Below are 56,055 nucleotides of genomic sequence, written 5' to 3' on the forward strand. Positions count from 1 at the left end.
CCAGGCAATTGATTCAAACTACTTAAGGCGTTATAGATGCCTTACGAATGATGAAGATGTGGTTGAACTTACTGATTATGCTCGAAGCTGTTATTTCATAGAGAAGACGCGTGACGGGAGTCCTGAGTACATAAAGTGGATGAGTGCCATATTCAAAGTAATAGACACATTAAAAGTTCGTAATTTACCATTAAGTAATTTTGCGGACTCATTTCATGAGGGCGTCTCATCTGATGATTTCATTAAAGACATAGTTAATCATCCCCATCACGCAGTTGAAAGAACTAATGATACCCGTCTCCGTATTGAACAAGACACAGGTACGTCCTTGGAGAGCAACAGTACTTTTCTATGCCTCAACCCGCGCTTTTTTATGCCTGCATCATGGCAACCTTTCAAGCTAAAAAATGCTCAACTGGAACTTCGCCTTGAGCAGGACGGCGCCAATATTGAATTGCCAAAAGACATTGTACTAGGTAAACCGTATCCAAATCAGCGTTATATCGTTGCAGGACCGGCTAAAAGCCGAGGGTTTTTTATTACATTATCGAGTAGGGCACCATTAACGCTTCACCTAAAATGGCACTTTGATATCGACGGTGGTTTTGACGTAAACCATACTATTAGAATTGAACTTAAAGACTTCTGTGCAAACAACATATTTTCAATGCAAAGTTCTATGTTCAAATTTCACGAAAGTTGTTCACCATCAAGTTTTATGACGGCTAGAACCATTGTACCTAAGATGCCGGAAGATACGAGCATGCTCTACAAAGACCATTATCGATTTAGGTTTAATCACTTGGAAGTTAACCACCAAAAACGCCATATGGCTATCTCAGAGTCGGTCACATTAAATGCATTAAATGTGCATGATTTTCATAACTGGTAATTATTGAATGTCCACCAGCGCTGGTGGACAAATACCTTTGTCACGTTGAGAGCTAATCATGAAGTTGAATGTTGATTTATCGGAACTGCATATAGCAGCAGCAAAAATGCAAGGCTTGGATGCGTTGTTAACAGAATTACGAAATCAAAAGCTATGTTTCTCTAAGGGGTTGGAAATAGCCTCAAAGTACGTTGAAATAAATGGTGGCGAAGTCACTGTTATTGCAGAGGGCACGTTATTGAAATTACTTTGTGATGAAGTGACTTGCTTCCAGCCTTATGAAGACATTAATCTTTTTTACTTCGAAATCTAACGTTATTCTGGAGTTGGTATATGCCAAGTGTTCAGCATGAAAAACTAAGTGAATTGGCAGCTAAGTGGGCAAAAAAACAAGGGTTTCCGATCATCGCGACTAACCTTGGTGCTTCGGGTTGTCGTGAAAAAGTAGACCTAATTGCATTTCGTTCAAATTGCACCTTGATGATTGAGTCGAAGGTGAGCAGGGCAGATTTTAGGGTTGATGCTAAAAAGCCTGAAAGACAAACTGGTGGTGTTGGAACTTATCGTTTTTATATTACACCGGTAAATATGGTTTCCATTTCAGAGATCCCTGATGGTTGGGGTTTACTTTACGTAGAAGGTAAGAAAGTCATTGAGATGGTCAAGCCAAGAGGAAACATGTGGCCTCCTTTTAACACTGGTTACACCTCAGAGTGGGACGAATTCAAACATGTCGTTAATCAAGATGCAGAGAGGGCATTACTATTTTCGATAACGAGACGGTTAGCTCAAAACAAGCCAATTTTAAACTAATGAAATATGAGGAATACTGAAGCATGACAATCAAACCAATTGAAGTTGTTCGTGACATCAAGGGGATGTTCTCTCATCCTGATTTTCCAGCCTGGGATGATAATGCAGAACTTAAAGAAATGAATGATTGGTTTAGCATGAATAATGGGTCTTGGTATATTGATTCATTTGAAAGCAATGGCCCCGAAGACATGGTTGAGAGTTGGTTTGATAATGGTGACTCTGATTGTACTAACTGGCAACCTATCTGTGATAAGCCTGGGGCATTCCTTTTGTCAATCCACGACACAGAGGAAGGGCCGGTAGGATTGTTCTTTATCCCTAACCTCACGGCCGATGAGGTAATTATTCATGGTGATTAATCACTTCATAAAGACATTGCGGATGCATGGCTTTGGCCTTGTTTCATGGGGTTATGATAGACAAAGACTCTTGACCGCAGATACCAATAAACAAATGGTTAAGTCTCTAGTTAGCTTGAATCAATTCAGTGAGGAAGATGCTGGTGGTATAGCCGATGCACTTGTTAGGTATTCATATGCCTTAGATTCTGACATGTTTACATATTATGAAGGCCTTGGGTCAGGTCATTGTGTAGAGCAATTTATTGGCCAGCCCCTCATCGATAACCATATTAATCACAACCTAGTTGAAAAGGTAAATAAGTTGGTTGAAAACGACTTTGACATTCCACTCGAATTTTTACCTCGAGAAACCGTTATTGCTAAATGTGAGGAAAAGATTGATAAGTTAATCTCTGTTGAGAAGCAACTCAATGAATTACGAACCATTCAGGCGAGCTGGAAAGGTAAAGTACTTGCGTTACTTGGCATTGAATTACCTATTGTTGAGCAGACATCTAAGGTGAAAGTAATTGATTAGTTCTGTTGCAAGAGTTAAAAAAAAGTATAAAGACAAGGGTTAGGAGAATAAATGGGTTATATGAGAACGTATGGTGACGCTAGTAATGCGCCAGAATACAGTAGTAATTCTATCGGCACTCCAAGTTGGTCAGGGAAGCATGAAAGTGAATTTACTGATCAACTACAAAGTGAATTACAAAACTTCATAGTCTGCGAAGCAAAGTTGCAAGGCCACAACGATAGTGTTCAAGACCGTGTTGGGGAAAATGATAAATTTTTCGATAATAATTTTTTATCTGGTTGGCCTCAGTTGCTTTGGGACGAATGCTATCAGCTTGGTATCTCCGAGCAACAAAACCCACAAGAAATGCCTGATTACGATGAGCTTTGGCCCCCAATGCCAATATAGGAAAATATATAAATGCATAATGAATTAAAACTAATATTCGCTATCATAATCGGTATTTCAATATTGAGTTATGATCGTATTGACGATATGCAGGAGTCATACAAAAAGCGGCAAGAGTCTAGCGAACAGTCCACCAAAAGGTAAGGCGCACCCTAATAATCGTGCAATAAAGTGTTTGTTAGCTGCATTTCACGCAATGATTAACTTTATAGGTAAGTAGTAGGAGTTATATAAGATGAGGTCAGATTATTGCCAATCGCTATTGTAATATGTGTTTCAATGATTGCGGTTTGCGGTTTCATTTCAGTGTCACAGTCAGAGTCTTACAAAAACTCACACTGTGTCGGCGAACAGTCCACCTCTTAAGTTGGTAAGGCTGTCAGAAATGGTTCGTTATTTGAAATTAGTCATAGGAAAAATTTTCATGCAATACGCGATAATGGAGTTTGGTAAAGAAAAAAAGAAGACACTTATCTGTGCGAGTGAGATGGCTATTATTGAAAAAGCATTTAAAAATAAAAATGCCGATTTCATTATAGACTCTGATCACTCCGACAAATACGAAGAATCACTTTCATTAAGGGTTGTCTACGGTTGCTATCGAGTAAACCCGCAAATCAATACCACGGCAGACGTTGAAAGCCTAATCAACGAAGCCGTTAACAAGTGGCTATGTACATTCGACGACGATTCAACTCTATACCTTGGTATTGAAGATGTGCGTATCTACTCAGCAGACATTGTGTATCGTGATTGTGGCCACTCAAGCTGTAGCTCTGAGCATAAGACATCAGATTTGGCATTTGCCGCGCTTGTACTTGCACCTGATGATTTGAACTTTGGTTCGGCTAAAAGTCAATCTGTAACGGCTTTCGTTCGATACCATCAATTAGATCCGGTTATGAATATTGTCAATCGAGAAGGCCTATTTTCATTCGATGTGGAAGAAAAACGCACTAATAGTATGGCGATTACAAAAGATAACTGGAAGTCATTCATTGATCCAAAACGAGCATTACGTTCGGCGAGTAAAATGTAGTTATTTAGTTGCATACAAAGAGTTAGCCATACCTATACAGATTAGACGACTCCTATTAGGAAGGGGCTAGTGTCTAACGACTGACCCCATTATGTATTTAAGGCTGTTAAAGCCTTTTTTAATGCGCTATTATCCGTACTAAGTACATTTGTTTTGGTGTTGAAATGGAAACTGATAAATTTAAAAATAATCGGGCTATGAAATATTTGCTCGAAGAGTATTTCGATAATGATAGAAAAAGATTAGCAGCTGCTACACACAAAAGTGCTTCGACTGTAGAGTTTTGGTTTAGAACTAAACCCAAGGCAGTAGGTCTGGATACATTGGAACTTTTGCTTTACAAGATAAAAAAAGGTAATAAGAAAATTGATTTGCCAGATCATCTTTTGCCGGAAAGTCTTAAGTAGTCTAAACCGAATTAGCTGCTTGATTGTATTTATATTGCATGTTTGTTTTAAAAAATTGGCACTAATAAGATTGGGTATATGAGCAAAATACGTTTCGAGGAAGTACTCATTTTATCGGCATAGCAGTTTCTTTCACTGGCCTTACATTTGGATGGACGGGTATACAACAGCTTAGTGAATCAATAGTAATGGGAAGGGACATTCAAAACGATTTGTATATTAATGATAGGGCGTTCGGAAGCGTGTCCTAAAAAGTCTATGACTGAAGAATCGTAGATGTTCCATGCTATAAAAATTGTGGGGTTTTAAATTGACGGTACAAGAGATTTATAAAACATTCTCTGAGGCTTCAACTGCAGCGGCAATTTTGCAAATAAAATCGTCAAATGATTATGCCTTTCGGCATGAATTGGACCCTCGATTACCAGCATCTCCTGATAAATATTTCAAAGATTTCAAGGCTGAGGGTGGCTGGCTTACTTTTCTGTACAAAAGAAAATCACAAAAATACGAGACATTTGAACAAGCGTCAAATGCTTCAGTCATTGAGTTATCCATCAAGTCTGGCAGATCTTACGAGCATGAATATAAAGCTGATCCTAAATTGCCGTGTCGTCCCGATCTATTTTATCCGGATTTTGAAGTTAAAGGTGGTTGGGACGTTTTTTTAAGAGAGGTAAATAAAGCAGACTTACGGAGTGATTAATACAATATTTACACTTAACATTTTGTTTGTATTCACTAGGACTTTGTTAGTCAGCTAAAAATTAGATTGGGCTTAAGCTTCTGTCTGGTCACTTTGATTCAGGTGGTAACGACAGGCCTTAAATCAGAAATGTAAAAGAACAAATATAAATTACAAAAAGTGTAATTACCGAATGAGATAAGTCTCATCGCATTATGAACCGACTTTGATTGATTATGTTTGACTTAAGTAAGAATGAAAAGGCTTTCAAAGCCTTTTTTATTGCGCTATCATCCGTACTAAGTACATATTATGTGAAGACTTGAGGTTATAAATTGACGGAACAAATAAAGTATAAAACCTTCACTGAGGCATCGGCTGCGGCAGCAATCCTTCAAATTAAATCTTCTAACGATTATGCCCGTCGGCACAATTTGGACCCGCAATTACCGAAATCCCCTGGCACATATTACAAAGATTTCAAAACAGAGGGAGGCTGGCTTACTTTCCTGTATAAAAGGAGATCACAAAAATATAAAACGTTCGAACTAGCCTCTAATGCAGCAGGGCTTAAACTAAAAATTAAAACAGGTTTAACTTATGAATCTGAATATAAAGCAGACCCTAAATTGCCCTCTCGGCCTGATTTATTCTATCCCGATTTTGAAGAGAAAGGTGGCTGGGACGCATTATTACACCGTGGTAGCACTGTTAATTACAGTACTTTTGAGGAGGCTTCTAAAGCAGCCATTAAATTAGATATCAAAAATCCACGGCAATATCGCGATAAAAGTAAATTTAATACAAAACTTCCCTGCTCTCCCGATAAAGAATACTCTGATTTTGATTCTAAAGGCGGATGGACTAACTTCCTAAATCTGCCCGTGATATACACTTATGAAGAAGCATCAAACGCGGTAGTTAAACTAGGCATTGAAACTTACGAGCAATATAAAACTGTGCGTAAACTAGATCCTCGCCTACCAGGTTACCCACACAAGTATTATGATAAATTCATCAAACTAGGTGGTTGGCGACCATTTGCACGAAAAGCTTTCTACAAGACATTCTTTGAAGCTTCAGCTGCTGCGGTTAAACTTAATATTTATGATTACGACGATTACAAGATCAATTATAAAAAAGACCCTCAGTTGCACTCTTCACCTAGTTTTTTTTATGAAGACTTTGCTAAACGGGGTGGTTGGGATAACTTTTTAAAGCGTAAGGGTAAGTACAATTATAATACAGCATCCGAAGCTGCAAAAAAATTAGGTATTGTGGATTATTATGATTACGTGAATAGATATAAAGAAGACCGCCGGTTGCCAAGATTCCCATCAACTTATTTTGAAAAATTTGATAAGTTAGGTGGTTGGGAACGTTTCTTACAATTAGATAAGTACAATTACCAAGAAGCATCAAAAGCAGTTTTAAAACTTGGAGTTGATAGTGCTGTACGTTACGAAACCATGAGAATAAGTGATCCTCGTTTACCAGTTGAACCTAAATGTTATTATCTAAATTTTACTAAACTGGGTGGTTGGGATAGTTTTTTACAAAAATGTACTAAATATTCATCGTTCCGTAAGGCGTCCATTGCAGCAACGAAACTTGGTATTGTATCTGCTTCAGACTATACATCTGTAGACCTCGATGGCAAGCTAAAATATAAACAAGACCCACTCTTACCTAGTAATCCGAAACTCTATTATAAACATTTCAAAAAACTAGGTGGTTGGAATAAGTTTCTAAAGCAGACAGGGAAATATACGTTACTACATGAGGCATCAAATGCAGCAGTTAAACTTGGCATTAAGACGGCATCGGATTATTTAATTAAAGATAGTGATGGAATTCAAAAGTACAAGCAAGATCCTCGGCTACCTGCTAGTCCACAACAATATTTTAATGACTTTAAACTGAACGGGGGTTGGAAAACCTTCTTGCAAAAACATTAATAAACTTTCGTAATTTAACAAAGTTATATAGTCAATTTGTATTAATTATGTAAATAAATAATGGTTAACACTATGACTAATTAGTTCCAACAAAACACACATATGGAGTAATTTATGAGTGAAGTACTAGCAACCGTTACTTTTAGTGACGGGCAATTGAAATACACTAAGTTCTCTACAGCATTCAAATGCTGTGACGGTGAGCTATTCGAAACAGGTGAGGCCGCTCTGAATAAAGTGTCAATCCCTGGTAGTAAATCAGAAATACATACAAACTTGAAATTTGTTAATATTTCAGTATCTGGATTTGATAGCTGGATTGGTATTGCAACTGAAAACAATCTACTCGTCTCTAAAACACCCTTTGGTATTGAGTCAATTAATCAACAATTTGAGGGCGTTGTTGTTGAACACTTAATGCACCTAAATAAGACAGGGCCTTCTGGGCAGGTTCAATGTGGTGTTCAGATGCCAACAAAACCATTAAAAAAATATATTTTTGATGAATCATTATCTTGTTTAGCTCAATTTAAAGGGCATGTATTTTCTAAAAAAAATCCATTTGAATTAGGTCAGAAAAAAAAGCTATGTATAGATTGCTTAACCTCAATTGACGTGACGAATGTGGCTAATAATTAGGGGATCAATTTAAATGGTGAAAAAGACTTTGGTATGTTCGGTAGTAGCTATCATATTAATGACAACATTGACCGGCTGTAAAAAAAGAACTGAATATTTCCCTAATGCACCGGAGGATGTAACATTCTCAGAACCTTTTGTTGTTGAGTTACCTGCAGAGTCTTCCTATGCAGAAAAACGAAAGTTTATTGACATAAATTGTGATGGTATTGAAGACATGCTTGAAGTACGTGATACCAAGATTTGGTCACAGGAATATGAGGCTACTGTCTTTTTAGGTGAGAAAAATAAAGATGGTTATCTGCAGTTTACTTCCAATGGAATGTACAGCTTCAAATTACCGATGGAAAAATCATGGGCGAGTACCATGACCAAAATTGATTCAGCAGATGTAAACGGTGATGGGTGTGGCGATTTGGTCTTCACTGAATATAAAGCAGGGTTTTCAGAAGACACTTATATTGCAAAAATTGCGCTTAATCAAGGTGATGGTAAAACCTTTAAATTTGCCACAGAACAGATCACAGAAACCATTCCACTTGAAGAAGTGATATTAAGATTCATTGATTTGTTTGATACCTCATCGCAAGAAGATCTAGCTTCATACTTCACAATGGATTGGTCTGATGCCAATGGGGATGGTAGGGATGATCTACATTTATTCTGGAAAAGTAACCGAGATTTGTATGGGAGTGTTTTACTATCAATGGATGTAGAACATGCCTTGTCTGAGTTTGCCTTTGGTAATGAACGTGAATTTATTTTAAATAATTTTTTGGTATCTCGTAATGGGGGAACTTACACAGTTCGTCGACTTGATACTGAAGATTTTAATGGTGATGGGATAGGGGATTTAATTCTTCATTCCAATTCAGGTACTAGGATCGACCTTTCACCTGCTCTAGGCAAAATTGATGGTGACAGTTTAAACTACACGGTCAATAAAATGAGTAGTGGTACGGGAGCTGATTTAGATTTCTTCTCTTTTGAAAAAATAGATACGTTTGATGTTAACTTTGATTCTTGTGCTGATTACGTTCACTTAGGTGTTCTTGAGACTAAAGGTAAAAAGAACAAGTCGGTAGGTGTATATAAACTAGCAAGTTGCAATAACTAAATGATCTTACCTAATTGGATATGCCTTATCACATTATGAGCATGCTCAGTTGAACGTTATTGATAACAAAGAATTATAAAAGGCTTTTAAAGCCTTTTTTTATAAGATAGTATTGGTACTCGGTACGCTGGCATGACGATTCATTGATTCTATTTACGTTAGTTATCGATACTGTAATATTTCATAAAAATGGAAACTTTAAATGCAAGAAAGACCTATCTCAATTTCAGGTACAACCGTTCACTTCCACGCATGGGATCATGATACAGTCAATCATAAGTATGATTTTAAGAAAGATGTTCAGATGCTTAGCACTATCATATCTAATTTATTTATAACTAATTCTGGCAAGCTTATATGTATTGAGGGCCAGTCTGGTTCGGGTAAATCCGCTTTTGCAAAAGTGCTAGAAAGTACTGGCGTGAAATGTAAACTTATCGATGTATTTATATCAGGGAAAACAGTAGAACCGGTTGCACCTAAAATTGAAGATGCGAGTGTGACGTATATAATCGATGATGCCTCGTATGCTGAAGTTGAGGTGTTTTCTAAAGCGATTAGTCATGTGAAGGCTGGTGGTTGTATTGTTTTACTCTTGGAATCAATCAGTGAAGTGCAAGAGGCTTTAGAGCTTGACGCCGTGCCAGTATATTTCAAGTTAAACCGCAGTGGTTTATCGAAATTAATTTAATCGAGGTTTTCATTATATCTAATCCTTGGACGTTAAAATGGGGGGGGGGCTGCATTTAACCAAGTAGATACTGGCTTTGTTTTACGCATTGAACGAGAATCTGAAATTACTCTTGAAAAGTTTATAGAGGGTGAACATAAACGAATTGATAAGCTTTCTGAAAAATACAAGACCAGCAATGAGCTAGATACCCAGTCGCATCGATTGACAAGGCCTATTTGGGGTTCTAAGATTTGGTCAAACTTACTTCTAAAATTTTAGTCATGATACCAACTGAATTCTAATTCAAACAATCACAATCACAATCACAATATATAATATTAAGGGCTTTTATGTTTAAGATAAAATTTAGTGTCGTAGGGATCTTACTTTCATCACTAGCATTTGGTGTCTCTGCAAAAACAGCGGACCAAATAGAACAAGATGGTTTTTATTTGGCGATGGAGTCAATGAACCCGAAAGGTGCGCATTATACGCGTGTGTATCAGCGGATGATTGAAAATAAATGTAAGAATCAGTTAAGTATTGATGATCTCACTGGTACTGGTTTCGCAAGTGTTGTCGCAGCGTTCGAAGTATCGGGCTTGATGGAACGGCCAACAATTCATGGTTACACAGGATTACCAATGACGGTTGGGGTATTAGCTGCAGACGCAATAAATTGCGATAATTATGGCGCCCCATTTAATGCGCTTCTTTCAAACTCATTAATAAAGCAAGAGTATCCGAAGTTCTCAGCATTTTTATCTACATGGAATACAGTATCTTTTAAACAACAAACCAAAAGCTAATACATCGTTACTTATTGGTATTGCCCTCTCCAAATGTACCGTGCCGCTCATGCATTTTGTCTAGGGCTATTTTACCGCGCCTCAACGCACGTAAAGCGTGCGAATTTAGATTGCCCTCCCTGACTTGGCAAGTAAACTGTTTTGCATCTTTGCCACTTAATTTAAAACCGCCGAATACACTAGACTTGATGTTCATGTTGATACCTTAAATTTAGACTGGTTCGAGAGGTTTGGTTATTGCAAACCGTCTAATTTATTAACTTTTGATTATCAAATACGCATAGTACACTTTGGGTACTTTTTAGATTAATCTCTTTGCATTCGAAATTAATGTTATGGATCTCTGACATTTCAAAAAACTGTTCGTAGTTAATTCCGGAAAAATGAACATAGGTTGTCGCACCTAATGTTGTGATCCCAGGTAAGGCAGTCAGTACAAGCTCCTCATTACCAGTTAAAATGGTGTTTACTGTTAATAAATTATCATTGATGGAAAACCCGTTCTCATCTGGCACCAATTTGATCGTACCAGATTCTTGAAACTCGACATATTGACGTTGATTCCATGATAAATGCTTTGTAGTTACCGTATTCATCTCGGTGTCAGTCCATAATGGCGTATCTAATGGAGACTTGTTATCTTCTACGATTATTGACCCCACCTCATTGTCCGAACAACCCGAGACAAATAGCGTTCCGATGATAAAGGGGACCAATACTGATTTTACTATTTCTTTACTCATTACTATTTCTTTACTCATTACTATTTAAACTCACGGTTATAGTTAATGGTCTTCAGTTATGAATGACTCCCTATGACATGGTATTAACTGTTTGCAGATCTTAATACCCGTCGTACATAGAATTATGTTTTAAGCTCTTCTTATTTGGTAGGTCCACATGAAGGCTAAAATTCTACACCAAACATCATTTGTGTTAACGGTGAGCCCAATATCATATAAAGCCAACCAGAGGCAGCTAAGAATGGACCGAATGGATATTGTTTATCTTTCAGTTTAACTTTGTTTGAATAGACAGCCAGTAATATGAATGTAAATCCAAACGCGATCGACAGAGATATGATAACTAAAAGGGATTGCCAGCCAAACCAGGCGCCGAGAGCAGCAAACAATTTTGCATCCCCATATCCCAAACCATCTTTCTTAAAGATTTTTTCAAATACCCATATAGCGAATAAAAGCACCAGGTAACCAGCAATAGCACCGGCTATTGCATCGGCAGGGCTAACCCATAAACTATTCATATTTAAAAATAAGCCGCACCAGATTAATGGCAATGTAATTCTATCCGGTAGCAACATTTTGTCGAAATCTATTGCAGTTAATGCAATTAGGCACCACGTTAGGATTAAACTGAAGATTAAATTAATACTACTTGGTACCGTCATGGCCACAATTACACTTAAAACTGCAGTTAACAGCTCAACGGTAGGGTAGCGAATAGAAATGTCTGCTTTGCACTTACGACACTGGCCACCTAATACTAGCCAGCTAATCACTGGAATATTGTCTAACGAAGAAAGTTCATATTTGCAATTGGGGCATGCTGATTTTGGTACGGCTAGGTTGAATGGCTTCTCTGTACCTGCAGTTATTTCACCTTCATTGACCGTCACATCATAATCCCGGTTCCAATTAGCTTCGATCATGATAGGTAAGCGATATATAACAACGTTTAAAAAGCTGCCCATAACTAACCCGACCAAACCTGATGTAAACCATAGCGTAGCAGGGAAGTGCTGGAACAACATTGTCAACTCATACATATTTATCACCTATATAATATTTTGGATTTAATCGTCTATCGCCACTCGGTTTGAGTAACAGATGATACACAACTAAACTCACAAATAGTTGAACGGGTGAATTTCGAAAAAGGTAATGGTATTGCACTTCGCAATCCGGATGCTTATACTTTATCCAGTTCTACACTAACGAAAGGTACAGGTATGGCGATTAAAAGTAGTGCATTTGGTTGCACAAGGTTAACGGGTGAAGATGCGATCCGGTTTATTGTTCTATGAATGAAGATAAAGCGAACCCCAAAGCTCAGCGTAATCTCATTGAGGGGCGTAAACTGCGTGCTTCTATGCGTGCGTTGCAGATAGACAACCAAGGTTAAGCCTTGGTTTTTTTACTTCGAATGTACCAGCCAAATTCTCTTATCTAAGATCTACCTTGTACTAAAAAGTGTTAAACACTTCAAATCATGACCCCATATTTAACTTATCTACTTGTATTGACAGAGATCTGCAGTATTGCTAATCTGAATAAAGTCACTTGTTCTGACTAGCCGCGCCCAATTGGCAAACTGTGTGATACAGAGAACCTTCACTAAATTTGACACTCATATTTTACAAGTCATACCTATTCTGCATGGGCGCAGCTTTACCTGGTACTAGACGGAGTAATATATGTTTTTATCCAACGGTCAATCCCTATCTCGATTACATAAAAATGCGAAGCAACAAGCTAAGCTCAATTCCATAAAGCTTCATGAGGCACAAGCGCTAATAGCCAAAGAACAAGGTTATACGTCGTGGGCTAATATGATAAAAATCTCGACATTGCACCCAACCTTAAAACTATCTTTGCCGGATAAGTCGCCTGTTGAGATGCTTGAAAGCGGCGGCTCAGTTCCGCCTACATTCTTATTACAAACTAACCGCGCTCGTATTGGTTATATCCTTGGAAGAACGGGGTCAGGTAAAACAATAACGGCACTGGACTTTGCTGAACAAGCCCTATCTCAAGACTGGGAAGTATTTGTGCTGGGCTCATGGTCAGTAAATGAAAAAGCTTACCTTCATGATTTAAGTGAGGCAAGGGGGATCCAACTTCTTAAGCATGAACGCTTTCACCCTGTTGATACTTTGAGTTTGGGAGAACGCATAATAGACATCAACAACCTACCTCCAAAAACACTGTTTATATGTGATGAAGCTCATCACTTACTAAATAGTCGTGGTGACGTGATAAATAACATCTTAAACACAGGTTGCCCGACTATATTTGTAATTCAAGATTATTTAGATCTCCCTGAAACCGGTGTGTTACCCGATTTTCTAATGGATGACAGTGGCACTCCAGCAGAAAATAATAGACATGGATTTACGCTAACTCACTCTCCCGATATGCTTGAACGTTGGAACGTTAAACCATCTAGTGATGAACTTAATCTAAAAACTGCTATAACGATAATGGACGAGTTAGGCGCGAATTTTGGTGCAACAAAAGACGGAGTATCTTTATTTGGCCGTCCAGAATGCAATGAAAAAGAGATAATTAGTTACTGTGATGAGATGGGAGAAGCAAAACGCTCGGAACTGTTATTAAAACGAGTGCTCTCATTAAGTTCCAAGACCTAAGAGTTTACGAATACTTCTATGCCACCAGCTATCAGCTGGTGGATTAGCCTCTCACAGACATTGCCGTTTACAGATATCACGTCTGAAATCTCGCTGTTGTTGTGTAATGCGATCATCACCTGATGTAGAGAGAAACAACCCAAGGTCTTTATTTGAATCGCCTCGAATCTTTAACCGCAGCATCCTCTTCTATTAACGCATCAAACATAGGTTGACCATGTCAACTGTCTTGGTCATTGATTAGGATGTACTTCAGCAAACTAAACCATTATTAAATAATTCATAGCTTGAACTTAACTCCTTTTAATTTAATTAATTACAACTATTGACGTGGGTACTCGGTACGGTATTATTACTGTGTAAATGTTTTTAAAGTTCATCTGTTATAAATGATGACTAAATCACAATCGAATCTTACTATAAGGATGGTCGTATAAACTGGAACACTCACATAGTAAAACTTGATGGTTATGGTGTTTTAGGCTTCACAAACCACCAGTTAATTTAACTGAATAGGATCCTTTTAATGACTATAACGCAGCTTTTAGAAAAATATAGTATGTCAGATGTCCTAAAGTGGCTGGATGATAATAAAGACAATATTGCTTTAGTACCAGAACATGAACTTGAAGAATTGGTAGAGTTACGAGATCACTGGGAAGGTAAGGCAACTGAACTTGCCGGTGATGTAGCTAAAATGCTCAACGTGGAAATTGGTGAACATAGCTCAGGTAATTGCCCTGTGCAAAATGCCATTGAAGCGGTCTACGCTAAAACGAGCTCTGAAGAAAACGCAGAAAACGATACAGATAATACTGCAAAACCAATAGTAGTAGATGGAGCAAAGTTGATGACAGGTATTATGATATTTGTGTTTGCTATGGTCCTTATCTACAATTAATCGGGTTGAACAGATATAGTAGGATTACCACCAAAAACTAAGTAGAAAACTTATGGCGATTAGATGGTTAAGAGTGATTACTTGGATAGGTCTAGTAAGCGGAATAATTGCGTTAGTATTGTCAATAAATTTTGGTAGCAATTGGGGTGTAACGTGGACCTCTATTTGTGTTATTTGGTGTGGGATTTTGCTCACATTTGTCAAATCTGAATGATGGGAATCTGGGTAATGTCAAATCGTGTAGTTGTTATTTTTCAAAACCCTGAGTACGGCACAGAAGATTTGCCTTTCCCTCCAGTGGGAACGAAAGGTACGGTGATTGGTTCTCTTGATAAATACGGTGATTATGAAGTTATGTTTGATGATTATCCTTGCCCTGTGGGGCTTGAAGAATCTTGGGAAACACATAAATCAATGATCGTGTTTATTGAGGACCCTAAAGTTATTAATGACGGCGTTGAGTCGACCGAATTAGTTGAAAGTTTGATATAGGAAATTGAAATGTTAACGGTTAGATTTATAAATGTTGGGTTTAGCAACGCTAATTTCGAAAGACAATTCGATGGTGTTGCCGATGATATGACGGAAGAATTTATCCTGGGTAATGCTAAAGAACATTGCGGATCTCGCGACCTTGAAGCGTTACTTCACGAAGACGGCGAACGCGGAATTATCATGGGTGGATTAAGGCAAATTGGCGAGTTTGAATTTGTCGAATCCGGCAGTTAACTATTAGGAAATAATTAAACAATGAAAAAATATCTATCAGTTCCATTAATACTGGGTTCCGCAACTATCTTCCTCATAGTAGCTATTTTTTTTGTCAAACTTGGTGCAAATCTGCAAAAGAACACTCAAGTTAAAGATGTACCTGAAATAGCAATTGATGTAGAGGCTTTCGAAGTGCAGTTATATGACTTCACTATAAGTATTAAAAAAGGCTGTACCTTTAACGGGTATAAAAAAGACATTGCCTACACTAAATTTTTTGCTCAATGTGGAAATAGAATAACTGAAATTAAAATTGATCATGAAAACTTCGTCATTCAAAGTTTCGGAGTTGATGAGTCCGCACTGCAAGATGAGCCAATAAAACTCTCTGGAGTAAATTTAGGGGTAGATTTTGAAAAGGTACTTTCTGAGTATAAAAGCTAATTAAATAATAGTAAGAGAATTCCGTGATCAACTTTAAAGGGCAAGAAGTTACTTTATATGACTTATCAATGAGGTATGGCATTGCGTGGTCAACTCTTAATAATCGTCATAAAGCAGGGCTTTGTGACGATGAGTTAGTTACGAAAGGTAAGTTAAGAGCCATTGTTCATTTTGGCAAGAAATCCACGCTTACCCAAATTTCTAAAGACACTGGCATTGCTATTTCTACATTAAAAAACCGTCATGCTAATGGGTTAAGAGATAAAGAACTTATTAACATTAAGCATGGTGGAGTTGGCAATAAGCAATCGGCCACAAAGTTAACTGAAAACGATGTAATTGAGATTAAAATGCTACTCATTACATCTAAATTGAATCAGAAAGAAATTGCAGCAATTTTCGACGCAGACCCCAGCCATATATCAGATATTAAACGTGGCAAGAGATGGGGTGATGTAGTCGTGAATTATGACGAAATAATCAATTAATCAAATATGGAAACATTTTGTGACACATACTGAAACTGAAAGCGTTAAACAGGTTTTTGAGCGGCTAAGTAAATCTGCGTTACTGGGTGTTGATGATGGTGATAACTGCACCGTAAAAAGAGACGACTTATCCACCCTGTTACTTGCTTATCAACTGGAACTGAACAACACCAAGGGCAAATCGGAAACTGATTTTAATATATGTGAAAAAATGAAAGTTGAGCAACGTATTGTTGGTATGGAGATGGTAGTAGAACGGTTCGAAAACGGGCATGGCTTGAATGAAAACTTCGAAGTGTCTCCAGAATTAATATATGATCTTTGCGATGAAATTTATGGCGGTGATAGTCAAGAAGTTAGAGGTAAATTTCAACCGAGTGAGTCAAATTGAACGATATACTAAATATATTATAAGGGAAGATATAATGGAAGATTCGAACATTCAAAGTGATATACAAGAGCACTGCAGGCAGATGGTTAAGTTCCATAAGAGTATTACATTGTTAACATTAATATTCATCGCGTCTTTATTAATGGTATCAAACACCGGCTTTGAGGTTCAATCGTCAAAGGGCTCACTTGTTATATTGTTTAGTACTCTCTTGGCCTCCATATTCGCATATATAACTTACGCAAAGGCCATTGTATTCCCTGATGTATTAACTGGTTACTACGGCAAGGTGGCATCTAATCTATCAAAGCTTATCGTAGCTATTTTATCAGGTGTTATCTGTTATAACGGCTATGTGGTTGTAATGGCCAACTAGTGATATGTGATTGTTTTCTAATCTGAACTAGAAATTGGATTATTACATCTCTAATCAACTCAATGAAATTTAAAACAGGATAGATTAAATGAAAGCATTTTCATCATTACTTTTGGCTGGAGCGCTCGTGGTTTTATTTATTAAAGTTGGCTCGCAGATGGAGGTTAACAGTCTTAAAAGTAATTCAGCACAAATAAATGTCGAAAGTAATACATCTGAATGATGTTTTTTTAAACACTTTGTCACTAATGGGAATCAACAATAATGATTAATTCAATTTGGAAGAAATTAGAAGACAGATCACCCGAGGAGGCCGCTACTTTCGTTGCTGTCCGCCTATTTGTAATGGCTTCAGTATTAATCGCTTTAGGTATATTTTACTTAGTACCAAATTCAAACACTTTAGTTTCTGTTGGGATTGCATGTAGTTTTTTTTGCTTGATGATTTCGTTCTTTAACTTATCTCTATCGAACAAAAGATAGTTTTTTAATTCTGTTTACCTTCAAGAACGGTCAACATAAAGACAGTTCCAAATACTAATCGTCAACTTCAATGTTAGTAACATTATTAAATGATATGTAAATTCCATTCATTCTCGTACTTGTAGTGGGTCATCAAAAAGCACGCGGACCCACTCTCTGCCGCGGAATTTTTGGGTAAATTTGAAGCATACAATTAATCGCAATAAAGTAACTAACCAACTTACAGGGAAATATTATGTTGAATGAAAATTTCAATGATAGGCGTAACCAATGGCAGAAGGATTATGTTTTTTTGATTGAACATAACTTACCAGAAGCAGCCATTATACCTATGCCTCGAACTATGGGGAAAACTCAGCAAGTCTCTTTACGACTTGAAGTTGAAAGAATACAAAATGATAAGATCACTAAATCGTAATAGGTAGCTTTGATGGCCAAGAATTCTTATGCAACAGAAGTGTTGAACCGTGAATTAAATAAGCTTGAAAAATCGTTGACTGGTGTTATTTCAAAATGTAAGGCGTGTCCAGCCTCTGAGTTTCTGGAGTTAATGGAAGAAGTTCGAGTAAAGTTAAATTGTTGTAGTGATAGAACAAATCCAGAGTTTGTTGAATGGATGATAGAGGCGGGAAAAAAAGAAAAGCGCTTAAAAAAAGAGATGACGCCAGGCTCCTCGGAAAAACATTGGGATAGAAGACATAAAATAGAAACCCAAATAATTGAAATAAACAGTGCTATTTCTAGATTGAATTATTATTAGGATATTTAATGAAAACTTCAACAGAAAGACTAAATTTAAAAAAAGTTAGACCTATCGCTACAATTGAGTACTGAATGATATTTTCATCCATTATTTTATTATTCGTAAAATACCATATTGATAATAACAAAATAAATACAAACAAAATTTCACTGGCTGAGTATTGTTAAACAAGTCAGGTTCACAGTCAGCCGCGTAGTTTGACTGAATATTGCAACAAACTTAATTCAAATAACCAACAAATCCAAGTAGGGACATGAATAGATATGAAAAATAACAGTGTAGTAGCGTCAAACCAAGATGAATTATGCGAAATAAGTTTAATGATCAATGAATCATATAATCGAGACATCGAAAAATTGGAGTTAGTTAAATTTAAGGAACTGACCAAAGCTTCTCGTAAGTTTGGCTTTCCATTTATATGCACGCTAACTGATGAAAACGAACAAATTCAATGGGCAGCAAAACTACTAATTTTGACAGCCAATACATGGCCCTTAGAGGATGTCCCTGAGAACTTTAAGTTATTGTCCGGCTCAATGTTACTTGATGATGCAATCAATTTAATAGCGACCGGTGTGGGTAATTACCGGATATTAATCTCATAGGACCCACATGAAGAAACTAGTATTAACGATTGCTCTTATGTTACAACCAATATCATCGTGGGCTAATATCAATATTATTAGTTTCCCCTCATTTGGTTATACCGTTGAATTGAATAATGCAAAAATTGTCTATCTCGGCGAATCTGATGATCTCTGTCGAGACGCAAGCCTGTTTAACGTCAAGCTAGGCTCCAGTGCTGAAGATGTCTTAGATATGTGCAGCAGCGATACACTTGGGCTTCATATCGGTAATCTTAATAATGGACAAAAGGTCAGTTATATCTACCAAAGCAGCAAACAAAGTGACGCTTACAGTACTACTAATGCGAACTATGAGCATGAACTATACCATGCGTTGAAGTTTTCAGGTTCCCAAGAACAGATAGAATTATTTGAACAACAAATATCGAAACTTACAAATGGTGTCATTGATTTAGGGCTTTACGAAGAAGAACAAGGCGCTCAGGTAGTCTCAATTATATCGGTTTACATTAGTGGAGTTGATCGGGAGTCCATATCTCCTAGAGATTCATTTGCAAAGTCAGTATTAGATAAACTTGATGATACAGTTCTAAATCTTGATTCCGTGTATAACTTTAAATTAAGTTCTGACCTGCGATTACTCGCTAAAATAGTACCTAGTACGGTTGCAGTTTATAGCGACTTAGTTTCGTTACACAAATGCCAGGCAGATAACCCAATGCGCTACATTAAAAACGTACTCGTTGGCTCTGAACTTTATACATCATATTTAACTGAATATAAGACTGAGTATTTAGTTAATCTAAGTAATAGTTTTGCCCCGTGTATCTCTGTTGGGTGAGAAAATATCATAAAGTTTCAATTTGAATTAGCCCTAAATAACGAATACTATTGAAGCTAGAATACTTGATTATGAACTAGAAATGTATTCTGAATGCCTTATGATAATAACGCAGAAATGAACTAGTAGATAAATGTTAAAGACTAGTTATTATGCTAGTAAAGACTAAGAATATCTATTTTGAACGGAATAACTGGCGTGGCCATGTTATGTATTTAATATTAAACAGCGAGATTGACGTTATGTACGATGAGAGCCCGATTACTGAAAGTGAAATGGTAGCAGTTGAACAGGTAATTTCTAATCTAATTTGTAAAGAAAGAGAAACCAGTGAATGTGGTACACATGTTTACAAAGATGAAAAGCCTGAAACAGCAAGAGCTGAAGCACTTTGCCCTACCATTGAGGGATCTACAATGGCTGAGTTGGAAAGCAAAAAAGCAAGAGCCGCAGAGTTAGATCACGATGAAGATGTGGATGCATTAGATATCATTATTGACGCGCTGAATGATCACCGTGGTTGAGCGATTTATAGATCAAAAGTGAATGCTTAATACAAAGACATATTAATGTGCTGGTGGTGTTACAGATTACGCCACCAGCACATTTAAAAAGGGTATCGCAATTATGAATCGCGTTACCCTTTTTTGATTTTAATGGTTAGATCACTACAAAACCTTATTTGATTGGTATTGCGTTAAGATGCCAGAGTTATACTTTCGGCCTCTTCTCGCCATTTCACCTAACATTTCATTATTCGACCGTTCTTGATAGTGCACAAGGTTTCCATGGGTGATATATGCAGCATCTTTAGACGCAATTCGTTTAGAATGCTTGATGATGTCGCAGATATCTGAATTTTGGCTGGAATGCCTTTTCAGCAAACGTAACACATCCTTGAATAACCCTTCGACACTTCCTTTTTCATTATTAGGAACAAGGGCTAAAGCGATGGTGCCGGCTAACGCAATATCATCAGAGTTACAGTTAGATTTGTACCCAGGCAAGTATGAAAGTAAATAACCTAGAAACACGACATCACGGCTATTACAACTACAGGTAAATCGATCACCATGTACGAATTCCTTATAATCTTTAAAAATGTAGCCTATAACCGGTGTTTCGAAAGCGGTAATTATTTCAGGATGGTACTTCTCCACCAGCGCACCGAGTGTAGTCCAGTCCTCTAAATTGTCAGGATCTATGTCAGCATCGGCATCAGCGTCATCGTGATCACCGGACTCACGATTAATAAGCGTGTTAATATCAAGTTTGAATCCATCAAAAATGGATAGTAAGAGTTTTTCCAATGACAGGCCTTGTTCTAGCTTACCTTTTGCAAACTCAAGTACAGCTTGTTTTGAATGCGTGATGGTAGAATGTTCGTCAATAGTCACTTGTGGTATCACGCCACCGGTAATTACTTCTGCAGGTGTTTTCTGCCAAGGCAGAACTGAAATGATTGTGTGGTTATGAATTTCGCTATATCCATGAACTCGGTTAGGCCTTAAATAAGATTGATCACTAACACTGATTAACTCAGCGTTATTAAAATCAATTGTGTGCCATGACTCATACTCTGAACTAGATATCTCGACTTTGCTTGCCCATGTCAAATCAAATTCACCATCGATAAACTCTCCACCTAGGATTATTTCATTTAGATAGATAGATTTAAGTGCCTCTGTAACACTCGTGACGGTTTTAAATAGGGTAGGGTAATACGCTTTCACGCCTTGGTTGAACAAAACCCAACCATGAAGTCCACAGGTGTTTTTGATGTGGTACACGACTATATGCTCGGGTGTGTTCCAATTTGTTTGCTTACAGTCGGTGTAAAGTATGAAATCATTCAACGGGACCCAAACAAGAGGTAGTATGTGTGTCGTGATAAATTCTGGTACCGTTATCTCAGTCCCCAGTTCTGCAACTAATGCATCAATGTCGCCTAATTTATTTAGCACAGACTCATAATCGTTAGAATCAAATATTTGACCGTCTGAATTAACGGCGTAGGTATATGGGGGTAATAGTTTTTGTTTGTGTTGCTCTATGATCAACCGCGGTGATTCGTAGCTATTTATTAAATGCATTTCATCGATATTGTAAAACATACCTGCACCACGGTGTTTAGCATGCATACGTTGCACGCGTGCTTTGTCGGTAACATCATAAAACGCTAATTCTTTTAGAGGGGCGCGTTGTATCAAATCAATCATTTCATTAGGCCTAACACCGTATTTATATAGGGCTCTGCCGAGTATGCTCGAATGTACTTCTTTAAGTTGAATTTGGGGAGGTAATGATCTAGTAAGTGCCACTCGATTGACTTCGTGGACTGAGTTATATCCTAATAAGTAGGCCAATGTTTCACGGGAGTTGTTTAGCCCTATTTTACCTGTCGGCCAGTGTCGTCCAATATACTTGGCCACTTTGTTAAAATTATTCGGAAGATCGGTAGATAGTAGTGGGATTTGCATAAGTCACCTTAAGTAGTTGCTGCCTAACCACATGGTAATTCATGCGGTAGAAATATAATTAATGGAGTTACTTTCAGTAGGTCATCGACTTTGCCACGGCAGCGGCATGAGCACTGTAGCCCATTAGTTAAGACTAAGGCACTGTGATCATGTTGTCTAGGGGGAAGGGAAAAATATTACAGTGTGATGAGGTTGGTTGTAGTTTAATGGTGTTAGTTAATGCGCTATGTGGCCATAACGCATTTGTTAGCATCCCTGATTACTTAAAGTGACAATAATTAAGTGGCATTAAACACAAAGTCTTCATGTTGAACTCTATAAATTGGGTAGGTGTGGGCGTCTTCTTCATACGATTGGTAAAAACCATGTATTTCTGAAAAATCATCATCACGACTTAAGCCTAGGTCTGTACCAAATGAATGAAATATTAATTCCTCAAGATCAAAGCGCTTCATCCAAGCCTGTTTGACCTTAACATCAGTTACCTCAAGTGGGATCTCATTACGATTTATTGCATTTGGATTAATGTTGACTAGTTTCCATTTATGTTCTTCGAGGTCTTCTGGTAATCCCATTGAGAGCCTGAAGAGGGGGATTATCCGATTAAGATATATTGTGGAATACGCTTTTGTGTATGGAGCAACATCATATTGGGATTTATCAAAGCCATCTTCAATATGGAATATATTGATCACCTCAACGTCGATTTCTTGTGCATCATTCGATAAGGCATTAAAGTTAAAATGTTCGGCGGTGATGATGGTTTGCTCGAAGCATTCTTTGATGACGCTCGCAACAAATGAACCGGTAAGCGCGTTGCCCCCACTGTAGTAACTTGGGAAGTGTTCATCTTCTTCAACTAATAAGTGTAATGCAGCGATGAGACTTTCAATTTCATGTTTTTCTGCCTTCGTTAACAGGTAGTAAAATGTACTTTCAGTGTCATAGCTGTGCACAATTTGGTATATATTGGCTTCTGATTGCTCAGCTCGAAATTTAATGCCTATACGTTCAAGTCCAATAAATGCTTCTACATCAGCAGTTGGAACCGAACTCTGGCCGGTACCCTTGTCGGTTCCGTCGTCATCTCCGTATTCAGCCCCATAAGCTATTGACTCAAATCTAGGCTTGTCATTACCAAATAATTCACACCACTGACGAAAAGGCGCGTGCAACCTTTCCATGTCATGCATTGAGATACTGATCTTATCTTCACATTCTTTTTTAACCCGCCAAAGTCTGACGTCAGAATTGTTTAAATAGGTTGTATCTCCCGTTCTATCATTAATGTGAATAAGTGGTTGATCACCGCCTATCCATTTTAATGAACCTGAAAAGGTTTTTCCGTATGTTTCTGCTTCTTCTTTTGTTGTGAACTGTGCATGCCGCACATCTATTTGCCAGGGCGCATCTTCCTGATATATGTCAACTGCAAACCATTTATCCCAATACTCTGCCAAATAAGGTACTGCTTTATCCCATGGCATGTCGAGCCCATTAGTTTTAGCTGCAGCGTTGAGAGATTCGGTATAGTTATTAAATTGATTTTTAGATTTTTTCGCATCTTGTTTAATTTTGCGAACGGTTCTTCCGGAAGGAAATCTTAGATTATCTGTAGACATACTGTACCTCTAAAAGCAGTGACACAATGGCCGACTCACTGCTACTGCTAAAGATATACAGTTAATAATGAGGGTAACAACAGTTGATGCGTTGTGATCTTCGCCAAGGTCGGCTAACGAGCGTACTGAACACTCGCCTATAAAGTTATCATAATTAACAGAAAATGAGATGTTTTATTTCTGATAATAAATTGACTGCTGGTGGAGTTTCATTATTTTATATGGCGAATGGGATCGTGAAGCTTACCAATTTGTACATCGCTAAGATTTTGTAATATCAGGTAAGTCTCGTTCAGTGGTAAAGTGTAAGTGCTCCAATTGTCATTACAGACTAATGTTTACCAGTTAGTTGTTTGAAGATTGTTGATGACTGGCAGAACACCAAACAGTAACTTTATGAAATCAATGTTACCAAACGAAGCCGTTTATTGGCATTGTAATAATAGTGGGGGAGGCGTGCGATTATGGTGGTTTGTTTTATTGCAGTATTCAAACCACCAGAAAGGTTATATTAATCGAAAGTTAAATCGCTATTAAATATGCTTTGAATATTCATAGTAGCAATTTTCAAATATAAATCCATTTGCCGAAGGTGCTGAATAAGAAACTTTACCTTCACAATTTGCCACTACTGGTGATTCAACGAATCCTATTTCTATTTCCTTGCGTTCAATCGCCATAAGTACAGTAAAATCGAAATTCAATGTATCATTATTAGCGGATATTCTTAAACCATCTTCAACCATGCTAGTCTTAATTGTGGTTGTTTTTTTATCCGCAGATAATTCCAAGCCCTCTACGTAATGATGACTGATTGTCGAAGCATATTTTACATTACCATTACTCAGTATCACACTTTCTTGGCAATACCAATTGGTCAAATCTGAATCAATGTCTCTATTAAGGTCAGCGCAAACTTTAAGTAATGTCTCGCCTTTGTGAGTCAAAGTCTCACTCTTTTTAGCCTGCTCAAGTGTATTTGATTTAACCCAATTATTTAATGGGGTGTACTGAGTCGAATGATCGATTTGACTGCAACCTGATAGGGCTATAATTGAACCTATTAACATTGATTTTTTGATATTCATTACTTTATTCATTCTCTTGAATTCCTTATTAACTACCATGATTATTTTGATCGTGATTTAGAAAGTGGCCAAGACAGTATTTATGACGAACCATTAATACTGAACATCCGATGTTGTTTCTTCAATTAATGTACCATAATGACAGTACTAGGTACGTTTTGTTTGCAGTTAGATATCACGATTAATCATAATTGTATTAATCCGGTTTGTAATTTAGAGAACAACTAAGTATGAGTAATTGAATGTAGTTAAACCTCAACATGATATGTAACGATATTTTTTAGTCGAATTGGATTTGTAGCTATCTACAATCAAGTTCAACAGGGTATTATGTACAAATAATTTGCCAGAAAGCTAATCTGGGTTACTTCGTTAGTCAAAGAAGATTGATAATGACATTTTATATTTTTGGGAGTTGTGATGAAATTTAGACCTTGGACACCAAAGGGAAAGAAACTACCTGTACGTTTTTATCTTGAAGGCAGCACTAACGGAGCTTACATTGGTAAAAAACAAGGCAGTTTAAAAATATCTAATTCAACAATCAATGAAGACCAGAAAATTAGAAGTTTTCTACTCTCTCATCAGATTGATATCGACACGCTGGGCTTGACGGATTTGGGAGAGCAAATAACAGCTAAACGGCTTCACGTATTCTGCAGTGAAATACCAAATATTTTAAATAGCGTTCCTAACGTAGTGGATTTCAAGCCCAGTCGTAATAAGAGTACTAGTAACTGGACACAACCGCATCGAGGACAGGCTACGCAAGCGGAGCTCTATCAAGAATCATTACAATTAGACATATCTTCAGCCCCATTTAAAGCAGCGACAATTGAGCACACCGTTGTTACAGTCGACACAAGGGAGCCTGAAGAGCTCTATAACTTAATGTTAACTTCTAAAATCAAGTCGGTTGGTTATGGATCATTGCCACTTGCTGATATTCAAATTGAAGATACAAGAACCGGTGATATTCTGCTTATTGAACGAAAAGTGATCTCGGATTTCCATAAAAGTATTCTCAATAATCACGCGCACGATCAGGGAGAACGATATTACAATGCGGCTTTGGCTGCGATAGCCGAAGGGAAAAAGTTCAGAGTGATCTGGATCATCGAAAGTCAACAAGAGGGGCGCGAGGGTTTGTATCACTCTTTACCGCAAATAAAAATGGTAGATGGCATGATTAATTATTTAGATTTAATTCTAGGCCAGTCGGTATTTCAGAGCTTTAGCCTTAACCATACGGCATATTTGACCAATAAATTTATCCAGGGGTTCATCGAGCAGGAGCTCTATTACAAGGTCAAGACCGGAAATCCATTAGTGAACAGAAACAAAAAAGACCGACAGAATATTCATGTTGGTACATCTGGTGTGACAGATCATGGCGTTACTCGAGCCAGTAATAACTTAGAGTCAATGCTGGTGTACCTCCCTTCAATTAGGCTGAATGTAGCAAGGGAACTGGCCACACTAGGGAAAAGCTACAAAGATATCATTTCTATGACAGTCGTAGAGCTTGAGGCTATTAAAGGGGTAGGTAAGAAGACTGCTTTAGAAATTCACTCTGATTTTAATAAAATGTAAAGTACATTTCTACTGGCTGGGGTATTTTAAAGTTTACTATGAGGGGGTGTATCCTCTCAAAATTAACTAAAATATGCATTATAGAGCGACACTTCAGAAATATAACTTACCATGTATGCCTCATATCGAAGCTGATGTTGGCGGCTTAGGGCCTTTTTACTACTGTATTAACAAAGAGACTTTACTGTTTCCAGCAAAGAACCTGTTGTTTTACGTCATCACTTCCCGCAAATGAACCACAAGTTTTTTCACAATCACCGCTACCCACTTTTTTACCGGTCTTATTGCATGTAGTCAGCAAATTAAAACCTTTGTCGCCACCTTTATCGTAACTTCTAATTACATGCTGGTGTTCGTTATAACCTTTCATTCCAGTTACCTACCAAGTTCATTAATGATGGAATAGTTAATTACTCATATTGATCTTCTTGAACTCGTATTTTTAGAGCATCAGTTAAAAGACGTCCAATATCACGAACTTTGACTGCGTTGTTGATCGCGGCTGTGAAACTAACAATATCATCCTTGATAAACTGAAAACTAATGGATTTTGGTACCATTTTATCGCTCTCTCTAACAACCATTTTTGTTGTAACAATTCTTTTCGTAACGTAAATACGCTTTAGATTGAAAGTCCTAGTCGTATTGAGATCTGCAGGTAAAGTAAAGTTATGCACTCTTGCTGCTGATATCAGCTTTTCAAAAAATTCAGCTTGGTTAGTTTTAGAAATCTTTAACTTTATGCCAAGTTCATCTGGCGCGACGAAAGTCCATTTATTCTTTACCGCTGTGTAGCAAACACCTTGACATACAGTGAGCTCTAAATTTGGATAAACGTAGTAAAACCTAGGGTCTAAAATCATAACTTTCCTATATTCAGCTATTACTCAATGAAATCGTTGTAGATCATAATCACATCTTTGTCGACAATAACCTTTCCGTGAGTTTCAATGAAATCTTGCAATTCTTCTAAAGTGGAAATGTTTACATCTACAAATAAGGATTCCCGTGGATTTGGAGACGATACGCCCTTTTTAATATTTGTGGCTATCTTGTCAATTTCAAATCTACCTGCCGCCGTCACATTTAAAATACGATCATAACTGGTGGGTACGTAGGGTTTAAAAACAAAACCTATGATCTCTAAAGCGGAAATCTGTTTTTTATTTGAATAATCATTTTTAGCAACCGTAATCTTATAATTCATTTTTCCATTCCATATTTGAAAGTGCTAACACTTAAGCTGTGCACTTGATTTTATTTTGCAAGAACGTCCTGATTGTTGCTGTATCCGCTGCGGCTACTTATTCTTTGCTCGCCCTAAATATATAGCGATTAAGTTCAGCGTAGTGGCCAGAAAGAAGCAACTTAAAATAATTGTACGGCTGTCTGTCAATAAGGCAATAACAAATGATGAAATTGAAAATATAACTGCCAATGTGAAAAGTAATTTATACATAATCTTTGGATACCCTTTAATGATTCGCTCTAACTCAAGATACGACACATAATTTACCATGGACTCGAATAGGTTGCTTATCAAGAGACTCTATGTGACCCCATATTTCGAGTTTTATAAGTGTTAATCTAAAATCATTCCTTTCTACAATTCCTGATTCCATCTGCTTCAAGCATGAGCGTATGGTCATAGCGCCGTATTTAACCGCTCTAAAATTGGATTCATTAAGTAAAATAAGCAGTCCAGAGGCAATTAAGTCCGGTGTTTCATTGTACAATTCAGTTCTAACTCTTGAATATTCACTAGGTGTGCACTCCCCATTTAGCCAATCTTGAGCTAATTGAATTACACTTTCCAACCTTGGGTTAACCATTAGTTTGCAGTTTTGCTCTTCTATCTTCATAACAAACAAAGCAACTCTTACGATATCTTCATGACAAAGATTCTCTAATTGTGAGTGTATATATTCAGTTGTCCAATCATACATTTTCATTATTTATCCTCATATATCTATCGGTGTTGTGCCAATTACTTAACCAAGAGCAAACCCAATTATAACGGCCGTATTAAGTTGCCTTATTTTGAGTGTTCGACAACTAGATACTTGGTACCTAATGGACTATTCGCTAATTTACCGTCGTAGTAAGGAATGTTCACCTCTTCCTCGTCAATACATGAGTAAGCGGCTTCAGTTAGCCTGACGTCTCGAATAGGGGTGTAGAACAATGCTTGCTCTTGCCATTCGGAGATATAACAACGTGCATAGAGTTTGCTGGCCACGTTAGATATGCAGCTGGTTCTAGCTTCACGCTTATATATTAGCGCTGCAGAGAGTTGTGCTTCTGACGTATTAGGATTAAAAGCTTCCATTACAACAGAGCGAATAAGCGGGTCAATCGTATTTTCCATGTTTAATGCTGTCTAACTACGTCAGAATTCTGTAATGACGCAATTGCTATTACTGATCTAATAGAGCAACCAACTGCAATACCAACTAATGTCTTAACGTTAAACATAAATAGCCTCCATTGACTTGATTATTAAGATTATCACAAAATCCCATGGCGTACTAGGTACTGTTTATTATTGCTGACGTAAATGCGTAAGTGACTTATTCTAATGGACAGGGCCTTGCACCATCTCAATAGGAACTCGTCCTTCTTAATAGGATGCGCGTTGCTTAAATTGTCGGATTTGGTTCATGAGAGATCGGAAACGTTGCTTTTACATTTATTATCAATAGCAGTGTATTGCGAACCAAGTGCTTGAAATAAGAAGTAGTAACGCTTAAGATGATCCTATTCGCTAGGCTTAGCGCGTAAATACCTTTCAATACAGCGGAAGAGTATCGCCTCACTTCCAAATACCAAGCAGTTCTAATACAACCCATTTCCTCATGGAAAATCAGAAAATTCAAATTTAACACACTAAAGAGCTTTGGCATGTCATTGGTTGCACTTTCAATCTATTGACTCGCTCATGCTGTTTTGTGTGGCTAATTATTATTGCCCACCAATTGTCGATTAAGGCTAACCATCGACACAAAGCAATGCTGCTTTTGCCTAACTATCAAACCGCGAACTATCGCATATACAAGGAAGCTTTATGATTGAAATAATTAATGAAGTAAGTAGCCTAACGGTACCCACTGAACAAATGTGGAACAACAAACTAAACAAGTCCGAATACTATGCTTAAGAATTACCGCGAGCTTATAGTTGAAGTCGTTTTACTTGCGACAGTTGTTGGTCTTATACCAGAGCTATTTGTTGGGGCAATTCAAGACCTTTACGGCCCTTGTGGCTTCAGTAGTAGCGTATGTAATGGCATAACAATACAAGGTGCAATAAAATCTGTATTTGTCGTTATTTGCACTACATTTGCAACAGTGATAAGCTTTGTCTTATCAAAAGAATTTAAAGGGGAGAGTAGTTCATGACCAGCGTACAAATTTTTGGCGGTATCATGCTCATAACTTCATTGTTAATTTTTTCAGGTGGCCTGTATTACATTGCTCACTCAAATAAAAATTAGCTAAAAAATTAGTTTAAAACATATAAATATTCAGGCTAGTTCAATACTAGCCTGAGAATTTACTTTTCAACTCATGCAACACCTCATCAAATAACAGACTAACATGAACCTTTAGTCTTCTGCATATTCAGCATTGTCACTTTTGCCTTACGCTAATTCCAAACTACTAACTGCCTACAGCTAAGCCTTGTCTTTTGCCATCATTGATCGCGACTGGTTTTAGCTGTTTGTTGTGAGTCATCATTATTCACAAACGTCGATTTATGGCTACCCATCGACACAAAGCAATTCTGCTTTGGCCTAACTATCAAACCGCGATTTATCGCACATCCAAAGGAATTCACCCTATGAGTGAAATTAATCATGTAGTCTCATTTTCTGGAGGTCGCACGTCGGCATATCTAGTCTTTTTGATGGAAATTGCTAGAAAAATGTTCGGATGGAACGTTTTTTATGTGTATTGCGATACGGGGGTCGAACATGGCCTAACGTACCGATTTATAAGAGAAATCGTCAAGTTTTGGGGCATAGACCTTATTGTTCTAAGAACAGTTATTAATCCAATATTAGGAGAGGGTAACTCATTCGAAGTATTCGGACCTGAAGATTTATCGACTCACCGCATGCCTCCTTTTGAACCATTTAAATCAATGATGAAAAAGTACGGGACACCTTATAGTGGTGGTGAGTTTTGCAGTGAAAGAATGAAGAAAGACCCGTTTGAAGCATATTGCAATCAAAGATTTGGTAAAGGCAATTATATCACTTGGCTTGGTATGCGGTCAGATGAACCTAAGCGGCTAAAACCAAAAACCAATGTTAGGTATTTAGCAGATCTAGTTGAGATAGATAAACCATCAATTTTAAGCTGGTGGAAAAAGCAAGTGTTCGACCTTCTTATTGACGAGGATGAGGGTAACTGCCTGTTTTGTATGAAGAAATCAACTCCAAAGCTAGCTTTGGCGTTGAAGAAAAATCCTGGTCTTGCTCGTGTGTGGTTTAAACATATAGATGATAAAGATGTAAGGATAGTTGAAACACGTAAAACTCCATCTAATGTTATGTATCGCGGTTATCTTTCTTTAGAGGGAATAGCTACGATGTATGAATCTTCAACCATTGAAGAACTGGCAGATAGAGTTAGGTTTACGAAAAGTCTTGATACAGGCTCTTGTTCTGAATCATGTGAAGCGATTGCTGTGGGCTCTGGACCTTGTGAGAACAATATTCCAGCCTCGGTATTAGCAAACTTTGACGTCGCACTTCAAAAAATCAAAGAAAGCCCTGAGATGGCGCAAATGTCATTTGCACTATAAATCGGCCTTTATTTAACAACCCTCCAAATAAGGGCGATCTTTCGCCCTATGTTCAAAAAGGTAATCCCATGTTTAAAGACTTACTCGTAGTTCGAGATCATGAAAGACAAATTTTTGGTACCAATTGGTGTGGGCCGGAATCATTTGACTCACACAAAAAGACATTAGTTGCTAAGTTCCCTAAAGAACCTGGTTCTGATGGTCAAGAAGTTGAAATATATTGTACAGCGGGACCATCTCGCTTTTATGATATGAAAGCACTCCCTTGTACCGGCTGTATGGGTGAAGGGAAGAAAGGTTTTAACATGGGTACCGGAAGTGGTTTTGAGATGGCTGAACTATTAGTCAGCATGGCCAAATCCATCCAAGTTGGAATGTTAAAATCGCTTGAAGATAATGATAAACCAGACAACACGACTACAATTACTTGTCCTGACTGTTTCTACAGTGATGCACTGAAAGAGCAGTCTGGTCATATATTTTGCGTGAATTGCGAATCAGGTTTAGCTGATTTAGAAGAGCGTGAATCAAATCAGGATTTGAATCTTCAGAATAAGAATTAAACTCAAATTCATTGTTACACATAAAAACCCAGCTAATTGTTAGCTGGGTTTTTTTATTATGAGATTTTGGATTTATACTTAACTAAGTCTTAAAGACACTGTTGTAAGTATCATCACAATTATTATCCTATTGATGCCTATCAAATCAATAACGTTTTTGGGCGCATAGATTTTATCATTATGCACTCACGGCCAAATAGTCCTAACTTGTTACGTTGTTTAATAGGACCGATTTTGCTGGTGGGGAGATTTGAATAGAATTTTACGCTGAAATTGTGTGCCTGAAATCTATTTCAATGATAAGTTAATTATTAACCCATACAAAGGTATCAACTAGATGACAAAAAGCATATTAAGACACCCTTTTTAAATTTGGCTCTTTAAGAACAAAAAATGTTTAGTAATTTGCCTACATTTATTTTTATTTGGGTACAGTCTTAATTTTGTCGATGATAAAGCGCTACAACTTTTACTTTTTACATTGTCTGCCTCAGTGTTCTCACTTTTAGGGTTATGGGAGAGTAATATAAATCGAGTTATTAAAGATTTAGAGAAATGGTCAAAGGCTTAATCGCCTAAAGTATTGAACTGATACACACCAAGATGTATCATGCTGACTACGCGTCAGGCTAAGCGCGTTTAAATGCCTCACTTCCACTGAATCCATTAATAAACTAAATACATCCGTGACGTCGTCACACTTCCAACCTTATCCGATATACCTAAATGGTATGCTGCGTTTTGTTGCACCTAAAATTTGACTTACCTTCTATAACTGAGTTTCACCTCTACGCGTAAGCAAAAACTAAATAGTTTAACACCAAAACACTTTTACTCGTATTAGCTATGTTTTCTTGATATTCAAATCAAAGAGATTATAGCTGTTACGTGTAGTTCCTACACAAGCAGTCGGTCTAAGGCATTAATTACCGACAAGTGCATTTTGCACTGCCTAACTCCCAACCCGCCCTAATAAGGCATAGCAATTAGCGTAACGCTGGTGGCTAACATTCAAAAGGCAATTTTTATTATGAATGCGACAAAACAATTAGTTCAACAAATTAAAGCTGTGGACCAGGACTTTGAATGGTACCCAAGTACAAATGAAATTCTTGAAGTCATAAAGGCGGATATGGATGAAAACTTAACTAGTAAACCATCAATTTTAGATGTGGGAGCTGGTGATGGTAGAGCGCTTGAGTACCTGACAGAAGGTAAGAAGTTTGCGATTGAAAAGTCAGTCCCCTTACTTAACGCACTGAATAAAAATGTGTTCGTAGTAGGAACAGACTTTTATTCACAGACACTGATCGACAAAAGTGTTGATACTGTTTTTTGTAACCCTCCTTACAGTGAATTTATTCAGTGGGTGATTAAAATAATCACCGAGGCAAATGCTAAAAGTATCTACTTTGTCATTCCTAAACGATGGGAAGATTCAAATGAAATAGCTAACGCAATTGAATCTCGTAAAGCAAAATCTGAAGTACTTGGTCGTTTTGATTTTCTCAATGCTGACCGTAGTGCACGGGTCGAAGTTGACATTGTTAAAATTAAACTTCGTGGGGATAGGGCTTATTTTCATAGCTCAAAACCTACAGTAGATCCGTTTAAGTTATGGTTTGGAGTACACTTCAAAATTGAAATTTCAAAAACGGAGGTTTCAAGCAGTCAGCAGAAGATTAATTCGGTAAAAGACTTGAATGATAAAGTTTCTACAGAGTTAATTAAAGAGCAAGACCTAATTACTACGCTCGATAGTTTCTATCAACGCGATCTAGAAAAGCTAATTTCAACATACTCAAGTCTATCAGGTGTGTCACCAGATATATTAAAAGAGTTGAACATTAATCTTGATGGTGTCAGAGAGGCGTTGCAGTTGAAAGTCTCGTCATTGAAGGATGTGTATTGGAATGAACTGTTTAATCGTTTGAGCAGCATCACAGACCGGTTAACGAGTTCTTCAAGAAAGGTTTTATTAGGCACTTTGCTCGAACATACGCACGTTGACTTTAATCCATCCAATGCTCATGGGATCTTGATCTGGGTGATCAAACATTCCAACTCGTACTTTGACTCGCAGTTAATGGAAGTCTTAGACACACTGACAACAAAAGCGAACCTGATTAACTATAAATCTAATCAAAAAACTTTCGGTAAAGATGAGTGGCGTTACAACTATGATAAACCGCATAATCTAGACCGTTACAGTCTCGATTACCGGTTTGTACTAGCAGACCACGGTGGTTTAAATAATGGATGTTGTAATCGTGTAAAAGGCTTGGCAGATCGCTCGGCTGATTTACTTGATGATATTTGCGCAATTGCGGCAAATATTGGTTTCGACACGAAAGGTACCTCTAGAGCGAACAGCTTTGATTGGTCCTCAAATGGGAGTAAAACGTTTTTATTCCGCGATACTAACACGGGTGAAATGCACATACTTTTTGATGTACGTGCTTATCAAAATAGAAATCTACATTTTCGATTCAATCAGGAGTTGATTTGCAAGTTGAATGTCGAATTTGGTCGCTTAAAGGGTTGGTTAAGAACCTCCTCGCAGGCAGCTGAAGAATTAGACATTGATATCGATATTGCCAATCAATCTTTCTCTACCAACTTACGGTTAGGCAGCACATCGGGTCTCTTTAAACTGGGACTTAACATTGCGGCTTAATCTTTAACTTGGCGGGGTAGGTAATACACCTATTCCCGCCCTTAAACGGCCTTACGGCGCCTAAAAACAACTGAACGTGTATTTGCACGTTAACTTTCAAACTACCTATTAGGATATCCAATGACAGAACAAGCGACAACACAACTAGCAGAGCAAAAGAATGCTATTGGACCAACTTGTGAAGTATTAAACGACGGCACTTACGGAGCTATTTACACTGCTCTAATGGAACGTGCTAAAGCTGAAAATGAAGGTCTATACCAAGCTGCAATTGCTAAATGTAAAACTAAGCGTCAGCGTGAATCCAAAGCTGGTTACTATGCCGGTCGTTGGCAACAACTGTTTGATGCTTGGTTAAACAAGAAAATTGGCAATCTGCGTGTACGTGAATGCCTTACTCTTGGTTTTGTGCCTGAAGTTATTTGTTAGTCATCAAATTGGAGAGAAAGAATGAGCTACGAAAAGGCAATGAACCACAGCATCCAAAAGTCTCGTAAACAGGGGAATAATCACTTCGGCTTTAATACAGGAAGTGGTGTATTTAAACAAAGTACTAAAGGCAGGGCATTAATTTGTCAGGGCATGGAAGTACAACGCTGGTTTGCAGATCGCCATAACGGTGATAGGCAAAGAAAACGTGAATGTATTCGTGAAGCAATCGTAAGATTACGCGAACTAAAAAACAACTTTTAAACATCCAATTAAGGAATCAAGCCCTATGAGTACAACAACAATTAAATCTAATGATGAATATCTTATAGATTCGAATCATTGCCATAACAAAGACTGTAACTCAACAGACATCGATGGAGGGAAAGCTCAAATTGATGCACGCATAGCATGGCAAGAAGTAAGCTGTAATGTTTGCAATATGGAGTGGCGAGATGAATATCAATTAACGAATTTCGTTGTTACTGGAAACCCAAAAACTAAATAGCCTATGCTGTTAATCAAAAAAGCACTCCTATATGGAGTGCTTTTTTATTGTCTGTAGTTTAATTGTTGATTGCTATATCACTTAATCGCTACTTAGATTCAAGACACACATAGCATTTACATCTTGCCATCTGGTGCTTTTCATTGAACCTGGTTTATTTCTTAACCGGTTGTACAATAGATATTGTATCTATTCCTCAATCTAAATTTGGTGACATATTCTTTATCCACATCTTCAGTGTTGATTGGGTTGATATGTACACTGTCAATCAAACCTGTATCAATAATCCTAGATTTAAAATTAGATTGAATATCCGTGAAACTAACCAAGAAGGGATTTTTTATCCTATCTGGTAAAGTCATATATGATTGCCCAATGTGCTCATGGTATTTGAGTATGGTGCCTGTAGGGTAAATACCTAAAATGTGAATCAATTGACCAATATGTTTTTTTGAATAATGCGTACCCGCTTCTTTCACTAATTTTAAAATCACGAGGTGAGGTGACAGACGTTGGGCTGAAGTAGAAGAATTACATAATGAATTATAGTAAGTGGCCAGTCCAACTATTCTTGCATGAGATGTGATTTTAGAACCCTTGGTACCATAAGGGTATCCACTGCCATCTAGTTTCTCATGGACCTGCGAAATACTATGAACAAATTTTGGGGTAAATGAGTTTACTACTTGTAACTTTTTCTTTGCATACGCAGGGTGCATTTTCAGAAAATTATTTTCCGACTGATTTAACTTAACTCTTTTGTTTCTAATAGTTTGAGGAACCCAGAATAATCCATAATTACTGAGTAACGCGATTTGGGTTATCAAGAAGCATTCTTTACTATTAAGACCTAATTGAATGGCTAATTTACAGCTCAAGACAGCAACGTTAATTGCATTTTGGAATATCACATCAATGGATAATTCTGCAGTGCAAAGAACAAAGTTAAAGTTACCGTCCAGCTTAGAATGATCAAGAATTACATTTGTGAGTTCGTTTAAATACTGAATCGCCTTTTTGGATTCAACCGTTATTTTACAGTATACGTCTTGCAGAAGTACTACATTATTTTCAAAACCTCTATTGGCATCTTGAATGATGTTCCACCAATCCAGCTGACTTTTTAGGTCTTCTTTGTAGGCGCTTTGTATATCAAATTTTAATTCATCTGCTGCACCAGTGGCCGCTTCATCTTCAATTGCATTTGATTCTGTTGCAATACATGTCACTGGATTAATTACATTCACGTTCAAATTATTAGGTTTAATTTTACTTAACCTGAAGTCCACTAAGACCAAATCTAAACTTAGTTGGTGGATAATTTGTAATTGTTTGTGTTTCTTAATCCTAAATGAACTGAAGAAAAATGGATGAACCTTAGAACTTGGTGGCAAATGAATATAATGGCCAATCTTTAGGTCTCCAGGCTTTAGATGCACTACTGGCATAAGTGAATTGCAAATTTTAGATGAAAGATAATCAATCATAACAAAACGTCTTTTGTATTTGTTGGATGGCTGAATTTTAGGATTATTTGACGCACTGGAGTTTATTGCTGGTGGATACGTAACACGATATTCACTTGTTTATTGAACTGCTTAACTACTCACATTCGGCAAACTCACTTATCTACTTTAAATTACTATAAAATATACAGAACAAGCTATGAGGGATGATTTAATGATAAAAGCAATTGGTAAAACTGCGTTGTTTGTATTTGCGTTAGGGGTTGTTGTAGGGATCGTTGTTGCGACAGAATATGTTGAGTTAAGAAAAGTAGTCAGGCTTATAACGGATTTTGTTTAGTCACGGACAAAGCCTTATGAGATTTTAATTTTCCCATCGACAAGCTACAAGATGGCTTGTACGCTAAAGCAAATGTTCATACTTTAAAATAGGCTATTAATGGTCTATTACTGAAAATGATGTTTATTAGAAGGTTTAAGTTGAAATGGAAATAATATCTAACAATAAACAAGAAGATATAAAGCGCTGGAAATATGTTGTAAGTGACGCGATTCAATCTGAAAGGCTTAGTTCCTTCTCAGAGGAGGGTGTTAGGGCTTATGGTATAGAATCAGCCTTCTGCATTTACGAAAAAAAAGTAGTTGGCAGGTTATGTGATATTATTAGTAAGACAACTACAAGATTTGGTATCGACCGGATTTCAGATGATATTCGTGACCAATTTGAAAAATCATTATTAGACTTTTTCTGCTTTCTCATTGATTCATATTATAAAGAAGGTGTGGATATTAGCGAGTTTAAGATGGAGATATACAATGGGACAGTTTTTGATGTTTATCTAGACCGCTTAGATCAGTCTTTCCATGGTCACTTTTACAAGGGGAGGTTGTTAGTGGGGTTGTATAATCTAGAGGATACGAAATCAATATCAATAAAATAAATTGTTTTCCATAATCATCAAGTGGTTTACTACTAAATGTAACATGGTTCAAAATACACATTACTCAATTTATTGAAATGAACATCGGTTAAGTATAGAATAAATATTATGCACAAGGCTCAGTGTGTTTAAATGCCTCACTTCTAAATAATACACAAATCAAAACATCTTCCGTGACGCCGTCACACTCAGAAATAAATACTTAACAACACAAAACACCGTAAGCAGATAAGCACTGTCTATTGCTATACGCGCACTTTAGAAAGTCCTTATCTGTTTTTGGTGAACGTGTTTCACCTCAACGTTGCAACCAGGCTAACCAGCAACACGTACATTTTGTGCGGTCTTACTTTCAAATCACCTTAACAGGATACTTATCAATATGAAAAATGTAATTACAATCAGTGCACCTAGAGTTTTATTTCCAGTTCAAATAACACCTAATGCATTTGAATCGTTGAACGAAAGCCCTTTATCATCATTGCTCTCACAACGTGATTTTGAATCTGACATTTGCTATTTGGAAGTAGGTGAAAGCAGAGTTAATACAGGTGAGTTAATTACTGATTACTTAGATGAACAATTTACTGGTCTGTTGGATGCTGCATTTGAAGCGGAAACTGATGTCATCGAATTTAGTAAGTAATTTAAACCTATAAACCCAACCTTAAGCATTCAGCTTACCCAAACAAACCGCGCTTTGCGCATTACATTACAAAGGTAATATCATGACCAAAATGACAACCCCTACAACATTCACTTCACTATTTAATGAACTTGTAGATGAAATAATAAAGATAGATGGACTGCCTGAAGTTGTATCTGATTTTGATGAAGATACTGGTGAACTTATGTATAAATTGCTTAACCGAGCAATAATAAACTTCATCAAAAAGCTATCAGCAACACAAGTTTTTCATCTCGCCAAAACGACCGGCGAGTATTTGATGGTCGATGATGCGGAAATTATCGGAATTCTTGATAATGATCTTAGCTGCAACGAATACGCCTGTATGGTAGCTTTATATGTGATGACACATAATCACCAAAAGCTAAAATGCGAACTGAACAATACCCTTGATATAGAAAAGCACAGTATTTCTAAATGGGAGCAGGTAGAAGATAACAGTTGGGAGTGGTTTAAATCTACATTGTGGTCATCGGGCGTTGTTGATGAACTTGTACATTTGTATTTGTTAAAATTGAAGTATGTTGAAACAACTGAGATAGAAGTTTATGCATTGTATAAAACAACGGATAAAACAACTTCAAATGAAGCTGACTATCGTTATGCTCAATATTTCTTAGGTGGTTCAGCATCATTAGAAGTCGGATGCTTTACTTGTGGAAATTCAGAGCAATATCCACTTGATTCAATATTAATAAATCAAAATGAATTTAACGCATATGAGAAGCTTAACTTACGAGTTTACTCAGAGTTAAGTGACATTAAGGCAAATATTCCAGAGGTTGATATTCTATTTGCACAATAGAGATGAGAGTACCCCTACCTAACAACACCTAAGATTTTTATTAACTTACAAGGAATACACCCAGCAAGGGTGTATTCCTTTCAACTTTCCATAAAGGATGCCTAGCAATGTCAAATATTGAAGTGGTTTTATCACCGAGTTACTTTCTACCTGTAGTAGTTACATCAAAGTCGTTTAATGAGATCTTACAGGACTCTGTAATCTATCTTCAAACTTGTAAATCGTCGGATGAACCGAAATCCATTTACCTTGAAATAGGGGAATGCCGTGAATCTACAAGTAACTTTATCGTTGAATATCTTGATAAAAAGTTTCCTAGTATATTAAACACTGCATTTTCACATAATTGTGAAGTGATAGAGTTTCGTAAACGAGGTGTGTAATGGGAGCTGCAGCATACTACAGAGGCTCGGCAAGTATACGCCGTAGCATTGAAATGGAACAGCGCGATCCAATCTTTAGAATGATGGATGATATTAACGCATTACCAAAGAAAGCATTGAAGTGTTCAAGAGGTAAGATAACTGACAAAAAGCATCCGACATTAGATCGTGTTGCTTTGAAATCTGACCCAGTACGTAAAGATGTATGGTGGATCCTTTCACCTGATATTTTATGGGATGGGTTTGGTTTTCCTTACAAGTCATTACGTGATGCAATACGTTCGTGGGACATCTCACTGACTGAATATGATGATCTAACTGATACATGGTACGCAATACCTAATGTATAACTAACCACAATTTCGTTGTACTAAATTAAAGTGCACTTCGGGTATTTCTATTCAATATGTGCATCTAGCACAAAATCAACCATCCAATATTAAAGGACTAGTTCATGACAAACATTACAACTGTAAGTGGTAAAATTCGCTATTTAGAAGATATCGCCGAACCTGAATTTTATTATTCAGAATCAAACAATGGTGACACATACACTATTCGGACAGAAGATATAACGCCAAATGATTTGCGGAAAATGGCCAATCACTTAGAAAAAGTGCGAGACCCTGATTGTGTTGATGTAAACGACCAGGTAACCTCACATATCACCCAAGCTAAACGTTTGCTGATGGCACCATTGTCCTCTCAAATTAAGGCTGCTGGTGGTGAGGGCTTTAACTGTGATGTTAAATGCACGCCGGTGAAAAACAGTTTTGCATCAATGTACACTTTTGAAACTGAGAATGGTAAGCGAAATCTGCTTACACATAATGAAACTCATGTTGGTCTCATTGATGATGAAGTCAATCATCATGTTATGTTTAATGCTGTTAACGGTGAATACACATCAGTAACAGTTAATGAAATTGTTGTTGCACCTTATCGTGAATTGAAAGTTAAATCTTTAGGATATAGTTTCAACGACATGTTTAAATCATTAAAAAACATGTGGCCAAAAAGACAAGTGTGGAACTTAAAAGTCCCAATACTTCCAGAAAACAACTAAAAGAATTAAGCACTCCTATTTAATGGGAGTGCTTAATATACTTACTACCAGTGACCTTATTCTAAATCACTTGATATGCTTTATTATGTTGAGTAGAGTAAGGACATACGTACAAGGCTTGGTTCGTTGAGACGCCTCACTTCTAAAACCAATACAGAAACACCAATACATCTAAAGTCACCCTGTCACATTCGCGTGACGACGTCACTCTCAAACTAATTACACTATAAACTGCTAAGCACTGTTTTTGCTGTATCAGCAATTTGACTCCGCTTATCTGTTTTTAGTGATCTCGTATCACTCAAACGTTGTATCAGGTTAACCAGCAACACAAAGCATTTAGCTTTGACCTTACTTCCAACCCCCTATTAAAGGACTTTCAAATTATGACTGCATCAACTGTAATGTCTACTTCAACCGTAAATACTGAAATTAACTCAGAGTTTTTCGATCTTAACTCAGAAACTAAGGACCTAATAAGTTTCTTCTTATTGGCTATCATGGGTTTCGTAAGTAGTTACTCGATTGAGGCTGGTGGAATTTACGCCATTCTTATGCAATTAATCATTGCATCAATGGGCGTGCTAGCTGGTCTAGATCATTTGTTATCTAGCAATCTTAAGGTAACTACTTTTGCAAAGGGTCTTGTACTTTTAGCCGTCGCGATGGTTTGTGCAATGCCTGCTGGAGCAGAGTTATCTGAACTGCTAATAGCTTTATAATTTATAGATTCACTGTGGTAGCAATAGCCATCACAGTTGATTTATATAACTTACAAAAACAGTGCGTGTCACTGAAATTATCAAACATCCAATTACAGGATTTTCAATATGGAACAAAAATACACTAATCACGTAATCATTAGTGAAATTGGGGACGACAACCAAGAAGAAACCTTGTATGAAGTCTCATTCACTGGCCGAGCCGAAGAGTATGGTTATGATAATCAAACCGATTACCTTGACGCTATTGAAGCTGAGGCTATTGCGATTGAAGTTGCTGATCATACTAAAACTGAAATAGTTTGGGAATGCACTAAACCAAATTCTAGTTTTGCTGGTGTGGGTGCTTAATCATGAATGCTTTACAGTTAGCCGAAGAGTTAAACTCGATTTACTTCATCATTGATAAAGAAAATGAAGGGAAGTTTTGCGTAAGCCGGACAAATGTTATCAACTTAGCTAAAACCTTTTTATCTGACTCAAACAATAAAGAGTCTGATTTATTTTTTCACTTTTGTGAGAAATATATGGATAGCGAACCTGATATGCTTGACCAGCTTGATCATGGCATAGACATCTTCAAGTCATTTGACAAAATGGATGCTAAATCTAATTACGGCAAAAGTATAGCAGCTGACGACTTCGTTAATGCGTTCAAAATACCAGAGATCGGTGGCAACTTGAAAACCTATGGTGAACTTTGCCTACGTCTTGGTATTGCTTTATGCATCTACATTGTCGATGTCAACTCCGAGTTTTGGAAGAGAGCCTTTGACGATGGTTTAACCCCGATCGAAGCAACACAAAAAGCTCACAAAGAGAAACAAGAAGAACTAATGGCTTGGTATAAAACAATATAGGATCTGTTATGCATAAAAATTGGATCACAGACCTAACTGATTTCACTCCTATTAATCTGGGGGGACATTGGGGAACAAAGCAAGCTGGGTTTAACGTTTCTTTGTCTGGTTTAATCTGGCTGACTGATAATCGTAATTTCCCGTGTCATCGGGATTTGATTTGCGGTACAGGTCAAGATGAAACACGTTACTCCGGTATCTATTCTTGGTTTCGAGGTAAATGTGTGATTTACACTTACCCTCACTTAGAAAGTGTTTTGCATGAACCTGGAGTGTTAAAGGCTTTAAAGTCTTTGATTGGTGTTCACGGCTTAACAAAAGCCTCACCGGTCATTTCAAACTGTTCACGCGAGGTTTTGTTTCTACTTGGTGACGAGTAGGTGACATCTCAATAAGTTATCTAAATACAACTTAAGGCTTAACATCCCTAACCTAATAACAGACTTCTAAATAGAGTCTGATACACCAATAGGCCATCAACCGGCCCGTTGGTACCAACCTGTGCAACCTGCACTTTACTTACAAATATCCACAAGGAATTTAAATCATGGTTACAAACGCGAATCGAGCTCAATGGGCTAAGAACGCAGTAAAATCTTTTGCTGTTGAAACACGTATAACTGGTGAAACCGCTGAGATTCAAATGACTGACATGTTATGTGTCATGATGCATTTAGCAAAAAAAGATTCATTAGATTTTGTGTCCTTATTGGATGAAGCAACTAGTACCTTTGATCAAGATGTACAAGAAGAACTTGAAGCCGATAATGAAGCTAAAGTATTGTCGAGTGTTGAGTTATACATCTTGAACAAGACGGGTTATCACTTTGTTGTGCACTTCCCACTAGACTTAGCCGGCATGCCAGGCGCGGTGCGTTATGATAACCATGAGTTATTATTAAAAGCGCACGCTAAAGCTAGTGGTATAGATCTTTCTGAACTTGGTGAGAGTATCGAGTTTTGCATGGCTTCTGATGGGTATACAGAAACAGCACTGAATACGTGTGTTTACCCTGTAGATCTAAAAGATGGCCAATCAATTGAGCAATACATCAATGACTGGATTGTTTAACGAATAGTGAACACGTTGCTTTAAGCAATTAATACAAACCAAAAGCACTCAACATTTAGTTGGGTGCTTTTTTCATTTATGCCCACCCAGATTGGGTAGCCGAAGCTGAAGCGTATATTAAACGCAGAAACACCAAAATCTTAGATGGTTATCAGGAACCTTGGTAATTATCTAATCATCAATTTACTAGATACTAGACAGTTAGTTTCATTAAAAACTTCACTGTCTAGGGTAATACTTAAACCATCCAATAAAGGAAATACTTATGAACATTGCTAGCGAATTATGTCTGGAGTTACTTATACAATACGGTATAAAAAAATCATTGGTGATAAATCAAATGGGCGGTGATTTTAAAGCTGTCGATCAAGAAGGGAAGTGGTTTAATGTGAGCTTCTTTTTTAAAGACACCTACCAGCACTGTTATTCTTATAAACCAGAAGATATAAAATCAGCTTGGATCAGTTCCAGTGAAACGGGAACGGTTAACGTTGTTCGTGTCTCTGATACGGTAAAGTTTGAATCAAAAAGCTAACTTGGGTAAATAAATATGGCTAGAACTTTAAAGTACAATATGAAGATCCGCCAAAACGGTGATACTTGGTGCATACACGGCATTGGTATCTCAAAAGAAAATAAAACCTGGTGTCACCTAGTTAGTACCACCAGATTTAGAAAACAACGTAACGGTGATTGTCCAATCCAAATTCAAACATGGGTAAAGGGCTTACCGTTAAATCCAGAATATTTAGGTGAAAGTAATGCTTGATTAATTACACCATAACTTAAATCCCGTATCTCATGACGGGATTTTTATTTAATAGAATAACCACTGGGTATCATATCAATGGTACCAATAAACAACCCTCCAGTTTGGAAAAGTGAGTTACAACATGAATAATAAATTAGATCACGAACGGTATGCTTTTAATGATCAATTCAATAGTGAACTGTGTGTACTGGAATCAACAGATTTTGACTCTGCCGTCAAAGAAGCGGAGATTGAAATAAGTAGTCTCTGTGATGGTCAATCAGATAAAGGCTATAACATTGAACTCTCCCTTTTCGGCATGACAGCTGACCAGGCTAACGATATCAACTTAACTGTCCCACGCACAACCGACGTAAAGGTTCATGTTTGGAATCTTGAAGTAAATACTAAACGTATCTAATAATTGATAAATAGTCCGGCATTTATGTCGGGCACCTATCCCTTTCCCCATTGCACACTATTTAATACCAATACATTTCTTTGAATCATCTACTTGCTGGTGGCTTGGTTAGTTTATAAGTCACAATTATATTATGACATCATGCATGGTTATAATGGCCTGTTATTAAGTCAGGCTTTTAATTTTACCGCCGCCCTTTCAGTCCATCAACAAAAGCCTGACTTAAAGCAATGGCTTAATTCAGTCGAAGTAGGGGGTATATAGCACTTGATATAGGCAAGATTAAACGTATACTAAAAAACGCACAAGGCTTAGTGTGTTCAAACGCCTCACTTCTAATCTTCAATGTAAAACAAATCTAGTCGCTCTTATCGATAGACACTGCACACTCAAATCTCACTTACACTGAAAACAGTTAAGCACCGTCATTTAGCACATCTGCATTTTGACTATGTTTAACTGTTTTTTAGTGATGAACTCATCACCGAAACGTTACGTCAGGATAACCAGTAACACGCGTAATTTTACGTGGCCTAACTTACAAAACAGGGAAACCTTATGTCTAAATTAGCTGTTTACCGTGCAGAACATGGCACTTACAAAGAAGCATTCGATTGTGGCGCCATTTACAGCTCCCAGTGTGATGAACTAGAACCAGAGTTTGTTGATGCAGGTCGATCTCTATATCTTGGTGATATTAAATCAATTATTGGTACCGTATTAGAAGCTGCAGGCCGAGATGACCTTATTGTAGGGTCTGTAATTCACGAAGTCTTTTGGACGCTCGATGACATAATAACTCATTTCAGTAAAATCAATGAGTGGCCAGATGTTAACTACCCTGAAAAGGTAGTTGAATTGGCGAAAATTGAATGTAAAAACGATGAAATCAGTTATGAACTATATAAACGACGTTATACCAATGTGATTGATCAGCTTACTATTGAGCTACCTGAAGCTGTAAAGCAACAGGTGAACACGTTAGCTGTTGAGCATGGCTATAACGAACATGAAGACAACATTTTCATTACTGATGAATTGTGCTCGGTATTATAACTACGTTAGCTGTACGTTAAGATTAACATCCCCTAACACCAATCTCAGTAATCCAACTCCGTGAATACTCTCGTTAACGCAGAGTAAGCATACTTACACATTCAATCCACCATACAGGTAATTAAAATGAACACATTAAATCAAGTGCATGGCAAACAACTAAACTCAAATATTCTTTTTGCTGTCAAATTCGTCATAGCCGGTGAATTAACTCAAACACAAGCTTTAAACATTATCCAGAACGTTTATTTTGACCAATGTGGCAATACTGGCTATTTTCGCCTAATGCCTAATGACCCTCAGTTCTTTACTTCAACATTTGTAATGGGTGAAGACAAAGAATTAATGGCATCCATCAAATCGTTACCTGATATTTACGTAAATGCAGTTAATGCTGCAGATGGTCAAACAACTGTTAAATTGTTACTAGTTAGTGATCAATTTGAAAATGTTGGTGAAGAGTACTCGTGCCTTACTAGTGAACTGAATGAGTTCTTAGCAACGCCTGAATGCTTGTCATGGGAACAACTAGATCTCAATGAATATCCCGTAATATATGAAATCATCGAGAGTACAGATATTTATCAAGCAATTCGTGATGGCGCTGCAAAGACGCCTGATCAGATATGGACGACAATGGATATTACTGATTTAGTGCTGTCTGTATTAGACATTGAGCTGAACCTTGAAGATGTAGATCTTTTTGGTTTACTTTTAGCGTTATTCAACAACTCTCAAGCGATGTTAGTGAACATGACAGATTTATCTGAATTGGAAACATATACAACAGCAGCTGTGAGTACTGGAATACTAACAAAACAGGATATGGCGATATTTGACAATGAAGTTAAGATGAATGATTTCAGCCTTGTTGCAGCACGCAATTTTGGTTATTTCGTTAAAATCCCGACTGAAGGACTTAATCAAGACGGTGAGAGTTTATTCAATACACTAAGTAGCCATGTGGTTAGCGTGTTCAAACAAGCGCATGCTAAGGGCATACAGTGCATCGAATTTGATCAAGACGTTGAGTAATTCAACCTCCGGTTAATCAATCGATATAAACAACTCCCTTTTACTGGCCGCTCTTTTAGCAGCCAGTAAAATCCCAAACCGCCAATTAAGGCACATAACAAATCGAGATAACCATGAAATATCTATCTTTTGACAACACTTTTATGTCTTTATGGATTGCAAGCCACAGCAAAATACAATGTGTGGCTTATCTATCTATAGAAACTGAAACACCTAAAGGCCATTCATTGTTAGGAATGCAAGGTGAACGACATGTATACGGTCTTCAATATCCATCGGACTCAATACCAAGTAACAGGTTTGAAACAAGGTTTGATAATGGATTTTTTATTAGATGCTCTGGTCATTTCTTTGAAGTCTCACTAATCACAAATAGTGAATTTGAAGCGAATGAAGCAATGACTAAAGATGACAGCATTGCGCTGATCTGTACTGACAATGCGGGTTTTCACTATGTAGTCTCAGTCGATAAGACAAACATCAAATAACCAAAATAGCTTATTAACTAACACGGTATTTTACCGTCCATAACAATCAGCCAATAGGCTCATTTACACAGGGATCATTAATCATGGCCAATACAACAATGCAATTTAAAGGCAAAATAACTAAAAGAGCGTTTGAACAAAAGATTATCGACGTTTGCGGTGAAGACCGTGAAATCAGTTCATGTGTAAACTTTGAAGAAGGTAAATGCATGACGCTCTATTATATCAATGGTGCACACGCAGGTACCTGGCAAAGCGCGGGGGGCTGTATCTACTCAAATGACAAAATTGAAGCTAACATTGCCTCAAAGCTGAGAATTAAGAAATTATTGGGTAAGTAATTATGACAACCAATATAGTTGCTGTATGTGGCTCTAAGTTGACCACTAAAGTGGTAAGCAAACTTGAACTGGATAAAATATTCAATGGCCAATTCTCTGTTGTGGAGGAGGGTACATATAAAGTTTTATTGAGATCTACTGCTGGGTATCGCGCCATAAAGGTCGAATCCGATAAGGAGTCCGCAGAAGAGCTCTTTATCATAGTCGAAGGTGTAACAGCTATTAAACCAACGCAAACTGGTTTTACTGTTGAAAACAAAGACAGTGGTTACTTTTATACATGTAGCTACAATGACAATGAGTCGTTGAACCTCGACGTAACAAGTAGTTAACTATCTATATGAAACCAAACCCCAAGATAACATTTGTTGTCTTGGGGTTTTTTTTGCATGACGTTTCAGCTGGTGGTTTTATCCATACTTAATCTAATGACATTACGATAGGTTTTGTGGGTTACTAAAGGAAATGTTGCATACCGGAGTAACAGTAAACCTTGGCCTTACTTGTGCTGATCTTACTACTTAGTGCTTGTGCATTTTTGGTCACCGTTTCTGTATCGATAGAAGTAATAACACCACTGTCTATACTGGGGACAATAAAGAATATATGTGAAGGGTTGAACATACTGGTGAGATGGTCTACTACTAGTGAAGCAAATCCTTTTCCTCGGTTATTCCTTTCTGTTTCTGTTGCACCAATAATTAAAAATTTATTTGGTTTTATTTGAGTCAATCCTTCTACTTCTGTTAAATGAGTGACAATTAATTCGGCTTGTTCATATAGTTCCTGATCATGGTCATCCAGTTCTATAATGAATGAACTTGGGTTTAACTCCACATTGCTATCAATAAAGGTAAAATTTACATTTGTGAAGCACTTCTCGCCTTTTCTATCGAACAGAATCGCCATACCTTGCATGGCGGTTATGACATCCTGATCAGTGCAGCAATTATCATATTTAACACATAGCTGATTATCAGAAACCATTGCTGTTGAATTGAACTCGCTTTTGTTGGTTTCGCTTGGGATTGTTCCAATATTATAGAAAAGATCCCACTCAATATTTAATTCGTTTTTCATTTATCATCCTTAAATTGATACAACGTAATACATTATATTTCATTGCATAACCTAAGAGTGGTTCTGGTGAATATCTGGTAGATGTTGTTAGTGTAATCAGTAATCGAAGTAGGTCTAAATTTACTTCGTAAAGTCTCAACGGGTGGTGGCTGGCAGAAACTTAACAACCACGAATTAACCTTACAAATTATGACATCATGCAGGGTTGGTTTAGATTAGCATGAGAAATTCAAAAAGTGTTTTTAGATCAATACTGCGCGGCGTGAAGTCATTCAACTTGATTGAATGTATCGTTAAGCATATACTAAAAATGCATACAAGGCTTAGTATGTGCTAAAACGCCTCACTTCTAATGATTACCCATTGAATATACCTAATTTATGTCTGCACTTATGTGTGACTACGCCACACTTGAATGATTCACTGTAAACAGGTAAGTACTGTTTGTTGCTTTATCCGCAATACGATTATGCTTTCCTGTTTGTTTAGTGATGTTCTATATCCACTAATCGTTACCCCTAGGCTACCCAGTAACACAAAGCTTAATGCTTTGGCCTTACTTTCAAATCCCCTTTTTAAGGAAATACAATGACTAAATTATTACCAAATCAACAATATGCCATCGTTACCATCAAAATTGCCATTGAATCTGAGGTAGTTTATAACCCTGCAGAACTCATTGAAAGTACACATGGATTAGATAGCGAGTTACACGATCTTAAAGAAAAAGGTTATATTGCAGATTATGCTTTTACTGGTATTGAAGCACCTGAAATTTCATCAACATCAAATAACCCGAAAAACGGTGAGTTATTCAGAACCGATAAGAAGAATGAACCAGTGTTCACTGAAATTAGTGAACATGTTCCCGTAGGATCGCATATAGCCGTCAAGCTAGGTGCAAGTGTGGAAGATCTTGCCGAAATTATGGACCGTTACGATTGCTTTAAGTGCTCAGATCTTAATGAGGTTATTCTCGATACTTCGTGTATTGACGATGACAGTAAAAAACAGAACCTAGAACGTTTAACCGGTATTAGGCATGAACAGATTGCTAATAAATTCATTATATTCAACACCGATGTAGAGTTTGGTTTACAACCAACGACTGCGATTAAAGTCAATGTTGGAAATGATAATTTTGAACGTATCATTGATGAATTTCCAATCGGTTTTAATCAAGCTAATGTTTATGACGGTATTGTCCTAGACATTACTAGCATCATTAGTAAAGATAAGTTATCTCAACTCAGCATACTATTGAACGCTGCAGAAAATCTTACTACGTTCAATTATGTATTTATTAATACTTGTAAGTTCTACTGCGAATAATCAAATTTAATTTCTACCTGTTAACCCCAATCAATCTGCGCATTGCGCCACCCCAAACTACAAAGGACATTTCCTATGTTAAACAATCAACTTCGAATTATGGTCGACAAAACTATAGATCCAATAATTAACCTATCGACTAGAACTGCAAAAAAGCAGCTGTTAAAGCAGCTAAATGAAACTCAAGCCAGACAAGCATCACTGTATATTCATTCTGATGTGCACTGGCGAGAACGCAGTAATTTAATAAAAGATGGCCATAAAAATGTTATTCGTAAGTTAAAGCGTCTTGAACATTTCATTGACATAAATGTAGAGAAGCAGGGGGCTTTTAAACCCGAAATTAACGAAAATGGGTGCGAAATTAAACGATCTTGCTTTCCTGGACGTGGACGATATCATTATGATTCTGAACTAAGTCAGTCGAAAGGCTGGACTAATTACGAGTGTCAAAGTGATGCCCCGTACTTCGGAATTTGGGTAAATATAATGAAAATGGAAGTACTACGATATTGCGAAGGGGACGTTGACCGAGTGTTAGCTCCAGATTCAGCATCTTTTAAATGTGAACTACTAACCTTGGTGCAGCGCTATCAACCTGAACCTTGTTTTACAGTGATTGACTCCAATGGCAGTGATGATCAGTTCACTCAGAACGCTGTTCATGATTACCTTGGTATAAATGTCATGGATTTAGTAAAGAACTAAAAACCTGATAATAACCCGCAATTGTGCGGGTTATTATTTATCTTTATATTATGACATCATGCGTATTAGTAGTACTTATAAGTTACTAATAAAAAAATATTGCCATGGTAAGGGGATGAAGTTTTTACTATTTAAGTTTTTTTGCTACAATACTGTATAAATGTCCAGTGCTGCTTGTATTAGGGTCATAATCAATGTGAAGGTTATCAATGAAGTTCTCTCCTATGTTTCTACCACATCGGCACCACCAGAAGTACTCCCCTGAAATTACCGAACATCTTAAAACTTATGTTCAAGTAGTGGGTACTCAAGTTAATGAAGAATATGACCATGCCTATGATTATCTTTCAGAAAATTACCACAATGCTAATAATCATAAGTCCATTAGAAATGAATTGTGCTTATTCTTAAATTGGACATGGCAAGTTCAACGTAAATTAGTTAAAGATTTAACCAGAAAAGATATTCCTAAATTTATAGATTTTTGTAATAGTCCGCCATTCGATTTGATTTCCAGCGTTGCTGGTGTACCTATTACAATTAACGAGCCAAAAGAGCGGTTGAGCGAGTGGACACCCTGTCTGAATCCAAATTGGAAGCCATTCGTAAACCAAAAAGCGAAGCAGGGCTTAGCTTATCAACGATTACCTGCCACAATGCATAAACAGTTAAGCATTATTAGCTCATTCTTTCTTTATTTAAATGATCTTGAATACACAATTTCAAATCCAGCGGCAATTGCTTTGAGACGATTAAACCCATCAAATGTTGCAAATCTTGGCATAGAAGACAACGATAGGGATAAAGCACTTAGTCAGATGCAAGTGAACTGCATATTTGAATTGTTGGAATACTTAGTGGAAGAAAATCCAGAAAAGTATGAGAGATCTCGTTTCCTGTTTTACTTGTTGGTATTAGCTTACCCTAGACGAAGTGAAATTGCAGCTCGGCCAACACACTCCCCGACATTCTCTGATTTTAGGCGCCATAAAGCAGGTGACAAAACTTATTACACATTTTTCATTCCGCGATCTAAAGGTAGTAAGTCACGCTCCGTGATAGTATCCGACATGTTGCTTGAAGCTTTAAAACGTTACCGAACTTTTTTAGGTCTGAATCCGTTGCCGCTTGCTGACGAGATTGACGTGCCTTTATTTATTAGACATCAGGTTGCTACACACGGTAGGCAAGTAGGGGTGTTAAATTCCAATCTTGGTGCAGAACAGATATCCGCCCTTGTTCAAGAGTTATTTGAACTGGCAGCTAATGTTCTTATTGAAAAAGGAGAAATTGAAGAGGCCTCGGAGTTGCGACTACACTCATGCCATTCACTGAGACATGTAGGAATTTCCAACGATCTCTACAGTGGCAGGCCGCCGAGTGAGGTTATGAAATGCTCGGGCCATTCTAGTTATTCAGCTCTTGAAATTTACACATCATCACGCACCGATTTACGGGTTCCGAATGTTAACTTAAAAGACCGGATTTTCGATAACTCAGATTTTAACTGTTTAAAGTTAGATTGATAATGATTTTGTTATAAAGTTAAGTTGGCAATTAAGGTATTATCGAATTGCCAACCAACATAGGACTAATCAGTCTTAACACTTAGTTGATGATATATATTCAAAATAGGCTTACTTTTACTTGTATAGTGTTAATAATTAGACTAAATTAATTGATACAAGCAAGGCTTAGCTTGTTGAAAGCCTCACTTCTAAAAAATCTCAAAAATGATTCAATGAATCACATTCCAAATATAACTAAACAAAACAGATATGAACTGTTGTGCTTTTTTTCGTGACAGGATATAACTGTTTTGTGTGGTTTTTCCACCTGACGTTGCTTTAAGGCAATTTGCAACAGGCACTTACAAGTGCTGCCTAACTATTAACGCGAGATTTATCTCACATTCAAACCGCGTCTTTACGCACTTCATAAAAGGTTTATTCCATGAACAACTTATATAACTTTATCAATAAAAACCCAAATATCTCATTATTATTAGTTTGTACTTTTGTCTTTTTTCTAGGGCTAGTCGCTTATACGGGATGGGTACTTGATCATAAATTTATTTCAATCTGCTTTTTAATAAGTTCAGTGCTTGCGCTATACAATTGCTTATTTAAGCCAGTGGTTAGTTTAAGTCATTCATTGTCTTAAATTAGTATTTACGTTGACTTTCACCGTAATTTTATCAGAACATAAAGACCTTCATTTATTATGAAGGTCTTTTTATTATAAAGAACAGAAGATAGTATAAAGCGATAAATATGCACCAAATGTTCAATTTTGGATGATCAGGTATGCAATATTCTGGGTCTGATAATGTGAGTTATCCGAGTCAGGGACGTGTATCCATAGTACCGGTCAACATACTAAACAATAGAGTTTTCCCGTTAGCTTGGTTGCGGCAAAGATAAGTACAATTATCTGAATCATTAACTACAAGTTATATGTAGTGCCACAGGATAACCACGATACTTTAAATATACATTTCAAAGTTTATCCATTGCCTAGTTATTAGTTTAGAGTTATGTATTATTAAATACAAGCAAGGCTGATCTTGTTTTAAGCCTCACTTCTAATCTACCGCCTATCTAAGGTATCGTGACGCCGTCACACAATTACATCATTCACCAATTAAGAGCTATGACACGTTGCAATCACATATAAGTATTGCGTGACTCGTTATATCTGTTTTGTGGTATTAACTACCCAAACTGTTGCACCTTTGGCTAACCAGCAACAAGAACTATTAAGTTCTGCCTTACTTACAACACTCCATTTTAGGATATTTAATATGAATTTAGTAAAAATCTGTGCCTTTGGCACTGCTCCAGAACAAAAACAAGCCGGTTATGTTGGCCTTGGTATTGAAGTAACTGGAACTGACGAAAGCGTAACAAACACGTTTAAGTCATCAGGTGATATACGCCTTATACGTGGAGGTAATAAAGCCGGTACAAATGAACATTTTTTTTATGTCATGAAAAAAGATGAAGCATCCCCTACTTTACCTTTTGGTAAAATTCACTTGGTAAGGGAACGACGTGTAACTGCTTCTGTAAATGAGGTAGCCGAATATTTTGTTGATGCTGAAGATTATAAAAAAGTGATGGTAGATGAAGGTACGCTTGAAGAAGCACTTCAAGAATTATTGAATAGCGATAATGCTCAGCGCATATCTTATGATACTACGATCAGCGACGTTCATGAAGAGCATGAATGTAAAGTTACTCAAGAATAACCCCCACCTATTACACTTAAAATTTTTATATATTAAAATCTGGCCTGGATTCTTCAGGTCATTTCAATCCGCGCATTAGCGCACTTCAATATTCAAGGGATTCCGCATGGAAACTTCTACTACTAATTATCAATCACTTGTTAACTCAACATACACAAGTCCAAGAGACTGTATTGAAGGTCACTTTTACTTCGATGCAACTAAACGTGCATGGTTTAAGATCCTAAAAGCAACGTTTACTTTTGTTTCTTTTGAGTATTCGTTTGGTGATAGATGGACACGCAACCATCACAAAATTATTGAAGTTAAGCGATGCAGTAAGAAACAGGCTCAACACATTATGGAATGCAGCAAGGAAGCATTTTCAAAATTAAAAGCCTAACACCAACTCTATCCAACGTAATTTTAAGGATTTACATGATAAATGTTCAAACAAGAAAGCAAGATTGGGAAACTGAGTTTGGTTCGTCTTATTTTGATAAAATAGGACAACCTGTCGTTGATGCATTAAATATGCTTGAAGACGTTTCATACCATAACGATGAACTTCCGTCCTTTGTTCTCTGCGAAAAACAATTTGGTGAAGATAAATACTCACTCAGGGCATGGGCCGGATTTGATGATTTAGACGTTGATCGAAAGATCTTTGTTTTCTCGCTTGGACTCAATGTGAACGATGAGTATGATTGGAACTACGGGTCGAGAGTTGAGGCTATATTTGGCAATATCAACCCGATGTGTAACATAGGAAGCGATGAAATGCTTACTAATGACCAAAATATAATTGAGTTAATTATGCAGTCAAAAGTTAATTTCCCTGAAGTAATCACCGACTTTATAGAGTCAGAAATACTATAATTATATAAGGAGAGTTAGGACAGCAACTCTACTTTTGAAAACATGATAACCGGCCTCTAAAGCCGGTTATCAACCTACCCTGCTCCAACCAATATTATTCACTATTAAACTATTTACAGTCGATACTTGTTGAATGTAAGAGCATTTAAACATATTCTATATTTAGACAAGCAAGGCTCAGCTTGTAAAAAGCCTCACTTCTAATTCTATGCACATTTAATCCTCGTGACGTCGTCACACTTTAAAAAAACTTACAAAAAATAGCTATGACCGGTTGTGAACCATTAATCAATGTCACGACTTGCTATACCTGTTTTTTGTGTGGTTCGTCCACCAAACTGTTGCACTAAAGGCTAATCAGCAACGAGTGCTTAAAGCACTGCCTTACTTTTAACTCCATGTTATAAACATACTGAGCGCTTCGCTCAAACCAACCCGCGCCTTTGCGCAATTCAAACAGGAATAATCCCTTGGAAATTAACAAACATTACCGAATCAAAACGGGCCATAAAACTATGGCCCCTATAATTAATAAGACAGTTCGTCAGGCAAAATTAGACATTCTGAAATTGAACGAAGGGCAAGCAAAAGTAATCAATGCTCAAATTGGTGCTGAGTTGTATTGGCGTGAACGCGGTGCGTTTGGCAAACCAATCAATAAAAATGTTGAAGCAAAATTGAAGCGTTTAGAGAAGCACTTCGACAAATTGCTTAAGCAAGACGGCGTTTTTAAGCCTGAACTAAATCGTAGAGGCTGTGTCATCAAACGTTCCTCCCATCCACAGCGTGGCCGTTACTATTATGACCATAAGCTTCTCGGTCAGAAAGATGGCTGGTGTCAATATGATACAGACCAAGATGCCGGATATTTCGGGGTTTGGGTTAACGTATTAAAGATGGAAGTTATAACATATTGTGAGGGTGATGTTTCGCATGTACTCGCACAAAACTCCGAATTATTCAAAGCGGAATTGCAGAGCTTAGTTGATTATTATAATCCATCAGCGTTTGCCACCACTTTTGATAATGAAGGTAATAAAGAAGCCTATTACGAACAAAATGAAGTGCATGACTACTTGCGCATTAATGTAATGGATAAAGTTCAACAAACCTGCCATTAGGCATCACTCAAACTGGCCGCTTAGGCCTTCTATCACTTAACCTGTAAAAAGGTTAAGTGTATTCAAAAGGATAACCATCATGTCTTTCAATAAAAAAATGGCATCTGTTACAGGCGATGTTTTTGTTATTAGTAATGGTACCAAAGGCGAATCTGTATCATTTGA

Annotated in this window: 75 protein-coding genes (2 of these 75 running past the window's edge); 62 read left to right on the plus strand and 13 right to left on the minus strand. The window is 37.2% G+C overall.

From position 1 onward, the window contains the following. The 14 genes from JFU56_RS11745 to JFU56_RS11810 form a co-directional block, all read left to right on the plus strand. A protein-coding gene (locus JFU56_RS11745) for a hypothetical protein (RefSeq protein WP_198437480.1) crosses the window boundary here: on the plus strand, window positions 1-892 show its 3' portion. It extends 599 nt beyond the left edge of the window; only the last 892 of its 1,491 coding nucleotides appear in the window; its start codon lies off the left edge, out of view; the stop codon is at window positions 890-892. Window positions 893-950: 58 nt separating this feature from the next. Further along, on the plus strand, window positions 951-1,205 hold the full coding sequence (locus JFU56_RS11750) for a hypothetical protein (RefSeq protein WP_198437481.1): 255 nt from the start codon (window positions 951-953) through the stop codon (window positions 1,203-1,205). 20 nt (window positions 1,206-1,225) lie between these two features. Next, window positions 1,226-1,705, plus strand: a complete 480-nt coding sequence (locus tag JFU56_RS11755; RefSeq protein ID WP_198437482.1) for a hypothetical protein — start codon at window positions 1,226-1,228, stop codon at window positions 1,703-1,705. Between the two features lie 23 nt (window positions 1,706-1,728). After that, entirely contained in the window at window positions 1,729-2,067 is a 339-nt protein-coding gene (locus tag JFU56_RS11760; RefSeq protein ID WP_198437483.1) for a hypothetical protein, read from the plus strand. Continuing rightward, the gene (locus JFU56_RS11765) at window positions 2,057-2,587 is read left to right on the plus strand and encodes a hypothetical protein (protein WP_198437484.1); all 531 of its coding nucleotides are present in this window, start codon (window positions 2,057-2,059) and stop codon (window positions 2,585-2,587) included. The genes JFU56_RS11760 and JFU56_RS11765 overlap by 11 nt, the downstream gene beginning before the upstream one ends. A 60-nt stretch (window positions 2,588-2,647) precedes the next feature. After that, on the plus strand, window positions 2,648-2,977 hold the full coding sequence (locus JFU56_RS11770) for a hypothetical protein (RefSeq protein WP_198437485.1): 330 nt from the start codon (window positions 2,648-2,650) through the stop codon (window positions 2,975-2,977). 424 nt (window positions 2,978-3,401) lie between these two features. Then, window positions 3,402-4,016, plus strand: a complete 615-nt coding sequence (locus JFU56_RS11775) for a hypothetical protein (RefSeq protein ID WP_198437486.1) — start codon at window positions 3,402-3,404, stop codon at window positions 4,014-4,016. A 164-nt stretch (window positions 4,017-4,180) separates the two neighbouring features. Beyond that, window positions 4,181-4,423, plus strand: coding sequence for a hypothetical protein (locus JFU56_RS11780; protein ID WP_198437487.1), 243 nt, complete (start codon window positions 4,181-4,183; stop codon window positions 4,421-4,423). Between the two features lie 310 nt (window positions 4,424-4,733). Then, complete coding sequence (locus JFU56_RS11785; RefSeq protein ID WP_198437488.1) at window positions 4,734-5,129, plus strand: integrase repeat-containing protein; 396 nt, start codon at window positions 4,734-4,736, stop codon at window positions 5,127-5,129. A gap of 314 nt (window positions 5,130-5,443) precedes the next feature. Beyond that, a complete protein-coding gene (locus JFU56_RS11790; protein WP_198437489.1) occupies window positions 5,444-7,066 on the plus strand; it encodes an integrase repeat-containing protein in 1,623 nt (540 codons plus the stop codon). 114 nt (window positions 7,067-7,180) lie between these two features. Continuing rightward, window positions 7,181-7,705 carry a hypothetical protein gene (locus JFU56_RS11795; protein ID WP_198437490.1) on the plus strand — a complete coding sequence of 175 codons (525 nt, stop codon included), beginning with the start codon at window positions 7,181-7,183 and terminating at the stop codon, window positions 7,703-7,705. Between the two features lie 58 nt (window positions 7,706-7,763). Next, a complete protein-coding gene (locus JFU56_RS11800) occupies window positions 7,764-8,822 on the plus strand; it encodes a hypothetical protein (RefSeq protein WP_198437491.1) in 1,059 nt (352 codons plus the stop codon). A 202-nt stretch (window positions 8,823-9,024) separates the two neighbouring features. Continuing rightward, entirely contained in the window at window positions 9,025-9,513 is a 489-nt protein-coding gene (locus JFU56_RS11805; protein ID WP_198437492.1) for a hypothetical protein, read from the plus strand. Between the two features lie 332 nt (window positions 9,514-9,845). Then, entirely contained in the window at window positions 9,846-10,304 is a 459-nt protein-coding gene (locus tag JFU56_RS11810) for a hypothetical protein (protein ID WP_198437493.1), read from the plus strand. A 7-nt stretch (window positions 10,305-10,311) separates the two neighbouring features. Here the strand turns inward: JFU56_RS11810 and JFU56_RS11815 are convergent, their stop codons facing one another. From JFU56_RS11815 to JFU56_RS11825, 3 genes are all read right to left on the minus strand, one after another. Next, a complete protein-coding gene (locus JFU56_RS11815) occupies window positions 10,312-10,500 on the minus strand; it encodes a hypothetical protein (protein ID WP_198437494.1) in 189 nt (62 codons plus the stop codon). Window positions 10,501-10,552: 52 nt separating this feature from the next. Beyond that, a complete protein-coding gene (locus JFU56_RS11820) occupies window positions 10,553-10,966 on the minus strand; it encodes a hypothetical protein (RefSeq protein WP_198437495.1) in 414 nt (137 codons plus the stop codon). Window positions 10,967-11,211: 245 nt separating this feature from the next. Further along, complete coding sequence (locus tag JFU56_RS11825) at window positions 11,212-12,090, minus strand: A24 family peptidase (RefSeq protein WP_198437496.1); 879 nt, start codon at window positions 12,088-12,090, stop codon at window positions 11,212-11,214. Window positions 12,091-12,186: 96 nt separating this feature from the next. Between JFU56_RS11825 and JFU56_RS11830 the strand changes: the two genes are divergently transcribed. From JFU56_RS11830 to JFU56_RS11895, 14 genes are all read left to right on the plus strand, one after another. Further along, window positions 12,187-12,348: a hypothetical protein gene (locus JFU56_RS11830; protein ID WP_198437497.1), complete on the plus strand. Its 162-nt coding sequence runs from the start codon at window positions 12,187-12,189 to the stop codon at window positions 12,346-12,348. A 390-nt stretch (window positions 12,349-12,738) separates the two neighbouring features. Next, window positions 12,739-13,692, plus strand: a complete 954-nt coding sequence (locus JFU56_RS11835; RefSeq protein ID WP_198437498.1) for an AAA family ATPase — start codon at window positions 12,739-12,741, stop codon at window positions 13,690-13,692. 526 nt (window positions 13,693-14,218) lie between these two features. After that, entirely contained in the window at window positions 14,219-14,593 is a 375-nt protein-coding gene (locus tag JFU56_RS11840; protein WP_198437499.1) for a hypothetical protein, read from the plus strand. A gap of 228 nt (window positions 14,594-14,821) precedes the next feature. After that, on the plus strand, window positions 14,822-15,085 hold the full coding sequence (locus JFU56_RS11845; protein WP_198437500.1) for a hypothetical protein: 264 nt from the start codon (window positions 14,822-14,824) through the stop codon (window positions 15,083-15,085). A gap of 9 nt (window positions 15,086-15,094) precedes the next feature. Further along, the gene (locus JFU56_RS11850) at window positions 15,095-15,322 is read left to right on the plus strand and encodes a hypothetical protein (RefSeq protein WP_198437501.1); all 228 of its coding nucleotides are present in this window, start codon (window positions 15,095-15,097) and stop codon (window positions 15,320-15,322) included. Window positions 15,323-15,343: 21 nt separating this feature from the next. After that, window positions 15,344-15,748 (plus strand): hypothetical protein, encoded by a 405-nt coding sequence (locus tag JFU56_RS11855; RefSeq protein ID WP_198437502.1) that lies wholly within the window; start codon window positions 15,344-15,346, stop codon window positions 15,746-15,748. A 23-nt stretch (window positions 15,749-15,771) separates the two neighbouring features. After that, a complete protein-coding gene (locus tag JFU56_RS11860; RefSeq protein ID WP_198437503.1) occupies window positions 15,772-16,236 on the plus strand; it encodes a hypothetical protein in 465 nt (154 codons plus the stop codon). Between the two features lie 19 nt (window positions 16,237-16,255). Then, entirely contained in the window at window positions 16,256-16,627 is a 372-nt protein-coding gene (locus JFU56_RS11865) for a hypothetical protein (protein WP_198437504.1), read from the plus strand. Window positions 16,628-16,661: 34 nt separating this feature from the next. Continuing rightward, window positions 16,662-17,003 carry a hypothetical protein gene (locus JFU56_RS11870; protein ID WP_198437505.1) on the plus strand — a complete coding sequence of 114 codons (342 nt, stop codon included), beginning with the start codon at window positions 16,662-16,664 and terminating at the stop codon, window positions 17,001-17,003. 718 nt (window positions 17,004-17,721) lie between these two features. Further along, a complete protein-coding gene (locus JFU56_RS11875) occupies window positions 17,722-17,904 on the plus strand; it encodes a hypothetical protein (protein ID WP_198437506.1) in 183 nt (60 codons plus the stop codon). A 12-nt stretch (window positions 17,905-17,916) separates the two neighbouring features. Then, window positions 17,917-18,246, plus strand: coding sequence for a hypothetical protein (locus JFU56_RS11880; RefSeq protein WP_198437507.1), 330 nt, complete (start codon window positions 17,917-17,919; stop codon window positions 18,244-18,246). Between the two features lie 266 nt (window positions 18,247-18,512). Beyond that, window positions 18,513-18,854, plus strand: coding sequence for a hypothetical protein (locus JFU56_RS11885; RefSeq protein WP_198437508.1), 342 nt, complete (start codon window positions 18,513-18,515; stop codon window positions 18,852-18,854). Between the two features lie 7 nt (window positions 18,855-18,861). Next, a complete protein-coding gene (locus tag JFU56_RS11890; protein WP_198437509.1) occupies window positions 18,862-19,677 on the plus strand; it encodes a hypothetical protein in 816 nt (271 codons plus the stop codon). 152 nt (window positions 19,678-19,829) lie between these two features. Next, window positions 19,830-20,201 carry a hypothetical protein gene (locus JFU56_RS11895; RefSeq protein ID WP_198437510.1) on the plus strand — a complete coding sequence of 124 codons (372 nt, stop codon included), beginning with the start codon at window positions 19,830-19,832 and terminating at the stop codon, window positions 20,199-20,201. Between the two features lie 144 nt (window positions 20,202-20,345). On the opposite strand, the gene JFU56_RS11900 is transcribed toward JFU56_RS11895, so the two are convergent. From JFU56_RS11900 to JFU56_RS11910, 3 genes are all read right to left on the minus strand, one after another. Further along, window positions 20,346-22,157: a hypothetical protein gene (locus JFU56_RS11900; RefSeq protein ID WP_198437511.1), complete on the minus strand. Its 1,812-nt coding sequence runs from the start codon at window positions 22,155-22,157 to the stop codon at window positions 20,346-20,348. A 278-nt stretch (window positions 22,158-22,435) separates the two neighbouring features. Next, window positions 22,436-23,779 (minus strand): hypothetical protein, encoded by a 1,344-nt coding sequence (locus JFU56_RS11905; RefSeq protein WP_198437512.1) that lies wholly within the window; start codon window positions 23,777-23,779, stop codon window positions 22,436-22,438. Between the two features lie 533 nt (window positions 23,780-24,312). Then, window positions 24,313-24,879, minus strand: coding sequence for a hypothetical protein (locus tag JFU56_RS11910; RefSeq protein ID WP_198437513.1), 567 nt, complete (start codon window positions 24,877-24,879; stop codon window positions 24,313-24,315). A gap of 408 nt (window positions 24,880-25,287) precedes the next feature. Between JFU56_RS11910 and JFU56_RS11915 the strand changes: the two genes are divergently transcribed. Beyond that, the gene (locus JFU56_RS11915; protein ID WP_198437514.1) at window positions 25,288-26,460 is read left to right on the plus strand and encodes a hypothetical protein; all 1,173 of its coding nucleotides are present in this window, start codon (window positions 25,288-25,290) and stop codon (window positions 26,458-26,460) included. A gap of 181 nt (window positions 26,461-26,641) precedes the next feature. Here JFU56_RS11915 and JFU56_RS11920 read toward each other — a convergent pair whose 3' ends face one another. The 5 genes from JFU56_RS11920 to JFU56_RS11940 all read right to left on the minus strand — a co-directional run bounded on the left by JFU56_RS11920 (window position 26,642) and on the right by JFU56_RS11940 (window position 28,828). Then, window positions 26,642-26,830 carry a hypothetical protein gene (locus JFU56_RS11920; RefSeq protein WP_198437515.1) on the minus strand — a complete coding sequence of 63 codons (189 nt, stop codon included), beginning with the start codon at window positions 26,828-26,830 and terminating at the stop codon, window positions 26,642-26,644. Window positions 26,831-26,870: 40 nt separating this feature from the next. Next, window positions 26,871-27,323 (minus strand): hypothetical protein, encoded by a 453-nt coding sequence (locus JFU56_RS11925; RefSeq protein WP_198437516.1) that lies wholly within the window; start codon window positions 27,321-27,323, stop codon window positions 26,871-26,873. A gap of 20 nt (window positions 27,324-27,343) precedes the next feature. Then, window positions 27,344-27,667, minus strand: coding sequence for a hypothetical protein (locus tag JFU56_RS11930; RefSeq protein WP_198437517.1), 324 nt, complete (start codon window positions 27,665-27,667; stop codon window positions 27,344-27,346). A gap of 286 nt (window positions 27,668-27,953) precedes the next feature. Continuing rightward, window positions 27,954-28,412, minus strand: coding sequence for a hypothetical protein (locus JFU56_RS11935; protein WP_198437518.1), 459 nt, complete (start codon window positions 28,410-28,412; stop codon window positions 27,954-27,956). A gap of 83 nt (window positions 28,413-28,495) precedes the next feature. Continuing rightward, window positions 28,496-28,828 carry a hypothetical protein gene (locus JFU56_RS11940; protein ID WP_198437519.1) on the minus strand — a complete coding sequence of 111 codons (333 nt, stop codon included), beginning with the start codon at window positions 28,826-28,828 and terminating at the stop codon, window positions 28,496-28,498. Window positions 28,829-30,300: 1,472 nt separating this feature from the next. On the opposite strand from JFU56_RS11940, the gene JFU56_RS11945 reads away from it, so the two are divergent. From JFU56_RS11945 to JFU56_RS11970, 6 genes are all read left to right on the plus strand, one after another. Then, window positions 30,301-31,269: a phosphoadenosine phosphosulfate reductase family protein gene (locus JFU56_RS11945; RefSeq protein ID WP_242065953.1), complete on the plus strand. Its 969-nt coding sequence runs from the start codon at window positions 30,301-30,303 to the stop codon at window positions 31,267-31,269. Between the two features lie 68 nt (window positions 31,270-31,337). Beyond that, window positions 31,338-31,832: a hypothetical protein gene (locus tag JFU56_RS11950; protein WP_198437520.1), complete on the plus strand. Its 495-nt coding sequence runs from the start codon at window positions 31,338-31,340 to the stop codon at window positions 31,830-31,832. Between the two features lie 1,030 nt (window positions 31,833-32,862). After that, window positions 32,863-34,509 carry a DUF4942 domain-containing protein gene (locus JFU56_RS11955; protein WP_198437521.1) on the plus strand — a complete coding sequence of 549 codons (1,647 nt, stop codon included), beginning with the start codon at window positions 32,863-32,865 and terminating at the stop codon, window positions 34,507-34,509. Window positions 34,510-34,629: 120 nt separating this feature from the next. Next, window positions 34,630-34,938, plus strand: a complete 309-nt coding sequence (locus tag JFU56_RS11960; protein ID WP_206759246.1) for a hypothetical protein — start codon at window positions 34,630-34,632, stop codon at window positions 34,936-34,938. Window positions 34,939-34,959: 21 nt separating this feature from the next. After that, window positions 34,960-35,202: a hypothetical protein gene (locus tag JFU56_RS11965; protein ID WP_198437522.1), complete on the plus strand. Its 243-nt coding sequence runs from the start codon at window positions 34,960-34,962 to the stop codon at window positions 35,200-35,202. A gap of 25 nt (window positions 35,203-35,227) precedes the next feature. Next, on the plus strand, window positions 35,228-35,446 hold the full coding sequence (locus tag JFU56_RS11970) for a hypothetical protein (protein WP_198437523.1): 219 nt from the start codon (window positions 35,228-35,230) through the stop codon (window positions 35,444-35,446). Between the two features lie 161 nt (window positions 35,447-35,607). On the opposite strand, the gene JFU56_RS11975 is transcribed toward JFU56_RS11970, so the two are convergent. Beyond that, complete coding sequence (locus JFU56_RS11975; protein WP_198437524.1) at window positions 35,608-36,933, minus strand: HD-GYP domain-containing protein; 1,326 nt, start codon at window positions 36,931-36,933, stop codon at window positions 35,608-35,610. Window positions 36,934-37,126: 193 nt separating this feature from the next. On the opposite strand from JFU56_RS11975, the gene JFU56_RS23165 reads away from it, so the two are divergent. From JFU56_RS23165 to JFU56_RS12065, 19 genes are all read left to right on the plus strand, one after another. Continuing rightward, window positions 37,127-37,252 (plus strand): hypothetical protein, encoded by a 126-nt coding sequence (locus JFU56_RS23165; protein ID WP_256432186.1) that lies wholly within the window; start codon window positions 37,127-37,129, stop codon window positions 37,250-37,252. 145 nt (window positions 37,253-37,397) lie between these two features. Continuing rightward, window positions 37,398-37,853: a hypothetical protein gene (locus tag JFU56_RS11980; protein ID WP_198437525.1), complete on the plus strand. Its 456-nt coding sequence runs from the start codon at window positions 37,398-37,400 to the stop codon at window positions 37,851-37,853. Between the two features lie 382 nt (window positions 37,854-38,235). Continuing rightward, window positions 38,236-38,499, plus strand: a complete 264-nt coding sequence (locus tag JFU56_RS11985; RefSeq protein ID WP_198437526.1) for a hypothetical protein — start codon at window positions 38,236-38,238, stop codon at window positions 38,497-38,499. A gap of 82 nt (window positions 38,500-38,581) precedes the next feature. After that, window positions 38,582-39,346, plus strand: a complete 765-nt coding sequence (locus JFU56_RS11990; protein WP_198437527.1) for a hypothetical protein — start codon at window positions 38,582-38,584, stop codon at window positions 39,344-39,346. 382 nt (window positions 39,347-39,728) lie between these two features. Further along, window positions 39,729-40,079, plus strand: a complete 351-nt coding sequence (locus tag JFU56_RS11995) for a hypothetical protein (protein ID WP_198437528.1) — start codon at window positions 39,729-39,731, stop codon at window positions 40,077-40,079. A 104-nt stretch (window positions 40,080-40,183) separates the two neighbouring features. Beyond that, window positions 40,184-40,795: a hypothetical protein gene (locus tag JFU56_RS12000; protein WP_198437529.1), complete on the plus strand. Its 612-nt coding sequence runs from the start codon at window positions 40,184-40,186 to the stop codon at window positions 40,793-40,795. Between the two features lie 386 nt (window positions 40,796-41,181). Then, window positions 41,182-41,517 (plus strand): hypothetical protein, encoded by a 336-nt coding sequence (locus JFU56_RS12005; RefSeq protein WP_198437530.1) that lies wholly within the window; start codon window positions 41,182-41,184, stop codon window positions 41,515-41,517. Between the two features lie 108 nt (window positions 41,518-41,625). After that, window positions 41,626-41,868, plus strand: a complete 243-nt coding sequence (locus JFU56_RS12010; protein WP_198437531.1) for a hypothetical protein — start codon at window positions 41,626-41,628, stop codon at window positions 41,866-41,868. Between the two features lie 2 nt (window positions 41,869-41,870). Beyond that, window positions 41,871-42,377 (plus strand): hypothetical protein, encoded by a 507-nt coding sequence (locus JFU56_RS12015; protein WP_198437532.1) that lies wholly within the window; start codon window positions 41,871-41,873, stop codon window positions 42,375-42,377. 8 nt (window positions 42,378-42,385) lie between these two features. Further along, window positions 42,386-42,757 carry a hypothetical protein gene (locus tag JFU56_RS12020; protein WP_198437533.1) on the plus strand — a complete coding sequence of 124 codons (372 nt, stop codon included), beginning with the start codon at window positions 42,386-42,388 and terminating at the stop codon, window positions 42,755-42,757. A 167-nt stretch (window positions 42,758-42,924) separates the two neighbouring features. Beyond that, on the plus strand, window positions 42,925-43,449 hold the full coding sequence (locus tag JFU56_RS12025; RefSeq protein WP_198437534.1) for a hypothetical protein: 525 nt from the start codon (window positions 42,925-42,927) through the stop codon (window positions 43,447-43,449). 265 nt (window positions 43,450-43,714) lie between these two features. Beyond that, window positions 43,715-43,984, plus strand: a complete 270-nt coding sequence (locus JFU56_RS12030; RefSeq protein ID WP_198437535.1) for a hypothetical protein — start codon at window positions 43,715-43,717, stop codon at window positions 43,982-43,984. Between the two features lie 15 nt (window positions 43,985-43,999). After that, entirely contained in the window at window positions 44,000-44,218 is a 219-nt protein-coding gene (locus tag JFU56_RS12035; protein ID WP_198437536.1) for a hypothetical protein, read from the plus strand. A gap of 124 nt (window positions 44,219-44,342) precedes the next feature. Beyond that, window positions 44,343-44,621 carry a hypothetical protein gene (locus JFU56_RS12040; protein ID WP_198437537.1) on the plus strand — a complete coding sequence of 93 codons (279 nt, stop codon included), beginning with the start codon at window positions 44,343-44,345 and terminating at the stop codon, window positions 44,619-44,621. A gap of 558 nt (window positions 44,622-45,179) precedes the next feature. Beyond that, complete coding sequence (locus JFU56_RS12045; RefSeq protein ID WP_198437538.1) at window positions 45,180-45,677, plus strand: hypothetical protein; 498 nt, start codon at window positions 45,180-45,182, stop codon at window positions 45,675-45,677. A 126-nt stretch (window positions 45,678-45,803) separates the two neighbouring features. Further along, window positions 45,804-46,712, plus strand: coding sequence for a hypothetical protein (locus JFU56_RS12050; RefSeq protein ID WP_198437539.1), 909 nt, complete (start codon window positions 45,804-45,806; stop codon window positions 46,710-46,712). A 113-nt stretch (window positions 46,713-46,825) separates the two neighbouring features. After that, entirely contained in the window at window positions 46,826-47,200 is a 375-nt protein-coding gene (locus JFU56_RS12055) for a hypothetical protein (protein ID WP_198437540.1), read from the plus strand. Window positions 47,201-47,283: 83 nt separating this feature from the next. Continuing rightward, window positions 47,284-47,541, plus strand: coding sequence for a hypothetical protein (locus tag JFU56_RS12060; protein WP_198437541.1), 258 nt, complete (start codon window positions 47,284-47,286; stop codon window positions 47,539-47,541). Window positions 47,542-47,543: 2 nt separating this feature from the next. Then, complete coding sequence (locus tag JFU56_RS12065) at window positions 47,544-47,873, plus strand: hypothetical protein (protein WP_198437542.1); 330 nt, start codon at window positions 47,544-47,546, stop codon at window positions 47,871-47,873. 124 nt (window positions 47,874-47,997) lie between these two features. On the opposite strand, the gene JFU56_RS12070 is transcribed toward JFU56_RS12065, so the two are convergent. Beyond that, a complete protein-coding gene (locus tag JFU56_RS12070) occupies window positions 47,998-48,621 on the minus strand; it encodes a hypothetical protein (protein WP_198437543.1) in 624 nt (207 codons plus the stop codon). Window positions 48,622-49,209: 588 nt separating this feature from the next. Between JFU56_RS12070 and JFU56_RS12075 the strand changes: the two genes are divergently transcribed. From JFU56_RS12075 to JFU56_RS12110, 8 genes are all read left to right on the plus strand, one after another. Beyond that, window positions 49,210-49,953, plus strand: coding sequence for a hypothetical protein (locus JFU56_RS12075; RefSeq protein WP_198437544.1), 744 nt, complete (start codon window positions 49,210-49,212; stop codon window positions 49,951-49,953). A 75-nt stretch (window positions 49,954-50,028) separates the two neighbouring features. Further along, window positions 50,029-50,661 (plus strand): hypothetical protein, encoded by a 633-nt coding sequence (locus JFU56_RS12080; protein ID WP_198437545.1) that lies wholly within the window; start codon window positions 50,029-50,031, stop codon window positions 50,659-50,661. Window positions 50,662-50,870: 209 nt separating this feature from the next. After that, window positions 50,871-52,187 (plus strand): site-specific integrase, encoded by a 1,317-nt coding sequence (locus JFU56_RS12085; RefSeq protein ID WP_198437546.1) that lies wholly within the window; start codon window positions 50,871-50,873, stop codon window positions 52,185-52,187. Between the two features lie 1,277 nt (window positions 52,188-53,464). Continuing rightward, the gene (locus tag JFU56_RS12090) at window positions 53,465-53,911 is read left to right on the plus strand and encodes a hypothetical protein (protein ID WP_198437547.1); all 447 of its coding nucleotides are present in this window, start codon (window positions 53,465-53,467) and stop codon (window positions 53,909-53,911) included. Between the two features lie 106 nt (window positions 53,912-54,017). After that, on the plus strand, window positions 54,018-54,293 hold the full coding sequence (locus JFU56_RS12095; RefSeq protein WP_198437548.1) for a hypothetical protein: 276 nt from the start codon (window positions 54,018-54,020) through the stop codon (window positions 54,291-54,293). 35 nt (window positions 54,294-54,328) lie between these two features. Further along, window positions 54,329-54,769, plus strand: coding sequence for a hypothetical protein (locus JFU56_RS12100; RefSeq protein ID WP_198437549.1), 441 nt, complete (start codon window positions 54,329-54,331; stop codon window positions 54,767-54,769). 470 nt (window positions 54,770-55,239) lie between these two features. Continuing rightward, complete coding sequence (locus JFU56_RS12105; protein ID WP_198437550.1) at window positions 55,240-55,890, plus strand: hypothetical protein; 651 nt, start codon at window positions 55,240-55,242, stop codon at window positions 55,888-55,890. A gap of 79 nt (window positions 55,891-55,969) precedes the next feature. Continuing rightward, window positions 55,970-56,055 carry the beginning of a hypothetical protein gene (locus tag JFU56_RS12110; protein ID WP_198437551.1) on the plus strand. It continues 445 nt past the right edge of the window, so only the first 86 of its 531 coding nucleotides appear in the window; it begins with the start codon at window positions 55,970-55,972; the stop codon falls past the right edge of the window.

The sequence above is a fragment of the Moritella sp. F3 genome, assembly GCF_015082335.1.
GTDB lineage: Bacteria > Pseudomonadota > Gammaproteobacteria > Enterobacterales > Moritellaceae > Moritella.

Bases quoted from the DNA above. Each gene is read 5' to 3' on its own strand.
- JFU56_RS11750 (WP_198437481.1), top strand. From the start codon at position 951: ATGAAGTTGAATGTTGATTTATCGGAACTGCATATAGCAGCAGCAAAA.
- JFU56_RS11755 (WP_198437482.1), top strand. From the start codon at position 1,226: ATGCCAAGTGTTCAGCATGAAAAACTAAGTGAATTGGCAGCTAAGTGG.
- JFU56_RS11760 (WP_198437483.1), top strand. From the start codon at position 1,729: ATGACAATCAAACCAATTGAAGTTGTTCGTGACATCAAGGGGATGTTC.
- JFU56_RS11765 (WP_198437484.1), top strand. From the start codon at position 2,057: ATGGTGATTAATCACTTCATAAAGACATTGCGGATGCATGGCTTTGGC.
- JFU56_RS11770 (WP_198437485.1), top strand. From the start codon at position 2,648: ATGAGAACGTATGGTGACGCTAGTAATGCGCCAGAATACAGTAGTAAT.
- JFU56_RS11775 (WP_198437486.1), top strand. From the start codon at position 3,402: ATGCAATACGCGATAATGGAGTTTGGTAAAGAAAAAAAGAAGACACTT.
- JFU56_RS11780 (WP_198437487.1), top strand. From the start codon at position 4,181: ATGGAAACTGATAAATTTAAAAATAATCGGGCTATGAAATATTTGCTC.
- JFU56_RS11795 (WP_198437490.1), top strand. From the start codon at position 7,181: ATGAGTGAAGTACTAGCAACCGTTACTTTTAGTGACGGGCAATTGAAA.
- JFU56_RS11800 (WP_198437491.1), top strand. From the start codon at position 7,764: ATGACAACATTGACCGGCTGTAAAAAAAGAACTGAATATTTCCCTAAT.
- JFU56_RS11805 (WP_198437492.1), top strand. From the start codon at position 9,025: ATGCAAGAAAGACCTATCTCAATTTCAGGTACAACCGTTCACTTCCAC.
- JFU56_RS11810 (WP_198437493.1), top strand. From the start codon at position 9,846: ATGTTTAAGATAAAATTTAGTGTCGTAGGGATCTTACTTTCATCACTA.
- JFU56_RS11815 (WP_198437494.1), bottom strand. From the start codon at position 10,500: ATGAACATCAAGTCTAGTGTATTCGGCGGTTTTAAATTAAGTGGCAAA.
- JFU56_RS11825 (WP_198437496.1), bottom strand. From the start codon at position 12,090: ATGTATGAGTTGACAATGTTGTTCCAGCACTTCCCTGCTACGCTATGG.
- JFU56_RS11835 (WP_198437498.1), top strand. From the start codon at position 12,739: ATGTTTTTATCCAACGGTCAATCCCTATCTCGATTACATAAAAATGCG.
- JFU56_RS11840 (WP_198437499.1), top strand. From the start codon at position 14,219: ATGACTATAACGCAGCTTTTAGAAAAATATAGTATGTCAGATGTCCTA.
- JFU56_RS11845 (WP_198437500.1), top strand. From the start codon at position 14,822: ATGTCAAATCGTGTAGTTGTTATTTTTCAAAACCCTGAGTACGGCACA.
- JFU56_RS11850 (WP_198437501.1), top strand. From the start codon at position 15,095: ATGTTAACGGTTAGATTTATAAATGTTGGGTTTAGCAACGCTAATTTC.
- JFU56_RS11855 (WP_198437502.1), top strand. From the start codon at position 15,344: ATGAAAAAATATCTATCAGTTCCATTAATACTGGGTTCCGCAACTATC.
- JFU56_RS11870 (WP_198437505.1), top strand. From the start codon at position 16,662: ATGGAAGATTCGAACATTCAAAGTGATATACAAGAGCACTGCAGGCAG.
- JFU56_RS11875 (WP_198437506.1), top strand. From the start codon at position 17,722: ATGTTGAATGAAAATTTCAATGATAGGCGTAACCAATGGCAGAAGGAT.
- JFU56_RS11880 (WP_198437507.1), top strand. From the start codon at position 17,917: ATGGCCAAGAATTCTTATGCAACAGAAGTGTTGAACCGTGAATTAAAT.
- JFU56_RS11885 (WP_198437508.1), top strand. From the start codon at position 18,513: ATGAAAAATAACAGTGTAGTAGCGTCAAACCAAGATGAATTATGCGAA.
- JFU56_RS11890 (WP_198437509.1), top strand. From the start codon at position 18,862: ATGAAGAAACTAGTATTAACGATTGCTCTTATGTTACAACCAATATCA.
- JFU56_RS11895 (WP_198437510.1), top strand. From the start codon at position 19,830: ATGCTAGTAAAGACTAAGAATATCTATTTTGAACGGAATAACTGGCGT.
- JFU56_RS11900 (WP_198437511.1), bottom strand. From the start codon at position 22,157: ATGCAAATCCCACTACTATCTACCGATCTTCCGAATAATTTTAACAAA.
- JFU56_RS11905 (WP_198437512.1), bottom strand. From the start codon at position 23,779: ATGTCTACAGATAATCTAAGATTTCCTTCCGGAAGAACCGTTCGCAAA.
- JFU56_RS11910 (WP_198437513.1), bottom strand. From the start codon at position 24,879: ATGAATAAAGTAATGAATATCAAAAAATCAATGTTAATAGGTTCAATT.
- JFU56_RS11915 (WP_198437514.1), top strand. From the start codon at position 25,288: ATGAAATTTAGACCTTGGACACCAAAGGGAAAGAAACTACCTGTACGT.
- JFU56_RS11920 (WP_198437515.1), bottom strand. From the start codon at position 26,830: ATGAAAGGTTATAACGAACACCAGCATGTAATTAGAAGTTACGATAAA.
- JFU56_RS11925 (WP_198437516.1), bottom strand. From the start codon at position 27,323: ATGATTTTAGACCCTAGGTTTTACTACGTTTATCCAAATTTAGAGCTC.
- JFU56_RS11930 (WP_198437517.1), bottom strand. From the start codon at position 27,667: ATGAATTATAAGATTACGGTTGCTAAAAATGATTATTCAAATAAAAAA.
- JFU56_RS11935 (WP_198437518.1), bottom strand. From the start codon at position 28,412: ATGAAAATGTATGATTGGACAACTGAATATATACACTCACAATTAGAG.
- JFU56_RS11940 (WP_198437519.1), bottom strand. From the start codon at position 28,828: ATGGAAAATACGATTGACCCGCTTATTCGCTCTGTTGTAATGGAAGCT.
- JFU56_RS11945 (WP_242065953.1), top strand. From the start codon at position 30,301: ATGAGTGAAATTAATCATGTAGTCTCATTTTCTGGAGGTCGCACGTCG.
- JFU56_RS11950 (WP_198437520.1), top strand. From the start codon at position 31,338: ATGTTTAAAGACTTACTCGTAGTTCGAGATCATGAAAGACAAATTTTT.
- JFU56_RS11955 (WP_198437521.1), top strand. From the start codon at position 32,863: ATGAATGCGACAAAACAATTAGTTCAACAAATTAAAGCTGTGGACCAG.
- JFU56_RS11960 (WP_206759246.1), top strand. From the start codon at position 34,630: ATGACAGAACAAGCGACAACACAACTAGCAGAGCAAAAGAATGCTATT.
- JFU56_RS11965 (WP_198437522.1), top strand. From the start codon at position 34,960: ATGAGCTACGAAAAGGCAATGAACCACAGCATCCAAAAGTCTCGTAAA.
- JFU56_RS11970 (WP_198437523.1), top strand. From the start codon at position 35,228: ATGAGTACAACAACAATTAAATCTAATGATGAATATCTTATAGATTCG.
- JFU56_RS11975 (WP_198437524.1), bottom strand. From the start codon at position 36,933: ATGATTGATTATCTTTCATCTAAAATTTGCAATTCACTTATGCCAGTA.
- JFU56_RS23165 (WP_256432186.1), top strand. From the start codon at position 37,127: ATGATAAAAGCAATTGGTAAAACTGCGTTGTTTGTATTTGCGTTAGGG.
- JFU56_RS11980 (WP_198437525.1), top strand. From the start codon at position 37,398: ATGGAAATAATATCTAACAATAAACAAGAAGATATAAAGCGCTGGAAA.
- JFU56_RS11985 (WP_198437526.1), top strand. From the start codon at position 38,236: ATGAAAAATGTAATTACAATCAGTGCACCTAGAGTTTTATTTCCAGTT.
- JFU56_RS11990 (WP_198437527.1), top strand. From the start codon at position 38,582: ATGACCAAAATGACAACCCCTACAACATTCACTTCACTATTTAATGAA.
- JFU56_RS11995 (WP_198437528.1), top strand. From the start codon at position 39,729: ATGGGAGCTGCAGCATACTACAGAGGCTCGGCAAGTATACGCCGTAGC.
- JFU56_RS12000 (WP_198437529.1), top strand. From the start codon at position 40,184: ATGACAAACATTACAACTGTAAGTGGTAAAATTCGCTATTTAGAAGAT.
- JFU56_RS12005 (WP_198437530.1), top strand. From the start codon at position 41,182: ATGACTGCATCAACTGTAATGTCTACTTCAACCGTAAATACTGAAATT.
- JFU56_RS12010 (WP_198437531.1), top strand. From the start codon at position 41,626: ATGGAACAAAAATACACTAATCACGTAATCATTAGTGAAATTGGGGAC.
- JFU56_RS12015 (WP_198437532.1), top strand. From the start codon at position 41,871: ATGAATGCTTTACAGTTAGCCGAAGAGTTAAACTCGATTTACTTCATC.
- JFU56_RS12020 (WP_198437533.1), top strand. From the start codon at position 42,386: ATGCATAAAAATTGGATCACAGACCTAACTGATTTCACTCCTATTAAT.
- JFU56_RS12025 (WP_198437534.1), top strand. From the start codon at position 42,925: ATGGTTACAAACGCGAATCGAGCTCAATGGGCTAAGAACGCAGTAAAA.
- JFU56_RS12030 (WP_198437535.1), top strand. From the start codon at position 43,715: ATGAACATTGCTAGCGAATTATGTCTGGAGTTACTTATACAATACGGT.
- JFU56_RS12035 (WP_198437536.1), top strand. From the start codon at position 44,000: ATGGCTAGAACTTTAAAGTACAATATGAAGATCCGCCAAAACGGTGAT.
- JFU56_RS12040 (WP_198437537.1), top strand. From the start codon at position 44,343: ATGAATAATAAATTAGATCACGAACGGTATGCTTTTAATGATCAATTC.
- JFU56_RS12045 (WP_198437538.1), top strand. From the start codon at position 45,180: ATGTCTAAATTAGCTGTTTACCGTGCAGAACATGGCACTTACAAAGAA.
- JFU56_RS12050 (WP_198437539.1), top strand. From the start codon at position 45,804: ATGAACACATTAAATCAAGTGCATGGCAAACAACTAAACTCAAATATT.
- JFU56_RS12055 (WP_198437540.1), top strand. From the start codon at position 46,826: ATGAAATATCTATCTTTTGACAACACTTTTATGTCTTTATGGATTGCA.
- JFU56_RS12060 (WP_198437541.1), top strand. From the start codon at position 47,284: ATGGCCAATACAACAATGCAATTTAAAGGCAAAATAACTAAAAGAGCG.
- JFU56_RS12065 (WP_198437542.1), top strand. From the start codon at position 47,544: ATGACAACCAATATAGTTGCTGTATGTGGCTCTAAGTTGACCACTAAA.
- JFU56_RS12070 (WP_198437543.1), bottom strand. From the start codon at position 48,621: ATGAAAAACGAATTAAATATTGAGTGGGATCTTTTCTATAATATTGGA.
- JFU56_RS12075 (WP_198437544.1), top strand. From the start codon at position 49,210: ATGACTAAATTATTACCAAATCAACAATATGCCATCGTTACCATCAAA.
- JFU56_RS12080 (WP_198437545.1), top strand. From the start codon at position 50,029: ATGTTAAACAATCAACTTCGAATTATGGTCGACAAAACTATAGATCCA.
- JFU56_RS12085 (WP_198437546.1), top strand. From the start codon at position 50,871: ATGAAGTTCTCTCCTATGTTTCTACCACATCGGCACCACCAGAAGTAC.
- JFU56_RS12090 (WP_198437547.1), top strand. From the start codon at position 53,465: ATGAATTTAGTAAAAATCTGTGCCTTTGGCACTGCTCCAGAACAAAAA.
- JFU56_RS12095 (WP_198437548.1), top strand. From the start codon at position 54,018: ATGGAAACTTCTACTACTAATTATCAATCACTTGTTAACTCAACATAC.
- JFU56_RS12100 (WP_198437549.1), top strand. From the start codon at position 54,329: ATGATAAATGTTCAAACAAGAAAGCAAGATTGGGAAACTGAGTTTGGT.